This window comes from Bartonella sp. AP88XZML, assembly GCF_042195565.1.
In the GTDB taxonomy this organism is placed as follows: Bacteria; Pseudomonadota; Alphaproteobacteria; order Rhizobiales; family Rhizobiaceae; genus Bartonella.
This window is the reverse complement of record NZ_JBHIOQ010000104.1, coordinates 1-57,671: the sequence shown is the minus strand read 5'-3', so window position 1 is coordinate 57,671 and position 57,671 is coordinate 1. Positions and strand designations below refer to the sequence as shown.

The 57,671-nt window shown below is 35.7% G+C and carries 53 protein-coding genes, 2 tRNA genes and 2 pseudogenes (1 of these 57 running past the window's edge); 29 read left to right on the top strand and 28 right to left on the bottom strand.

The genetic code is table 11. The features are described 5' to 3' along the window. A protein-coding gene (locus ACFIK2_RS09390; RefSeq protein WP_375677221.1) for a UbiH/UbiF family hydroxylase crosses the window boundary here: on the bottom strand, positions 1-284 show its 5' portion. Its footprint begins 943 nt before the window's first position; only the first 284 of its 1,227 coding nucleotides appear in the window; it begins with the start codon at positions 282-284; the stop codon falls past the left edge of the window. Positions 285-469: 185 nt separating this feature from the next. Here ACFIK2_RS09390 and pcsA point away from each other — a divergent pair, with 185 nt between their 5' ends. From pcsA to ACFIK2_RS09375, 3 genes are read left to right on the top strand one after another with little or no spacing between them, the layout of a single operon-like run. Next, entirely contained in the window at positions 470-1,288 is an 819-nt protein-coding gene (gene pcsA, locus ACFIK2_RS09385) for a phosphatidylcholine synthase (RefSeq protein ID WP_375634087.1), read from the top strand. Positions 1,289-1,309: 21 nt separating this feature from the next. Next, complete coding sequence (locus ACFIK2_RS09380; protein ID WP_375677220.1) at positions 1,310-2,356, top strand: enoyl-CoA hydratase/isomerase family protein; 1,047 nt, start codon at positions 1,310-1,312, stop codon at positions 2,354-2,356. Beyond that, positions 2,353-2,766: a DUF6163 family protein gene (locus tag ACFIK2_RS09375; RefSeq protein ID WP_375611911.1), complete on the top strand. Its 414-nt coding sequence runs from the start codon at positions 2,353-2,355 to the stop codon at positions 2,764-2,766. The genes ACFIK2_RS09380 and ACFIK2_RS09375 overlap by 4 nt, the downstream gene beginning before the upstream one ends. Before the next feature lie 258 nt (positions 2,767-3,024). Here ACFIK2_RS09375 and ACFIK2_RS09370 read toward each other — a convergent pair whose 3' ends face one another. The 9 genes from ACFIK2_RS09370 to ACFIK2_RS09330 all read right to left on the bottom strand — a co-directional run bounded on the left by ACFIK2_RS09370 (position 3,025) and on the right by ACFIK2_RS09330 (position 12,189). After that, positions 3,025-3,384, bottom strand: coding sequence for a hypothetical protein (locus tag ACFIK2_RS09370; protein WP_375677219.1), 360 nt, complete (start codon positions 3,382-3,384; stop codon positions 3,025-3,027). A 108-nt stretch (positions 3,385-3,492) separates the two neighbouring features. Then, entirely contained in the window at positions 3,493-4,302 is an 810-nt protein-coding gene (locus ACFIK2_RS09365; RefSeq protein ID WP_375634092.1) for an MBL fold metallo-hydrolase, read from the bottom strand. A gap of 10 nt (positions 4,303-4,312) precedes the next feature. Further along, positions 4,313-5,086 (bottom strand): TatD family hydrolase, encoded by a 774-nt coding sequence (locus ACFIK2_RS09360; protein ID WP_375643107.1) that lies wholly within the window; start codon positions 5,084-5,086, stop codon positions 4,313-4,315. After that, positions 5,076-6,635, bottom strand: coding sequence for a methionine--tRNA ligase (metG, locus tag ACFIK2_RS09355; RefSeq protein WP_375677218.1), 1,560 nt, complete (start codon positions 6,633-6,635; stop codon positions 5,076-5,078). The genes ACFIK2_RS09360 and metG overlap by 11 nt, the downstream gene beginning before the upstream one ends. Before the next feature lie 76 nt (positions 6,636-6,711). Beyond that, a complete protein-coding gene (locus ACFIK2_RS09350) occupies positions 6,712-7,755 on the bottom strand; it encodes a DNA polymerase III subunit delta' (protein ID WP_375677217.1) in 1,044 nt (347 codons plus the stop codon). Beyond that, entirely contained in the window at positions 7,752-8,396 is a 645-nt protein-coding gene (tmk, locus tag ACFIK2_RS09345) for a dTMP kinase (RefSeq protein ID WP_375677216.1), read from the bottom strand. Before tmk ends, ACFIK2_RS09350 begins: the two co-directional genes overlap by 4 nt. A 28-nt stretch (positions 8,397-8,424) precedes the next feature. Next, positions 8,425-9,588 (bottom strand): D-alanyl-D-alanine carboxypeptidase family protein, encoded by a 1,164-nt coding sequence (locus tag ACFIK2_RS09340; protein ID WP_375677215.1) that lies wholly within the window; start codon positions 9,586-9,588, stop codon positions 8,425-8,427. A gap of 1,090 nt (positions 9,589-10,678) precedes the next feature. Beyond that, a complete protein-coding gene (locus tag ACFIK2_RS09335) occupies positions 10,679-11,578 on the bottom strand; it encodes a septal ring lytic transglycosylase RlpA family protein (protein WP_375677214.1) in 900 nt (299 codons plus the stop codon). 535 nt (positions 11,579-12,113) lie between these two features. Beyond that, positions 12,114-12,189, bottom strand: a tRNA-Lys gene (locus ACFIK2_RS09330). Positions 12,190-13,390: 1,201 nt separating this feature from the next. Here ACFIK2_RS09330 and lexA point away from each other — a divergent pair. Both lexA and rimO read left to right on the top strand, forming a co-directional pair. Continuing rightward, positions 13,391-14,095, top strand: coding sequence for a transcriptional repressor LexA (lexA, locus tag ACFIK2_RS09325; protein WP_375634102.1), 705 nt, complete (start codon positions 13,391-13,393; stop codon positions 14,093-14,095). A gap of 461 nt (positions 14,096-14,556) precedes the next feature. Beyond that, positions 14,557-15,870 (top strand): 30S ribosomal protein S12 methylthiotransferase RimO, encoded by a 1,314-nt coding sequence (rimO, locus tag ACFIK2_RS09320; RefSeq protein WP_375634653.1) that lies wholly within the window; start codon positions 14,557-14,559, stop codon positions 15,868-15,870. 539 nt (positions 15,871-16,409) lie between these two features. Here rimO and ttcA read toward each other — a convergent pair. The 4 genes and pseudogenes from ttcA to ACFIK2_RS09300 form a co-directional block, all read right to left on the bottom strand. Next, entirely contained in the window at positions 16,410-17,285 is an 876-nt protein-coding gene (gene ttcA / locus ACFIK2_RS09315; protein ID WP_375636753.1) for a tRNA 2-thiocytidine(32) synthetase TtcA, read from the bottom strand. Positions 17,286-17,553: 268 nt separating this feature from the next. Then, entirely contained in the window at positions 17,554-18,171 is a 618-nt protein-coding gene (gene rpsD, locus ACFIK2_RS09310; protein WP_273722651.1) for a 30S ribosomal protein S4, read from the bottom strand. Between the two features lie 170 nt (positions 18,172-18,341). Next, entirely contained in the window at positions 18,342-19,169 is an 828-nt protein-coding gene (murI, locus tag ACFIK2_RS09305) for a glutamate racemase (RefSeq protein ID WP_375636756.1), read from the bottom strand. Further along, a pseudogene (locus tag ACFIK2_RS09300) lies at positions 19,162-19,999 on the bottom strand (RNA methyltransferase). Before ACFIK2_RS09300 ends, murI begins: the two are co-directional and overlap by 8 nt. Before the next feature lie 302 nt (positions 20,000-20,301). Between ACFIK2_RS09300 and sfsA the strand changes: the two are divergent. Genes sfsA through radC form a run of 3 tightly spaced genes read left to right on the top strand, consistent with a single transcriptional unit; the run spans position 20,302 to position 22,653 of the window. Next, on the top strand, positions 20,302-21,018 hold the full coding sequence (gene sfsA / locus ACFIK2_RS09295) for a DNA/RNA nuclease SfsA (protein WP_375655177.1): 717 nt from the start codon (positions 20,302-20,304) through the stop codon (positions 21,016-21,018). Further along, entirely contained in the window at positions 21,011-21,841 is an 831-nt protein-coding gene (gene map / locus ACFIK2_RS09290) for a type I methionyl aminopeptidase (RefSeq protein WP_375634112.1), read from the top strand. Before sfsA ends, map begins: the two co-directional genes overlap by 8 nt. Positions 21,842-21,858: 17 nt before the next feature. Next, complete coding sequence (radC, locus tag ACFIK2_RS09285; RefSeq protein WP_375613419.1) at positions 21,859-22,653, top strand: DNA repair protein RadC; 795 nt, start codon at positions 21,859-21,861, stop codon at positions 22,651-22,653. 44 nt (positions 22,654-22,697) lie between these two features. On the opposite strand, the gene ACFIK2_RS09280 is transcribed toward radC, so the two are convergent. From ACFIK2_RS09280 to ACFIK2_RS09265, 4 genes are all read right to left on the bottom strand, one after another. Continuing rightward, complete coding sequence (locus tag ACFIK2_RS09280; protein ID WP_375621268.1) at positions 22,698-22,910, bottom strand: DUF3126 family protein; 213 nt, start codon at positions 22,908-22,910, stop codon at positions 22,698-22,700. Between the two features lie 619 nt (positions 22,911-23,529). Further along, entirely contained in the window at positions 23,530-24,303 is a 774-nt protein-coding gene (locus ACFIK2_RS09275) for an alpha/beta fold hydrolase (protein ID WP_375634114.1), read from the bottom strand. After that, on the bottom strand, positions 24,300-24,812 hold the full coding sequence (locus tag ACFIK2_RS09270) for a DUF192 domain-containing protein (RefSeq protein ID WP_375634116.1): 513 nt from the start codon (positions 24,810-24,812) through the stop codon (positions 24,300-24,302). The genes ACFIK2_RS09275 and ACFIK2_RS09270 overlap by 4 nt, the downstream gene beginning before the upstream one ends. A gap of 248 nt (positions 24,813-25,060) precedes the next feature. Continuing rightward, complete coding sequence (locus tag ACFIK2_RS09265) at positions 25,061-25,636, bottom strand: cold-shock protein (RefSeq protein WP_375634118.1); 576 nt, start codon at positions 25,634-25,636, stop codon at positions 25,061-25,063. Between the two features lie 323 nt (positions 25,637-25,959). Between ACFIK2_RS09265 and ACFIK2_RS09260 the strand changes: the two genes are divergently transcribed. The 5 genes from ACFIK2_RS09260 (at position 25,960) to ACFIK2_RS09240 (ending at position 30,819) form a co-directional block, all read left to right on the top strand. Next, complete coding sequence (locus ACFIK2_RS09260; RefSeq protein ID WP_375634120.1) at positions 25,960-27,093, top strand: ABC transporter substrate-binding protein; 1,134 nt, start codon at positions 25,960-25,962, stop codon at positions 27,091-27,093. Positions 27,094-27,208: 115 nt separating this feature from the next. After that, entirely contained in the window at positions 27,209-28,285 is a 1,077-nt protein-coding gene (locus ACFIK2_RS09255) for a branched-chain amino acid ABC transporter permease (protein ID WP_375634122.1), read from the top strand. Beyond that, positions 28,285-29,343, top strand: coding sequence for a branched-chain amino acid ABC transporter permease (locus ACFIK2_RS09250; protein WP_375677213.1), 1,059 nt, complete (start codon positions 28,285-28,287; stop codon positions 29,341-29,343). The genes ACFIK2_RS09255 and ACFIK2_RS09250 overlap by 1 nt, the downstream gene beginning before the upstream one ends. Next, positions 29,340-30,122, top strand: a complete 783-nt coding sequence (locus ACFIK2_RS09245; RefSeq protein ID WP_375611930.1) for an ABC transporter ATP-binding protein — start codon at positions 29,340-29,342, stop codon at positions 30,120-30,122. Before ACFIK2_RS09250 ends, ACFIK2_RS09245 begins: the two co-directional genes overlap by 4 nt. After that, positions 30,109-30,819, top strand: coding sequence for an ABC transporter ATP-binding protein (locus tag ACFIK2_RS09240; protein WP_375634650.1), 711 nt, complete (start codon positions 30,109-30,111; stop codon positions 30,817-30,819). The genes ACFIK2_RS09245 and ACFIK2_RS09240 overlap by 14 nt, the downstream gene beginning before the upstream one ends. Positions 30,820-30,913: 94 nt before the next feature. On the opposite strand, the gene gatA is transcribed toward ACFIK2_RS09240, so the two are convergent. Then, positions 30,914-32,398, bottom strand: coding sequence for an Asp-tRNA(Asn)/Glu-tRNA(Gln) amidotransferase subunit GatA (gatA, locus tag ACFIK2_RS09235; protein WP_375677212.1), 1,485 nt, complete (start codon positions 32,396-32,398; stop codon positions 30,914-30,916). 31 nt (positions 32,399-32,429) lie between these two features. Then, positions 32,430-32,717: an Asp-tRNA(Asn)/Glu-tRNA(Gln) amidotransferase subunit GatC gene (gatC, locus tag ACFIK2_RS09230; protein ID WP_375634126.1), complete on the bottom strand. Its 288-nt coding sequence runs from the start codon at positions 32,715-32,717 to the stop codon at positions 32,430-32,432. A 147-nt stretch (positions 32,718-32,864) separates the two neighbouring features. On the opposite strand from gatC, the gene ruvX reads away from it, so the two are divergent. Continuing rightward, positions 32,865-33,344: a Holliday junction resolvase RuvX gene (ruvX, locus tag ACFIK2_RS09225; protein ID WP_375611932.1), complete on the top strand. Its 480-nt coding sequence runs from the start codon at positions 32,865-32,867 to the stop codon at positions 33,342-33,344. Here the strand turns inward: ruvX and ACFIK2_RS09220 are convergent. Further along, positions 33,329-34,948 carry an acyl-CoA dehydrogenase family protein gene (locus ACFIK2_RS09220; RefSeq protein ID WP_375677211.1) on the bottom strand — a complete coding sequence of 540 codons (1,620 nt, stop codon included), beginning with the start codon at positions 34,946-34,948 and terminating at the stop codon, positions 33,329-33,331. The two genes, ruvX and ACFIK2_RS09220, sit on opposite strands and share 16 nt — an antisense overlap. A gap of 125 nt (positions 34,949-35,073) precedes the next feature. Here ACFIK2_RS09220 and ACFIK2_RS09215 point away from each other — a divergent pair, with 125 nt between their 5' ends. The 4 genes from ACFIK2_RS09215 to dprA are packed head-to-tail and all read left to right on the top strand — an operon-like array spanning position 35,074 to position 39,173. Next, the gene (locus ACFIK2_RS09215; protein WP_375677210.1) at positions 35,074-36,039 is read left to right on the top strand and encodes an aspartate carbamoyltransferase catalytic subunit; all 966 of its coding nucleotides are present in this window, start codon (positions 35,074-35,076) and stop codon (positions 36,037-36,039) included. Beyond that, complete coding sequence (locus ACFIK2_RS09210) at positions 36,036-37,337, top strand: dihydroorotase (RefSeq protein WP_375634648.1); 1,302 nt, start codon at positions 36,036-36,038, stop codon at positions 37,335-37,337. Before ACFIK2_RS09215 ends, ACFIK2_RS09210 begins: the two co-directional genes overlap by 4 nt. 11 nt (positions 37,338-37,348) lie before the next feature. Beyond that, a complete protein-coding gene (gene plsY / locus ACFIK2_RS09205; protein WP_375634647.1) occupies positions 37,349-37,981 on the top strand; it encodes a glycerol-3-phosphate 1-O-acyltransferase PlsY in 633 nt (210 codons plus the stop codon). Beyond that, complete coding sequence (dprA, locus tag ACFIK2_RS09200; protein ID WP_375677209.1) at positions 37,938-39,173, top strand: DNA-processing protein DprA; 1,236 nt, start codon at positions 37,938-37,940, stop codon at positions 39,171-39,173. The genes plsY and dprA overlap by 44 nt, the downstream gene beginning before the upstream one ends. Here dprA and ACFIK2_RS09195 read toward each other — a convergent pair. Next, on the bottom strand, positions 39,103-39,309 hold the full coding sequence (locus ACFIK2_RS09195; RefSeq protein ID WP_005773510.1) for a hypothetical protein: 207 nt from the start codon (positions 39,307-39,309) through the stop codon (positions 39,103-39,105). The genes dprA and ACFIK2_RS09195 overlap by 71 nt on opposite strands. Positions 39,310-39,573: 264 nt before the next feature. On the opposite strand from ACFIK2_RS09195, the gene topA reads away from it, so the two are divergent. From topA to ACFIK2_RS09160, 7 genes are all read left to right on the top strand, one after another. Continuing rightward, entirely contained in the window at positions 39,574-42,147 is a 2,574-nt protein-coding gene (topA, locus tag ACFIK2_RS09190) for a type I DNA topoisomerase (protein ID WP_375634137.1), read from the top strand. A 3-nt stretch (positions 42,148-42,150) separates the two neighbouring features. Further along, positions 42,151-44,427, top strand: a complete 2,277-nt coding sequence (gene rnr, locus ACFIK2_RS09185) for a ribonuclease R (RefSeq protein WP_375677208.1) — start codon at positions 42,151-42,153, stop codon at positions 44,425-44,427. Between the two features lie 276 nt (positions 44,428-44,703). Next, entirely contained in the window at positions 44,704-45,876 is a 1,173-nt protein-coding gene (locus tag ACFIK2_RS09180; protein WP_375634644.1) for an MFS transporter, read from the top strand. Positions 45,877-45,978: 102 nt separating this feature from the next. Then, positions 45,979-46,146, top strand: a complete 168-nt coding sequence (gene rpmG / locus ACFIK2_RS09175) for a 50S ribosomal protein L33 (RefSeq protein ID WP_004864083.1) — start codon at positions 45,979-45,981, stop codon at positions 46,144-46,146. 332 nt (positions 46,147-46,478) lie between these two features. Next, entirely contained in the window at positions 46,479-47,042 is a 564-nt protein-coding gene (locus ACFIK2_RS09170) for a thermonuclease family protein (protein WP_375634643.1), read from the top strand. Between the two features lie 28 nt (positions 47,043-47,070). Next, on the top strand, positions 47,071-47,700 hold the full coding sequence (locus ACFIK2_RS09165; protein WP_375634145.1) for a uracil-DNA glycosylase family protein: 630 nt from the start codon (positions 47,071-47,073) through the stop codon (positions 47,698-47,700). A 21-nt stretch (positions 47,701-47,721) separates the two neighbouring features. Further along, on the top strand, positions 47,722-48,213 hold the full coding sequence (locus ACFIK2_RS09160; RefSeq protein ID WP_375608344.1) for an Lrp/AsnC family transcriptional regulator: 492 nt from the start codon (positions 47,722-47,724) through the stop codon (positions 48,211-48,213). Between the two features lie 48 nt (positions 48,214-48,261). Here ACFIK2_RS09160 and cobT read toward each other — a convergent pair whose 3' ends face one another. The 3 genes from cobT to glpD all read right to left on the bottom strand — a co-directional run bounded on the left by cobT (position 48,262) and on the right by glpD (position 52,848). Continuing rightward, complete coding sequence (cobT, locus tag ACFIK2_RS09155; RefSeq protein WP_375634147.1) at positions 48,262-49,248, bottom strand: nicotinate-nucleotide--dimethylbenzimidazole phosphoribosyltransferase; 987 nt, start codon at positions 49,246-49,248, stop codon at positions 48,262-48,264. Between the two features lie 391 nt (positions 49,249-49,639). After that, positions 49,640-50,620, bottom strand: a complete 981-nt coding sequence (gene dusA, locus ACFIK2_RS09150) for a tRNA dihydrouridine(20/20a) synthase DusA (protein WP_375634149.1) — start codon at positions 50,618-50,620, stop codon at positions 49,640-49,642. A gap of 698 nt (positions 50,621-51,318) precedes the next feature. Next, positions 51,319-52,848, bottom strand: a complete 1,530-nt coding sequence (gene glpD, locus ACFIK2_RS09145; RefSeq protein ID WP_375634151.1) for a glycerol-3-phosphate dehydrogenase — start codon at positions 52,846-52,848, stop codon at positions 51,319-51,321. Between the two features lie 345 nt (positions 52,849-53,193). On the opposite strand from glpD, the gene ACFIK2_RS09140 reads away from it, so the two are divergent. The 4 genes from ACFIK2_RS09140 (at position 53,194) to ACFIK2_RS09125 (ending at position 56,451) form a co-directional block, all read left to right on the top strand. Next, on the top strand, positions 53,194-54,066 hold the full coding sequence (locus tag ACFIK2_RS09140; RefSeq protein ID WP_375634153.1) for a DsbA family protein: 873 nt from the start codon (positions 53,194-53,196) through the stop codon (positions 54,064-54,066). 242 nt (positions 54,067-54,308) lie between these two features. Next, positions 54,309-54,806: an acetyl-CoA carboxylase biotin carboxyl carrier protein gene (accB, locus tag ACFIK2_RS09135; RefSeq protein WP_375634155.1), complete on the top strand. Its 498-nt coding sequence runs from the start codon at positions 54,309-54,311 to the stop codon at positions 54,804-54,806. Between the two features lie 14 nt (positions 54,807-54,820). Beyond that, positions 54,821-56,179, top strand: coding sequence for an acetyl-CoA carboxylase biotin carboxylase subunit (gene accC / locus ACFIK2_RS09130; RefSeq protein WP_375606916.1), 1,359 nt, complete (start codon positions 54,821-54,823; stop codon positions 56,177-56,179). A gap of 196 nt (positions 56,180-56,375) precedes the next feature. After that, positions 56,376-56,451: transfer RNA gene (locus ACFIK2_RS09125), tRNA-Thr, on the top strand. Positions 56,452-56,550: 99 nt separating this feature from the next. Here the strand turns inward: ACFIK2_RS09125 and ACFIK2_RS09120 are convergent. The 3 genes and pseudogenes from ACFIK2_RS09120 to ACFIK2_RS09110 all read right to left on the bottom strand — a co-directional run. Then, positions 56,551-56,754 (bottom strand): helix-turn-helix transcriptional regulator, encoded by a 204-nt coding sequence (locus ACFIK2_RS09120; RefSeq protein ID WP_375606917.1) that lies wholly within the window; start codon positions 56,752-56,754, stop codon positions 56,551-56,553. 96 nt (positions 56,755-56,850) lie between these two features. Next, the gene (locus ACFIK2_RS09115; protein WP_375639663.1) at positions 56,851-57,339 is read right to left on the bottom strand and encodes a DUF488 family protein; all 489 of its coding nucleotides are present in this window, start codon (positions 57,337-57,339) and stop codon (positions 56,851-56,853) included. 58 nt (positions 57,340-57,397) lie between these two features. Then, positions 57,398-57,671, bottom strand: a pseudogene (locus ACFIK2_RS09110) (exonuclease); the annotation flags it as partial.

The window sequence follows — 57,671 nt, the reverse complement described above, 5'->3', positions numbered from 1 at the left end:
AAATGCACCGTAGGAGCATGCACAATTCTAGAAGTTATATCTATAATTCTCATGGACGATAAAGCAGCTGCATGTTTTTGAAGATTATCCCAAATATTGAGTTTTTGAAGCGTGCGTATTGCGGGCATCATAAGAGCCGTTGTCCGTAACTCATCTGTATGAGCAGGGGGCCCAACAAGAAAAACAGAAAACCCCTTCTGTGCAAGACTCAGCGCGGCTAACATTCCGACAGGACCTGCACCAATAACAGCAATATCTTTATGCTCTTCCTTTTCAAATATCACAACGATTTGAACCTTTATTCATTGAGAAAATATTTTAACATTTCCAAATGATCTCTCTCTTTTTATTATATGAAGCTCTTCTATTATTATAGTATGTAATAAATAATGCGATATAAAAAAGTAACCTTTTTATGATTTTTTTAAATGCTGAGTTATATCATCGTTAAAAAATGGCGTATTGATAGATGGTTGAAGACTTTAAAAACGAGGATAAGAAAACCTTGAAACGTAAATTAACAAAGAAAATCAAAACAAATGCTAAATTATTACGCCATAAAAAAGTAACAATGCCACAAGCAAAGGCCTTTTCCGTTCATTTACTGACAGCTTCGGGATCATTTTTAGCGTTTCTTTCTCTTATATCAGCCTCTCAAAAAGAATGGACAGCTATGTTCTGTTGGCTTGGGCTTGCTCTTCTCGTTGATGGTATAGATGGACCAATTGCACGCAAACTTGATGTTAAATACGTTCTTCCAACATGGTCTGGAGAGCTGTTAGATAATATTATTGATTACGTGACTTATGTCTTAATTCCTGCCTTTGCACTCTATCAAAGTGGTTTCATGGGGGTAGGGTTATCATTTTCATTGAGTGCAATTATTGTTATTTCATCTGCTATTTATTATGCAGATACTAGTATGAAAACCAAAGAAAACTTTTTTAAAGGATTTCCTGTTGTTTGGAATATGATGATTTTTACGCTTTTTGTCGTCAGACCAGGAGAGTGGATTACTTTTATCATTATTGTTTTATCGGCGATTATATCTTTTTTGCCAATTTATTTTATTCATCCAGTAAGAGTCCTTCGTTTACGTAGAATTAATTTTCCCATTTTTCTCTTATGGTGTTTTTTTGGTGTTTCTGCCTTCTTTTATCAACTAGAGGCTCCCTATTGGGTTAAAATAGGAATTTCGGTAACAGGAATTTATATATATTGTATTGGCGCAATCATGCAAACATTTCCTAAACTTGGGGAAAAAAGTATAAAAAAAACAATGAAATAATTGTTTTAAGAAGGGTGTGAGATGCAAATTAATTTTGGAGCAGATGATGATATTTCTTTTACGAAAGAAGGGCGTGCTGGTATTATAAAGCTCACACGTCCTTCAGCATTAAACGCTCTTAATCAACGAATGGTTTCAGCTTTAAAAAAAGCTCTCAGAACATGGGAAATAGATGATAATGTTTTTTGTGTCTTAATTGAAGGGGAGGGGCGTGCTTTTTGTGCTGGTGGAGATGTTGTAGAAATCTATCATATGGGGAAAAGTACTGCTTCTTGTCAATACTTTAGGAATGAATATAGTTTAAATGCTTATATCAAACATTTTTCAAAGCCCTACATTTCTTTCTTAAACGGTATTTGGATGGGAGGAGGGGTAGGTATTTCTCTCTATGGCTCGCATCGAATTGTTACAGAAAATACAGTTTTTGCTATGCCAGAAGGTGCGATTGGATTTTTCCCAGATGTAGGTGCAAGTTTTTTCTTACCATCTCTTCCCAATCATTTTGGTATCTATCTTGCATTAACGGGCGCACGTATAAAGTGGGGAGATTGCTTAAATTTAGGATTAGCAACACACGCCGTTGCTGAAACTGAATTCGATATGATTAGAAAAGCTGTTATTGAGCAAGGAGATCCTACTTTAGCTTTAAACGAGCGAGCAATTACAAAAGACTATGAAACAAGTCATGAAATACGTTGTATTATTAACACTTGTTTTAGTGCACATACCTTAGAAGAATGTCTTGAGTTGCTACATAAAAAAAGCAATGAAGATGTTTTATTTGCTAAAGAATGTTATGATATTTTGCAGTCACGTTCTCCGACAAGTTTAAAAGTTATCTGGAAACAAATGAAACAAAATTCATCTCAAACGTTGGAAGATTGTATGAAAATTGAAAACCGCATAGCGTATCATATGATTCATTCACATGATTTTTATGAAGGTATACGTGCTATGTTAATCGATAAGGATAAAAGACCTCAATGGCAACCAGATAAACTTTCAAATGTGACAGATGAAATGGTAGATTCTTACTTCCAACCTGTTGAACAAGAGTTATTATTGTGAAAAATAATTCTCACAAACAGATTTCAAAAATCAATTTAATCTATAACTGTTACTTACGGTTTTTGGCACTTATTTGCTTAGTTCTAGGTATTTGTTATTGGATACGCCTTGTTGGTGTTTTTCCAGGTATTCTATGGCGTTTTGATCTTATGCCTTGGCAGTGGCAATTTGCATCAGCTATATTGGCTATTCTCTATCCTATTGCCTTAGTTGGACTTTGGATGTATTCACTATGGGGTATCATTGTGTGGTGTATTGCAGCATTGATTGAAGCAATAACAATATATTATTCCGATTTTATTTATCAGCCATTTGTACCATTATTTCATGGAATATTGTTTTTAGCTTTTATAGTACTACAAATTGTAATTATTTTTTTTAAAAGAGTAAAAAATAAAAAAACATTGTGATTGAAATTTTCGAGCCAGAATAACAGGCTCGATTTTCGATCTTAGTTAACTTAAGTAGCTCATTTTAAAGCTTCGTTCCTCAAAACGCTGATGCTAGTTATACTTCCTCATAAAGTTCCATAATATATATTATGCGATAATATGATACAGAAAACCCTACTTTAAAACATCATCATAATATTTATATCATACAATTTACTTTTAAAATAAAATTTGGTCTTTAAGGTATATACCTTAAAGACCAAAAATTAAGAAAAATTACTGTACTATTTTACAACGCTTCATACGTGCAAGATCACTTAAAACAGCATTACGATTATTTAAAGCCGAAATTTCATTACTTTCACTGGATTTAGTATCCATAAAAAACAAAGCAGGTACAAATACAACACTTACCGCTGCTAAAGCCACGTTTTTATTTCTTGCTTTAGAACGCTCTGCAATTGTATCATTAATCTGACGTTTATTAGCAAAAAACTCCCGTTGAATATCGGCACAACTCATTGATCCGTCATGTAATGTTGTCGTTGCAATATTTTTTTCTAAACGCCCCCCACATGCTGTCAAGGAAACCGCTAAAACCACAATACATACACCCCGCTTAAAATTCTTATACATAAAAGCCTCATTTTTGACATAAAAACACTAAATATGTCAAAAATGAAATAAAATAAAGGATAAATTTAAAAGTGTTTTATTTAACTTAAAATATTGCGCATAATAAGCTTACGCATCTGTTTCAAAAGTAAGACCTTGATATGCAGGTTTTACATAGGATGGAACGTAATTTATTACCTTATTGTAATCCAGCGATCTGTCCATATGTGTGAGTATTGCTTGTTTTGGCTTTAAATATTCTATCCACTGTAATGCTTGATCAACAGAAAAATGACTCGGATGGGATTTAAATTGAAGAGCTTCAATGATGAGAACATCTAAATCCATTAATTTGGATAAAGTTTTTTCAGGAAATTTACTAACATCCGTACAATAGGCAACATTCCCAATCCGAAAACCTAAGGAATGAATGTTTCCGTGGTGTTGTAAATGTGTATTGACACTTATTTCTCCGCCCTGCCCCTGAATAATAAATTGGCTATCTTCATTGATAAGATGTTCTTTTAAAATGGGAGAATAAGATGAATCTTTTAGAGTTTGAAAACAATATCCAAAAGCACTTTTGAGATGCTCTAGTGTAAATCTGTCGGCATAGATATCTATTAAACGTTTTTGTGCAAGTGCATAGCTGCGTAAATCATCAATACCGTGGATATGGTCTGCATGAGAATGCGTGTAAAGAGCAGCATCAAGATGGCTTACACGCGCATCGATCATTTGTGAGCGAAAATCTGGACCTGTATCAATAACGATCGTTGTTTTGTCTCCAGAAGGTTTAATACGTTCAACTAATAAAGAACTTCTGTAGCGTTTATTTTTAGGGTTATTCGGATCACATGTTCCCCAATCACCATTAGGTCTTGGCACTCCTGGAGAAGGACCACAACCTAATATTGTAAATCGGTATTGATCACACATATCTTTTGCCTTATTTCATTTTGCTAAATAAACGAAAAGCATTACGCGTTGTTATTTGAGCTATTTCTTCAATGCTTAAGCCAATTGTTTCAGCCAAAACAGCTGCTGTATAACATACAAAAGATGGTTCATTTGTTTTGCCCCGATGGGGATTAGGTGCTAAGAATGGAGCATCTGTTTCCACTAACAAATGCTCATGGGGCACAATTTTTGCTATTTCACGGATTTCAAGTGCGTTTTTAAAAGTAAGAATACCCGAAAAAGAAATATAACCACCAAGTTCAATTCCAGCACGAGCAAGTTGCATTCCAGACGAATAACAATGAAGGATAAAGGGAAAAGCTCCTTCTTTTATCTGTTCACGTAATATTTTCTCCATATCGATATCGGCATTGCGTGAATGTATAACAAGAGGAATCTGTGTTTCTCGAGAAGCAATGATATGTTCTTGAAAAACTTTCTTTTGCTCTTCTGGTGTAGAGTAATCATAATGATAATCAAGGCCCCCTTCCCCAAACGCAACAATTTTAGGGTGATTCGAGAGCTGTATAAGCTTTTCCGCTGTAATATTTTGTTCTTCATGCGCGTGATTGGGGTGTGTTCCAACGGAACAAAAGACTTGATCATAGCTTTGCGCAATGGCTAACAGTTTATCTAACTTATGAACATGGGTTGAAATTGTTATCATACGTTTAACGTCAGCATCTAAAGCCCGTTGGATAACATTATCCAAATCTTGTGAAAAGTCTTCAAAATCAAGATGACAATGTGTATCAATCAACATGATGAGTGTCTTCTTTCTTCAAGATATAACGAGGAAAAATTGGTTCTGGTGGTGGAAGATTAAGCCCTTCTTGAATTTTTGAATGACTTATATGATACAATAACCGATCATCTTCAGCAACCGCAAGGCTATCAAGAAGTTTCGCTGCTGATTGGGGGATGAAAGGCAAAAGCATAATTCCTATTCTCCGCAAGATTTCTACAGTTATATAAAGAACTGTAGAAAATCGCTCTCGATCGTTTTTACGTAAACTCCAAGGTTGTTCGTTGGCAAAATAGCGATTGGCATCTGCTACAATTGAAAAAATAGCTGAAAGTGCTAAATGCATACTATAAGAAGACATAGCTTGGTGTACAGTTTCAAGTACTTGAAGAGATTGTTCTAAAAGCTGTTTATCTTGAGCTAAAAATGAAGCTGGTTTCGGGACTTGTGCATTACAATTTTTGGCAATCATAGACAAACAGCGCTGTGCTAAATTACCAAGATCGTTAGCAAGATCAGCATTAATACGGTTCACAAGGCTTTCATAACTATAACTACCATCTTGTCCGAATGGCACTTCACGGAGAAGGAAATAACGGACCTGATCAAGACCATAGTGATCAACCATTTCAAAAGGATCAACGACATTTCCAATAGATTTTGACATTTTTGCGCCACGATTAAGTAAAAAACCATGTGCAAAAATATTTTTAGGCAATTCAATTCCAGCAGACATTAAAAATGCCGGCCAATAGACTGCATGAAAACGAATAATATCCTTACCAATAATATGCGTATTTGCAGGCCAAAAATCACGTTTTTTTGAATTTTCATTGAAAAAACCTATTGCTGATAGATAATTTGTAAGCGCATCAACCCAGACATACATCACGTGCTTTGGATTCTCAGGAACAGCAATTCCCCAGTTAAAACTTGCGCGTGAAATAGAGATATCTTTTAAACCTGATTTGATAAAACTTATAATTTCATTACGCCGCTCAAACGGAGCAATAAAATCAGGATGTTTTTCATAATATTCAAGAAGAGCCTTTTCATAATGAGAAAGTCTAAAAAAATAACTTTCTTCTTCATTCCATTCAACTGGAGAGCCTAATTCTTTTTCACGACGGATGTTGTCTGCTCCAATTTCCGTATCTTTTTCTTCATAATAGGCTTCTTGGCGAATCGAATACCATCCCGTATAACGACCGAGATAAATATCGCCATTTGCTTCCATCTTTTTCCAAATTTCTTGACAAGCTTGATAATGGCGTTCTTCTGTCGTACGGATAAAATCATCGTTAGAACAATTTAATACCGCAAGCATTTTTTGAAACACCGCACTATTACGATCTGCAAGTTGCTGAGGTGATATGCCTAATGCTGCTGCGGTTTGTTGCATCTTGAGACCATGCTCATCTGTACCAGAAAGAAAAAATACATTTTTTCCGTTTAACCGTTGAAAGCGGGCTAAAACATCGCTTGCAATGGCACTATAAGCATGTCCAATATGTGGAGCACCATTAGGATAAAAAATGGGAGTTGTTATGTAATATGTGTCACGCATGTCATACTCGTTGTAAAACGCTATAAATAGAAGATATTATGACATAACGTTTGTTCATCGCATTGTCACGGAAAAACTAATTCTCATGAATGATCTTATGAACTTTAAAAAGTAAGTTAATAACAAACTGCTTCTTATCGAGATTAAACAGTTGTATTTCCTCTATTTCTTGATGAATCTCCTGCCATTTTTCCGCATATTTTTTTGAGAGAAATAAGTCTCCCTTTTCAACGAGCATGATAGCTTTTTTTTGAATTTTATTAAGAATTTCATCACAAAATTGTTGAAATTGAAATGTAGAGGAAGCAGATGAAAATGTTTGTGCAAGAGTATGTACAATTGTTGCGTTACAAACAGGTTTCTCTAGGAGAACATCAATTGTTTTAATAATTTCAAGACCGCCATGGCAAATAAGTAAAGCGGCTTTTCGAGGGCTTCCTTTAGATTTTTTAATAATCATTTCAATTGTTTTTTCATCAGGTAAATCCTGAAGGGCGAAAATATGTGTAATAACTTTTTTCATTTCATCGTTATTCAACGGACGAAAAGAAATTTTTTGACACCGTGAATGGATTGTTGGAAGCAATTTTCCTGAAGAATGTGCGATAATAACAAATAACGTTTTTGTAGGTGGTTCTTCAAGTATTTTGAGAATTGCATTCGCTGCATTTCTATTCATATCATCTGCAGAATCAATAATAACAATACGCCATCCATTATCTTGTGATGTTCGGCTTAAAAAATGCATAATATCACGGATATCATCAACGAGTATTCCTGTTTTAAACTTTTGCGTTTTCACATCAAATCGACGTGAAATATACAAAAGACCAGGGTGACTTCCTTGTGTAATTTGGCGCCATGGGGTAGAATAAAGATCGGGTTTCAAGAAAGCACTCTGTTGAAAACTTAAAATGTTCCAAGCAAGATGAAAGGCTAATGTAGCCTTTCCAATCCCATATTCTCCTTCAAATAATAATGCATGATGCAAACGCTCTTCTTTAAGCATTTGTGTCAAAAAATGACGCACATCCTCATGACCAAAGATAACATTGTTCTGGGATGGTGATAAAATTGTATCAATATCATCATATTGGCGTAAGGTATTTAAATTACTCATGAAAGCTGATCCAACAATACCTTATGACAAATATTTTTTATTTGATGAGCAATAGCTTCTACTGAGCCAGTGGCATCAATGACTCGAAATCTATGGGGTTCTTGTTTGGCCAATTGAAGAAAAGCCTGACGCCTTTGTTCTTGAATTTCCAACTGATCTTTTTCAAAATAATCAATTTCTTCTGTTTTTTTTCTTCGCAAATTTGCACGCTTCATACCACACATTGCTGGCATATCTAATAAAAATGTTAAATGAGGCAAAATACCATTGAGCGCAATACACTCTAAAACAGAAAGAAAAGAAGAACTGACTCTATTATTGAGTCCTTGATAAACGCGTGTAGAATCAATAAAGCGGTCACATAAAACGATTTTACCTTTTTGCAAAGAAGGTGCGATAACCTCAGTAACATGGTCGACACGTGCAGCTGTAAACAAAACAGCTTCAATCAACGGTCCATACTGTCGCGCCTGCCCCGACAACAAAATATGCCGGATTGCTTCTGCTCCTGGCGTTCCTCCTGGTTCTCGTGTTGTGACAACATCATAACCTTGGTGAGAGAGAGACTCAGCAAGTAAAGAAATCTGCACCGTTTTCCCTACCCCGTCCCCTCCTTCGAATGTAATAAAATAACCTGACACGTATGATCTTAACCTTATTAGCGCGTAACTATAAATATTTCCGTAACCATCCAATTGTTATTTCATAGAATGCATTTTTTACTTTTGCAAAGAAACTTCCTTCCCAAACATTCATTCCGGCAAAAACTGGTTTTTCCAGAAGAACCTTTTTATCTTCTAAAATTTGAATAACGCCAACTGATTGCCCAGAAACGATGGGAGCTTTCAATGGACCATGATATTTAATTTTTGCTTTAACATTTACTTTTTTTTCATTCGAAAGCATAAAACTTATTGGTGTTTTAACAATGAGTGGAACAAAATTTTTCTTACCACCATAAACAGCAGCACGACCAACTATTTCTCCTTTTCTGAAAATCGTTTTGAGATCAAAAGCCGTCATTCCCCATTGAAGAATGCGTTCTATTTCTTTTGTATATTTTTTACCATCTTGCAAACCATTGATTGCTAAAAAAAGACGTCGATGATTTTTAGAAATAGTGGCAACCATTGAAAAACCTTCTTTTTCACTGTAACCAAAACCAAATCCTTCTACACCAATTTCCTTAGAAATAAGAGGGTTTTTGTTACGTTGAAAAATATTATTCCATGTAAAATGAGACTCACAATAAAGTGCATAATAATCCGGATATTCCTGAACAATATGACGTGCTAATATAATCATATCACGCACAGTTACAAATTGTCCCTCTTCGGGTAGCCCTGTTGCATTAACAAAATGACTCTGAGATAATCCAATCATTTTTGCGCGCTGATTCATCAGTTTTACAAAATGATCTTCATGTCCTGATATTCCTTCAGCAAGAATAATAGCAGCATCATTTCCATTGACAATAATTAAACCACGCAACAGATCAGAAACACTGATTTCTGTTTTTATCTTTGCAAACATAGTGGTTGTACCAGAAGGTGCTCCACCCTTGCGCCAAGCATTTTCACTGACCTTAAATTTCTGCGTACTTTTTAATAATCCTTTTTTTAATTGATGAAATACAACTTCTGCTGTCATCAATTTTACTAATGAAGCAGGAAAAAAAGGAATAGCACTTTGTTTTTCATAGAGTACTGTCTCTGTATCATCATCGAGTAATAACAATTGGTATGCGGGAGTTTGAAAATCTTGTGCTCTCCCCCACGTATCAAATGCCAATACTCCCCATAATATCAATAAGATCCTTAATGCTGTATACATAGCTGCTCCTCCCATCCCAAAGATCAACATAAAGAATCTTATATAGGAAAAAACTTTTTGATTTCTGAAAATTGAGGAATTATTTACAACTCATAAAAAGATTTTATTTTCATTTAGCTTTAGAAAAAATAATATGACACGTTTTTTATCTTCTATATAGGTTCAGTTTAACATTTTAAATGTATGAGAGACAAAAGATTTTTTCCTATTTTTATTGATAGTATTTTGATTTGTTATGATAAATTATCATTTTAAAATTGAAGCTAACTCAAAGATACTGTAAGATTCTCTCATCCCCTCTTCTCATATTGAATTCATTAAAAATCGCTTACTTACGGGTCATAAGTAGGGTTCGTATATGGATAAAAATTATTAAAAAAGAGAGTAAAAATACTTCTTATCAACCTCTCAAGTGTTAAGAATTATCGCACAAAACATTGGGGACTTGCAAAGTGTATGATGGTGTCGATTTATATCTTCATAAGTGTAAAGATGCTGATATCTAAAGGCGTTAACAGTTATACCATTCACAGGCGCTGTCGTAAAATAGGCTTGTAGCGTGTTAAAGTATGTCTCTTTTAAATAAGTCCATGAATTGGCAATGTAAGTGTATTTTGTTTGAGACGCTCTGTTTTTCGTGAGGGAACTTACTCCATTAAAGAACATGATAAACAAAAGCATGAGATAATGCATAATCTTTTCATAAGATATTACCGTAGATACTTTAGAAAGATACAAGGACGAATCAAAAGAAAATATTTTTTTACTTGTTAAGCTTTTTATTCCTCTCAAATCGATTGTACAAGTTGTTTTAGAGATTACAAAAACAGACTTATACAATAATCTACCTTCGTCCAGCAAAAGCTATTACAGCAAGAAAAGTACACGCTTTATTAAGCAAGCAATATCATAAAACGACGAATAGGCCAGCAATGGAGTGGAAAGTCCGTACTAAACTTATAATGATAGAACCCAACCACGCTTTTTGAAAAGGACAACGCGCTTTAAGATAAAAATCCTACACTAAATCCGTAATTTCTTACCTTTTTTACTAAAAAATTATATAGATAAAAAATCAATGCATTTTTTCTTAAAATAGTTGTAGCCAATTAACCTTTGTTTTTTTGTTTAGCTTATTTATAGAAGCAACTTGATCGAATGGTATCGGCTTATCAACCATGATAGGACCAATTTCTGGCAATTTAACTGCAACAGTTTTATTACGTTGTTCTTGTTCAACAGCAGCTGCTTTAGCTAATTCTTTTTTGTTCCCTGTATTGCGCTGCTCTTTTAACAAAACAGTTTCTCTTTTTTTCGCAACATTTTCCGACGCTAATGAATATGGGGCAGCATTTCCAGGAGTATAAGAGGACATTAAATATGCAGCATCATAATAGCCAACAGGTGCTTCAGCAATATATTCTACTTTAACATCTGCGACCCCCCTATCTACATACCCCAGTATTGTCGCAGCTTGCCTTGATAAATCAATGATTCTGTCTTTCATAAAAGGTCCGCGATCATTCACTCTAACAACGATTGAAGATCCATTTTTTAAATTAGTAACACGAGCATAGCTAGGTAAAGGCATTGTAGGATGAGCAGCAGTCAAAAGATTCATGTCATAAATTTCACCATTGGCAGTTAAACGTCCATGAAAATCTGAACCATACCAAGATGCTTCGCCAACACGTTTATAAGTTGGATCACTTTGAGGATAATACCACTTTCCTTTTATTTGATAAGGTTTACCAACAATCACTCGTCCACGCTTTTTTTCTTCTGATTGATTCTTCTTATTGGATACTTGTTGAGGTAGTACAGAAGTGTTTACGTTAATTGGTTTATTATGATAGGAATCTTTTATTGAAAAATTCATAGTTTTGCTTGCGCAACAAGATACCAGTGACTGAGAAATGACAATCATAGAAAACAATTGAAGTGTTGGTTTAATCATAAAAGTAATTTTCTTTTTTCTATTTGAAGGCATCTATTCAGTCCACTTATTTCTGTTAAGTACTACTGTAAAAACCACGTCACGCTTTTGTACGCAACGGAAGAATTTACGTTTTTAAATGATTCCCCTCGCGTATATACCACTCTTGAATTGTCCCCTTTTACCAAGAAATTAACGTATTGTTAATCTTTTTATGGTTTTCATACGAAATAAATGTAGTCTAGTAGATATTAAAAAGATTAAAAGTTAAACAAATCAACATCTTATAGAAAATTCATTTCATAATATAAGTGTGAATAAGTGGTGATTTTAGCAACTGTTTTGCGAATCATGTAATGCAGTGGATATTAAAAAAAACACCTATGGATTGAGAAAATTAGAAACCACATGTGCTGCCAACGCAGGTACAACCCTATCCATAAGCTTAAAGCTCTTTTTTGTTGGAAAGGAGACAGCATAACATCGCTCTATTCCAAAACAGCTGATAAAAATAGAATCAATAAAAACTTCAAAAAGAATCAAAAAAAGATTCTTAAATTTTTTATAGCCTATTGATATTACTTAAATTTGGTGAGCGCGCAGGGATTCGAACCCTGGACCTACTGATTAAAAGTCAGTTGCTCTACCAGCTGAGCTACGCGCTCTCACACAAGCTATCTAGTTTGCATACTATCTAGTTTGCAGAAAGTGAAGGGAACATACGGTTGACTTTCCATTTGGTCAACACCTTTTGAAAAAAAATATTATTATTTTCTTCAGTTATCAATAATTTTCCGTTTTCGCCCCTTTACTTCATCATTGTATAAGTACTCTTTAATCTTCTTTTTGAAGTTTCAATAAAGGAAAAATTTCACTGCAAAATATTGCATAGATTCGAAGCGTTAAAATTATGAGAAATACCCCCTTCCCCTCACATGGGTTGTTGAGCATAATGGGTAGAGAAGAAAAAATACCTTTTATTATAATATTATTTTTATATCTTAGTGTTCAATTTTCAAATATGAATACAGCTTTATAAGATAATATATTGATTTATAATAATTTATCATTTTTTACTTGAGTGAAAAGTCTCAAATAATGTAAGTTTTTCTCATTTCAAATCTTTTTTATATTGAAACAATAAAAAGCATTTTCTTGACCGATATAAGTGAGAGAATAAAACTATAAAAAAGAAATGAAAATACCTTTTATGCCTCCTTTTAATAACCAAAAATTATCGCAACATTAGGGGTCATGAAAATAGTATATAGCGGTTGACACGTTAGACTTGAAAATGGAACAATGAGCAACAATGGCTTTGAGAGTATGATTTTTGTTCATGTATAATGAATAATAACGAAAGCCAATTTATCCTATAGAATAAAGTAGATATGAAGCAAAATTTAGTCTCATTGAAAATATCCCGAATGACTATAAATTATGCTCACTATTAGAGCTGTAGATAATTTTACTAAGAATAAAAAAGCAGAAATAATATGCAGTATGCAAAATGATTTTAAGTGTTCTGAATATATAGAATGCCTTCTAGTTAACTTTTTTATATTAAAATTTACAAAATACGTAAATATATTTTTAGAAGAAAAGGATAATACTAGTCACAAAATTTAGTATTGGATAATTCAGTCAGAACTATAAAGTATATTTATACATTATTTAATATTAATGTATATATACAGTATATAAATAACAATTTAAATATATCTATAAATAAAAATATTGATTTATTAAATTGATAAGATCAAAAACAAAGAAAATAATTTTGATTTGGCGATAAAAATTGTAAAAGTTCTATATATAAATGTATTTTTACTTTACTAATTTTTATTATTTTGATTGGAATATTGAATGTTAACATGTAAACAATATGAGCTACTCTTGTTTATTCATAACCATATAAAAGAAACTGGTGTTCCTCCTTCTTTTGAAGAAATGAAAAATGCATTAGAACTTTCTTCAAAGTCTGGTATTCATAAGCTCATTATAGCCTTAGAACAACGAGGTTTTATACGTCGCTTGCCCAATCGTGCTCGTGCTGTGGAGGTGATTCGACTCCCTGAAAAAATAACATTTAACCTTTCTTTAGCACGTAAAATTTCTCCCAGTATGATAGAAAGAAAGAAAAGAGAAATATCAAAAAGTTTGAGTCCCTTTGATGAAGAAGAAAAAAAAAATATCACCATTCCTATTATGGGACGTATTTCTGCAAGCGTACCCGCCTCTGCTATACTGCAACAAATAAACAGCCTTTCTCTTCCACTCGATATGGTTAATACAGGTGAGCACTACGCATTAGAAGTTAAAGATGATTCTATGATGGAGGCTGGTATCCTTGATAAAGATACGATCATTGTGAAACGTCAAAATACAGCAATAACAGGTGAAATTATTGTTGCGTTTATTGATAAAAAAGAAGCCACATTAAAACGTTATCGACGCAAAGGAGCTTCTATTGCATTAGAAGCTGCAAATCCTCATTATGAAGTACGGACATACGAATCCGAGCGTGTAGAAATACAAGGCAAACTTACCGGTCTTATTCGAAAATATTAAAAAATAAACCTTATAGTACGCGATAGATATCGCAGTAAGAAACTGTTGAGCATTTTTTTATTGTGCCACACGCAATTGACTTCTTCTCCACAGCCAAAGGATGCCCCCAATTAGGTTTATAAACAATCCAGATCCTTATCGAGCGGGTTTCACTTTCCCCTTCCCCTCCATGTCCTTCTCTTACGCAAGGCTTGACAAGTAAGTTTTAAAATATTCACCACGTACTTTGAAAAGAACTTAAATGCTTTGAAGGAAGCAGCCTTATATCATCATCCTCAATGACGGAATTTTACGATATAATAAGACAAAATTGTATGCATGCATAAAAACATATAAAATTTTGTAGAAAAAAATCAAATAACTTTGTAACAGATTGTATTGCATAGGTATAAAAATAAAGAACATTATTTTTAAGTTAATAAAAGCGTAACTCAATCATTCATAGTAATTGTAGGATCATTATGGTAGCACCTCGTATTAGTTTTGTCTCCCTCGGATGCCCAAAAGCACTCGTAGATTCTGAGCGAATTATTACACGCCTTCGCTCTGAAGGGTATGATATTTCACGTCAACATCAAGGAGCTGATGTCGTTATTGTGAATACCTGTGGTTTTCTTGACTCGGCAAGGAGAGAATCATTAGCCAATATTGATGAAGCTCTTAAAAAAAATGGAAAAGTTATTGTAACAGGGTGTCTTGGTGCTGATCCTGATGCTATTCGCCAAACATATCCTAATGTATTGGCTATTACAAAACCGCAAGCTTATGAAAGCGTTATAGAAGCTGTTCATACAGCAATTCCTCCTGTTCATGATCCTTTTCTTGATTTAGTTCCTCCCCAAGGTATTCGTTTAACACCTCGCCATTACGCCTACTTAAAGATTTCTGAAGGATGCTCTAATCGGTGTAGTTTTTGTATCATCCCTACTTTGCGTGGTGATCTCACTTCACGTCCCATCAGCGATGTTCTTCGTGAAGCTGAAAAACTCGTGCAAGCGGGTGTAAAAGAACTTTTGGTTATTTCACAAGATACGAGTGCTTATGGTATTGATCTTAAATATCTCGAAAATTCTTGGAAAGATCGTACAATCAAAACGAAATTCTTTGATCTTTGTCGTGAACTAGGCGATATGGGTATTTGGGTACGTATGCATTACGTTTATCCTTATCCCCATGTTGATGAAGTTATCGAACTTATGGCTGCAAAAAAAATTCTTCCTTATCTGGATATACCTTTTCAGCATGCATCACCGACTGTTTTGCATCACATGAAGCGTCCCGCACTTATGGAAAAAACAAATCGTAGAATTGAAAAATGGCGGAAAATATGTCCAGATCTTACTTTGCGATCAACATTTATCGTTGGTTTTCCTGGTGAAACGAATGAAGATTTTAATATACTTCTAGAATGGCTAGAAGAAGCAAAAATTGAACGCGCGGGGTGCTTTAAATATGAAGAAGTAAAAGGAGCTGCCGCAAATGATTTGGGATTAGAAAATATTCCTGAAGAGGTGAAAGAAAACCGCTGGCATCGTTTTATGGCAAGACAACAACAAATTTCTACACATCTTTTAAAGAAAAAAATTGGAAAAAGACTCCGAGTGCTTATCGATGAAAGTCAAGGAAAAGTTGCCAAAGGACGTAGTCAGTACGATGCTCCAGAAATAGATGGTGTTGTCCATATATCATCACGACGCCCACTGCGTGTTGGTGAATTTGTCACCGTTAAAATCGAACAATCGGATGCCTATGACCTTTATGGTATAGCAGTTTAAAAATTTAACTCCTTCCCTGTCCTCAATGATGAAGATTTCTATTAGCATCGGTTTATAAAAAGATCAGCTACTCACAATCGAACTTGATCACTTATATAGCTCACTTCATGAGAATTTACGAGCAATCCTTGCTCTGAATGTTTGCTATACACTCCCAAAATACAAAGCAGTTATATATTCTCTTAATTTAATGCCTTAAATGAGCTTTAAATGGCGGTGACAGCGGCGCAAAAGAATAAAATCCACAAGGTTCACCATTTTTAATTAACAAAAGAGCAAATCGACAACCGTACTATTTTCCCATTTTTCATATTACGACAGTCATTGGTTAGTGAAAGGAAACTTTTTTCAAGAGTGTTTTATGCACACAAGAATTTCCTTTGTGATATGCAGGCAGATGTTTTTTATAGATGCAATATAAGAGAATTTGAAACAAAACAATCTGACGGTATTTAAATTAAAAAACAATAAATTATCATTATAAATAAGTATCTTATCGTAAATTCTTTGAACTTATTTTTTTTAATATCTAATTTTTATTAACACGTTTTAAAATCAAAGAATTTCTTATCAAGCAAATGACTTGGGCGTACATTTGTTAAAGCGCGAATCATCGTATCTTTACGTCCTGGCATTTGTCTTTCTATATTTTTCAGCATTTCTTTCATTGCATTACGTTGTAATCCATCTTGACTACCGCAAAGATTACAAGGAATAATTGGAAATTGCATTTCTTGAGAAAATTTTTCCATATCTTCCTCAGCAGCATAAACAAGAGGACGTAACACAAAAAGATCTCCTTCATCATTTTTAAGTTTTCCAGGCATAGCAGCTAATCGACCACCATGAAACAAATTCATAAAAAATGTTTCTAAAACATCATCACGATGATGACCTAAAACTAATGCAGAACATCCCTCTTCACGTGCAATACGATAGAGATTACCACGTCGTAATCGAGAACAAAGTGAACAATATGTCTGCGACTCTGCCAATTTATCTGTAACAATGGAATAAGTATCCTGATATTCAATACGATATGGAATTTTATAAGAACTTAAAAAATCTGGAAGAATATGCTCAGGAAATCCTGGTTGCCCTTGATCAAGATTACAGGCAAGAATTTCAACGGATAAAAGACCTCGCCACTTTAAGTCTAAAAGAAGCGCTAATAAACCATAAGAGTCTTTTCCACCCGATAAAGCAACAAGCCATTTTTTCCCTGTAGAGAGCATAGAAAAATCATCCAAAGCTTGTCGCATATGACGTAAAAGTCGTTTGCGCAATTTATTAAATTCTACGCTTGAAGGAGCAACACGAAACATTGGATGACAATTATCTGCTTCGCTTATTAAAGGATCATCTCTCCCTTTGTTTTCTTCTATTGCCTGATATTCAACTGAAACATCATTCATAATACCATATCCTGCACAATAAACGGCTCGTTTTGCAAAGATAAAAACAAATATTAAAGCAAGCTTACATTTATGTTTTTTGAATTTATAAATTAGATACATAAAAAAGAAATGGAACTATACAAATTTATGACTATAAAAACATAGCAATAAACTTAATATAGAACCATTTACAAAAAGAACTTATTAACTTCAAATATTGTAAGAATAACACAATATTTTGAAGTTATCATAATAGAAGAGAGAAATAATTTCTCTTACAGAAAAATTATCGAGAATAAAATTCAACAACCAAATTAGGTTCCATTTGCACAGCATAAGGAACATCTGCAAAAGCAGGAATACGTGTAAAGGTTGCTTTCATCTGTTTATGATCTGCTTCAATATAATCAGGGACATCACGTTCTGCCAATTGCACTGATTCTAACACTAAAACAAGTTGTTTCGATTTTTCCCGAACCTCAATAACATCACCTGGTTTACAACGATAAGATTGAATGTTTGTGCGCCGCCCATTGACATTAACATGACCGTGATTGATAAATTGGCGAGAAGCAAAAATCGTAGGTACGAATTTTGCACGATAAACAACAGCATCCAAACGTGATTCTAACAGACCGATAAGATTTTCGCCAGTATCGCCCCGTCGACGAGCTGCCTCTTCATAGGTTTTATGAAATTGTTTTTCTGAAATATCTCCATAAAACCCTTTCAATTTCTGTTTAGCGCGCAACTGAACCCCATAGTCAGAAAGTTTTCCTTTACGACGCTGTCCATGCTGACCTGGACCATAATCACGACGATTGACAGGAGATTTTGGACGCCCCCAAATATTTTCTCCCATACGACGGTCAATTTTATACTTTGTTGTTTCGCGTTTACTCATCGCATTTCCTTATAAAATAAAACACGAGATCTTAAGACCCCAAGGAAACGCGCCCTCCTCTGCCTTTAAATACTAAAGACTGACAGAATACCTTAACATATCAATATGCAAAGTTATCCACGGGACACGTCAATTAATGCTATTTTCTTGAAAAAATAGCTAGATCATCATTATTGGTCTCGTAACCCAAAGTCAACTCCTTTCATGAGTTTTAAGCCAAATCCTTTAAACAAATTCTCCGTTAAAGAAGTGATATTTTTCGATGTCAACAACGCAAAATCTTGATATTTCTTTATATATTGATGGTGTATCTTTCCCGACAATGGTAATAAAGATCTGATATGTTTGGCGATCGCTTTCGCCGGATCAATCCACTCAACGGACCATAAAGCATGTTCACGAAAGAAATTAATCAAAAAAGGATAATGTGTGCAGGCTAAAACAATAACATCCGTATATTGTCCATTTTTTTCCACAAAACATGGCAGGATTTCTTTTCTTAACTCTTCTGAATCGATTGATTTTCCCCGTAAATAATCTTCAGCAAGTCCAGCCAGCTTTTTACTTCCTACAAGCTGAACATGACACTGTCTAGCAAAAGAGTTAATTAATTCATTTGTATAAGCACGTTTAACTGTTCCAGGAGTCGCTAATACGGAAATAAAACCAGATTTTGTTTGTTCAGCAGCTGATTTAATTGCAGGAACCGTTCCTACAAAAGGGATATGAGGAAAATTCTGTCGTAAATCTGCTATCATCAGTGTAGAAACAGTGTTGCAAGCAATCACACATAAAGCTGGATTGTAACGTGTTAAAAGATTTGTAAAAATCTTCAAAATACGCTCTTTCAAAATATTTTCTTTCCAATTTCCATAAGGAAATCCTGCATCATCAGCAACATAGATAAATTGCATGTCAGGGATAAGAACACGCGCTTCCCTGAACACTGTTAAACCACCAATACCGCTATCAAAAAAAAGAACAGGTCGTTCATCCATTAGTTTTCACACTTATTTTTAATTTTTTTACGATCACGCTCTTCCGGTGCTCTACTCCCCCGTGGATATTGTGGCGAAAAATGATCCAAAGAAGATATAATGCCTCGCAATAAACGAACCTCAGGTTCACTAAAGTTAGCGCGCGTAAAAACAGAGCGCAAATTTGCAAGCATTACTTCTTTACGTTCTGGTGGTCTAAAATACCCACGGATATTCAAAGCCTCTTCTAACTGAGATAAAAAACCATGGAAAATTGTTTTATTTGCAGGTTCCATCTCTGCTGCACGAAATGCCGTATCGCTGACATTCTCTAAACCAGTTTTCATCCATTCGTAAGACATTAAAAGAACCGCTTGCGCAATATTAAGTGACGCAAAAGCAGGATTAACTGGAAAAGTAATAATTTCATCAACAAGGCTGATTTCATCATTTTCTAGTCCCCATCTCTCTCTTCCAAAGACAATCCCGGTCTTATGTCCGATACTTTCACGCTGACGTAATACGCTTGCTGCTTCGACAGCACTTTTTACAGTTTTAAATCCACATCTTTCACGTGCTGTTGTGGCAAAAACATAGTGTAAATCTGCAATTGAATCACGTAATGTGTTAAAAATTACAGCATTGTTAATGACATGATCAGCTTTACTTGCAGCAGCTCTAGCTTTTTCATTTGGAAACATTTCTCGAGGTTTGACTAATCGAAGCTTAGAAAGCCCAAAATTTGCCATTGCCCTTGCGACCATACCAATGTTTTCAGGAAGCTGCGGTTCAACTAAAATAATAATGGGACCATTTGTTAAATTTTCACGATTCCTATTCGTTCCTGCCATCAATTTTACCTAGTTTCACTTAAACTATCTCCCTCTCCACTATTTTTACGAAACCTTTTTCACAATACTCTAATGCTGTTTAATAATAAATTATAGATAATCTATCTTTTCATTCAAAGATAATAGTTTCTAAACCTAATAATAAATTTTAAAAGCCATTAAAGTGAACGATGGAATTTATAACAATTTATATAAGATATCGTAGCGTTTTTTACATCAATTTTATCTTTTTTAATAGGGAACAGCCCCTGTAAATCATAATCTCAGTTGAATTATGAAATCATAAATCCTAAAAAAGGGATATGCACTTTATTCCCAAACTTTTTCCTGCAAAGCTTATCCGTCGTTATAAACGTTTTCTTGCGGATGTTCAACAAGATGATCAGCATGTCCTCACCGTGTCTGTACCTAATACAGGATCAATGCTTGGATTAACAGCTTTCAACACCAATATTTGGCTTTCTTATCATAACAACATCAAACGAAAATATGCCTATCAATTAGAAATTATTGAAGCCGATAATACTTTGGTTGGCATTAATACTTCTTTACCCAATAAACTTGCGTTAGAAGCAATTCAAAACGGATTACTACCAGAATTAAGTGGATATAAAACAATTTTAAAAGAACAACGCTATGGGACACAATCACGAATTGACTTTCTTTTACGTGATGACATTCTTCCTGATTGTTACCTAGAAGTCAAAAATGTTCATTTTATTCGTCAGAAAGGATTAGCAGAATTTCCTGATAGCGAAACAAAACGTGGTGCACGTCACCTTGATGAGCTCGTAGGAGTTGTACAACAAGGAAAACGAGCTGCTATGCTTTATATTATTCAACGAGAAGATTGCTCAGCTTTTACAATTTGTCATGATCTTGATCCACTCTATGGACGTAAATTTGATTTAGCATTAAAATCAGGAGTAGAATGTTATGCTGTAAAGTGTCATGTAAGTGTAGAAGGCATTTTTCCGATTCAGAGAGTAAAAATAGAAAATAGAAGAAACAATGACTGAGTATATCGAATATAATAAAATCCCTTTAAAATTTAATGGAAAAATCCGCATTTTCGATGATTATGCTTTTGCTAAAATGCGTGAAGTTGGTCGTATTGCTGCAGAATGCCTTGATGCGCTTACAGATATTATTAAGCCGGGCGTTACTACGCAAGAAATAGATGATTTTGTATTTATTTTTGGAGCTAAGCGAGGAGCACTTCCTGCTGATCTAAATTATCATGGATACAGCCATTCATGCTGTACATCTATCAATCACGTTGTCTGCCATGGCATTCCCAATAAAAGACCTTTGCAAGAAGGTGATATTGTAAATGTTGATGTAACCTTTATCCTTGATGGTTGGCATGGGGATTCAAGCCGAATGTATCCTGTTGGAAAAATTAGGCGTGCAGCAGAACGCTTGCTAAAAATAACCTATGAAAGTCTTATGCAAGGAATCGCTGTCGTTAAGCCTGGAGCAACGACAGGTGATATTGGGGCAGCCATTCAACAGTATGCTGAATCTGAACGCTGTTCAATTGTGAGAGATTTTTGCGGACATGGTATCGGCCAGCTTTTTCATGATGCTCCCAATATCCTCCATTATGGAACCCCTGGAGAAGGAGTTGAATTAAAACAAGGTATGATGTTTACAATTGAGCCTATGATTAACCTTGGTAAACCACAAGTTAAGATTTTATCTGACGGTTGGACTGCTGTTACCCGTGACCGCTCTCTGACAGCACAATATGAACATACAATTGGTGTTACAAATGAAGGGTATGAAATATTTACACAATCTCCTAAAAATATTTTTTATATTCCAAATTCGCATACCTAACGCAATGTAGAGATGTTATGGCTAAAAAATTAAATCAAAAGGAAGATACTCAAAGTAATCACTTTGCATTAACATCGAGTTCTCCACTCACCCCAGTATCAGAAAGAAAAAGTGAAGAGCCTCAGAAAAACGCACAGCTTCATAAACATTATCAAGGCCATCGTGAACGTCTTCGGAAGCGCTATTTAAAGTCAAAAGGAAATGCAATTGAAGATTATGAATATCTTGAATTATTGCTTTTTCGCACAATACCCCGTGCAAACACAAAACCCATAGCTAAAAATTTGATAGCACGTTTTGGTTCATTAGCTGATGTGTTGGGAGCGGATATTCACCGACTTCAAGAAATTCCAGGATGTGGTCCCGCCACTGCAGTTGATTTAAAAATTATTTCAGATGTTGCTGGACGTCTTGCTCGTGCGCAATTGTTTAAGCGCGATATTTTTTCATCATGGGATAAAGTGTTAGCGTATTGTAAAGCTGTTATGGCTCACGAAACACGTGAACAATTTCGTATTTTGTTTCTTGATAAGAAAAACGGCTTACTTGCTGATGAGGTACAACAAACTGGAACCATTGATCATACCCCTGTTTATCCTCGTGAAGTTATTTCTCGAGCTTTAGAGTTATCCGCATCAGGACTTATCTTAGTCCACAATCACCCTTCTGGCGATTCCACCCCCTCTAATGCAGATATAACAATGACATATAGATTAAAAGATGCAGCAAATGCATTAGGAATTATTATCCATGACCATCTTATTATTGCACGAAATAACCATACGAGTTTTAAAGCGTTAAAACTTATATAAATCTTATGGGATAAAAAAGACTTCATTCAACTATGAATAACGAATCAATTTTCTAAATCAATATCTAATATAGCCATTGAGAAATTATAGGAGAGCTCATCTTCATCTTCATCTCGATAGATAATGCCTAAAAACTCATCTCCCATATAAACCTCACAAGAATCACTCTTTTTAGGCCGTGCTCTGACTTGCAATGCTGAGTTTTGGAATATATTTTTAAAATAATTATCAAGTTTTTTTATTTCATCAGCATTCACTATGCTCTCCTGTTTTTTGAAACGATTAAAATAATTGCGTGTCGTGCAAATAAGACACTCTTATGATTCTGTAACGTCAGTAAAAAAGCATAATCTGAATATTTACTTAATATTACATATATTCACAACGTTCTTTATGCATTCATAAAGAACGTTTACAAAAGGAGTCTATCATTATTAAATATACCCGTATAGATTAAAAAATGGCAAAAAAAAACTGTATATTTTTAATAATTTTACTTTATCTCCAATTTTAGCATCTGTATTTAAAACGCATATTCGTAAAAATAAATTGATCAATAATTTATAATTTTGTTTATTTTATAAAAAATACAAATAAAAATATTTTTTTATTTAAAACTACATTTTTTAGCAAAAAATATTTATTACATCATTCGAAAATAATTCTTTTTAATAACCTTTAAATTATAATTATCTAATCTTAGAAGAATTACGTCTCTGGAAAATATACAAAATAAGCTAATAAGAGTTTATTTTTCTTTTCATTTTTTATAAAAACTTATGTCACAACAGAAAGATTTTTTAATAAGCTTTTTTCAATTTATACGAAATAAAAATATTGGGTATTTCTGTAAATTCTAAAAGCTATGAAGAGTTCTTATTTTATAGGATAACGAGAAAGAAAATCGATAACGCCTTTTTTATAAACTTTATCGCCTACAGCAAACATATGATCTCGATCAGGAATTGATAAAGCTTTACCACAAGGCAACAAGGCTGCCAATGGCTCTGCATCACCGCCAATTTCATCTAATGAACCAACGGCAACAAGTGCTGGTTGTTTGATTTTGTAAACTTCAGACACCGTTAACTCCTGTTTTGATGTAATGATACAAGCAGCAAGAGCACGCCTATCGCTTTTCGTTTGATCTGCAAATTTACGGAACATTAAACCGCGCGTATTGGTAATAGTGGAAATATCTTCTGTTAAAAGGGCCTCAGCAACAGGCTCCCAATTTCCTGCTCCCGTCACCATACCAATACCTAAACCACCAAAAATAACACTGTGTACATATGTTGGATGCAAAAGAGCCATGAAAGCACTAATACGAGCCCCCATAGAATATCCCATAACATGGGCTTTAGATAACTCTAAATGCTGCAGTAACTTTACTGCGTCGCCAGCCATAGCTTGAGGTGTATAAAAGACAGGATCATAACTTTTAACTGAATCTCCGTGACCGCGATTATCAAGAGCAATAACACGATATCCTGCTTCAGTGAGAATACGAAACCAACCCGTTGCATACCAATTCACCCGTGCAGAAGATCCAAAACCATGGATCAACAAAATAGGCGCGCCCTGCCCTTCTTCTCGATAAGCAAATCGCAAACCATTATATTCAAAAAAACGAATATCTTCAGCGGTCATTTTTTATTGCACTTTCCACAAAGTACAGGATGAATAACACGTTGTCCTTTTTGTATCTTTTTTTTAGAAACTTCACCAGCGTTAATTTCAAGTGCAAAAGCTGCAGGAACTTCTGATGAAATGGTATTTGTTGAAAGTGGAGAAGTATTTTCAATAATCGATACAATAATTCCCTCAGAGTTTAAGAAAATCATATCTAAAGGTAAAGGCGTATTTGCCATCCACATAAAAATTTTCTGCTCATCTCCCGATCGAGAACTTTTTAGCTGCTTAAAGAGCATTGCACGATCGCGTGGAAAATCAGTTCGATACATTAAACCAGCTGCTGCTTGAGATGGCGTAAAAGCAATCTCTACCTTATAAAAAACCGAACCTTGCTTTGTATGTATTTCTAAAGGAATTGGATGCACAGGAATCTCTATGGGCTCCTTTGCTACAACAACACGCATATCTAACATAAAAAGCATCACCAATAAAACAATATGCCCCTTTTTAAAAGGCTTTAACATTCTTGTCTCCACCACAAAAAAATTTTAAATTTTGTTTCTAAATAAAAGGTACCAGAGTTTAAAAGTCAAAAAAAGAGGATTGCTTCCTTGTTATTTTCTAGTTTCTTTCAACGTAATATGCGAAATTTTCTTCATTTGGTTTATGGATTCACGAGAGCCATATTTTCTTTAAAAATCTACCTCTATAGCAATTTACGGAACAACAATCTTTAAAAATATAGAAAACATACTGATTTCACTCGTGAAATTCAATGCGTAGCTAAAGGAATGCCTATGTCCGGATAAATCTCTGCTGTCATTAAACCTTTTTCTCCTTTACCAAAACGTACAAGAACAACTTGGCCAGAACGAAGCTCTGCTAAACCAAAACGGCGCAATGTTTCCATATGAATAAAAATATCTTCTGTTCCTTGCCCACGGCTAAGAAAACCGTATCCTTTGTCACGATTAAACCATTTAACAATTGCTCGTTCTAGTCCACTTTCTGGAGTAACAACAACATGGGTACGGGCAGGAACTTCTGATGGATGAATTGCTGAAGAACAATCTATGGATTTCACCTGAACACACTTTAACCCTCGTTCAGTTTTTTCCACAGCACAAATGACTTTAGCTCCCTCTAAAGCTGTTTGAAAACCATCCCTTCGCATTACCGTAACATGCAATAATATATCGGGAAAATGAGGTAAATCAGGTACAATAAATCCATACCCCTTACTACCATCAAACCACTTAATGACACCACTGATTTCGATAATCTCCCCACAAGCACCTATACTATCCTCAGATGGGGAACAACCCTTTAATGCATCCTTACTCGTCATAATAACGTGATCCTGTAGCTTATAAATTGTACGATATTGATTCTCTAAGTTTAAGTAAACATTGCTCTTGTATCAACACGCAAGCCCCAAGATAAGATTTCCCCACATTGTCGTATCTTCTATGTTAATGTCAGAGAATATCAACATGAATATTTATAAAACTATTTGATTGTACACTTTACATACCTTACAAGGGGTGCCCTACAAAAGAGGTCATATAAAAGTTTTTTTACATAATGATATTTTGATTAATGTGTAACTTGCATGATGAAGAAGTTCAATATAAGGTGAAAAAACGACAATTCAATTAAGGAAAATGCGCAATGCAATTGAAGAAAATCCTTACGATAATCGCAGCATTTATGGCATTTACAGCAAATGTTTATGCGAGTGAACCTATTAAGATTGGTGTTTATCTTCCATTAAGTGGTCAAAATGCATTTGGAGGTCAGCTTGAAATTAGAGGTATAGAATTAGCCCATAAAAAAGTTCCAGAAATTTTAGGACGTAAAGTGGAACTTGTTATTATTGATAACAAATCTGATAAAGTAGAAGCGGCTAATGCTGTTATGCGTTTAACAGCAAGTGAAAAAGTGAGTGGAATCATTGGTAGCTATGGTTCTTCACTCTCGTTAGCAGGTGGTGAAATATCTGAAAAGGCAAAAACTCCAACCATTGCAACGTCCTCAACAAGTCCCCTTGTTACACAGGGTAAAAAATATTACTTTCGTGCTTGCTTTATTGATTCCTATCAAGGAGTAGGAATCGCAACTTATGTAAGCCAAACTTTACACGCAAAAAAGGCTGCTATCCTTAAAGATATTTCAAGCGATTATGCTATTGGTCTTGCAAGTTATTTTACGCGTGCTTTCAAAAAATTAGGTGGTGAAGTTATCTCAAATTTAAATTATAATTCTGGAGATCAGGACTTTTCAGCTGTTCTCACGCAAATTATCGCCCAGAAACCTGATATCTTATTCATTCCATCTTACTTTTCTGAAGGTGCTATCATCATGAAACAAGCACGAGAATTAGGGGCGAAGTTTCAAATTATGGGTGGAGATGCTATGGATAATCCAGAAACCATTACGATTGCAGGAAAAGCTGCAGAAGGTTTCTTACATACGACACTTCCCTATAGTGAGTATATGCCAAATATGTCAGTAGCTGCGCAAGAATTCACAAAAGAATGGAAAAAAGCTTACCCGGACAAAGAGCCAAATATCAATTCTGTTTTGGGATACACGAGTTATATGATGTTTATGAAGGCTATTGAAAATGCTGGTAGCACTGATCGTGAAAAAATTACTATCGCACTTAGCAAATTAAAAGATTTTCCTACCCCCTTTGGGGATATGTCAATGGATGAAAATCATAACCCTAAAATTCCTATTGGTATCATTAAAATACAGGATGGAAAACGTGTTTATTTAGAAGAAGTTAAACCTGCTTTTTAATTAAAAAGTTTTATTTACTAAAATGCAAGAATTGGTTGAGGATTTTTTTTCTCAACCAAAAACTTAGAAATTTCTTATTATCCTATGTAAATTAACAAATGTGGAAGGATGAGAGATGAGCACTGAAATGTTCATCCAGTACTTTTTTAATGCACTGGCATTGGGATCTCTTTATGGGCTTATTGCTATTGGCTACACCATGGTCTACGGTATACTGAGACTCATTAATTTTGCTCACGGTGATATCTTTATGCTGGGAGCATATTTTGTTTTCTTTTCCACAATTGGCTTTATGCCTGCTTGGGTAGCTTTTCTTCTTTTGTTTTTTGCTGCTCTTGTTTATTATTCGGTCTTTATAGGCTTTAAAAGGCGTCCTCCAATTTATTGGATTGCTGCTTTTTTAATTCTTGCGCTAGGATTTGTTTATTATTTTAAAATTTCCCCGCAAGATTTTACACCGATTTGGGTTTTAGCTCTTTGTTTTTCCATTTTTATTACAAGTGCTGTGGGTGTTGCTGTTGATCAATTTGCTTATAAACCTCTACGCCATGCTCCGCGTATTTCGGCACTTATCGGTGCAATTGGTGTTTCTTTTTTTATTGAAAATCTTGCTACTGTACTCTTTAGTGGTGTTCCGAAAGGTGTACAACAGCCAGATTTTCTTGTAACACCATTTTTATGGCATCTAGGATCAGGAGCAGATGGTATCATCAGAATTGCTCCCATGTCTCTGATCGTTCCCTTTGTGTCATTAATTCTTATTTTATTACTATTATGGATTATCCATAAAACAAAACCGGGTCTTGCTATGCGCGCAATCTCCCATGATATTGAAACAACACGTTTGATGGGTGTGTCTGTCAATAAAGTTATTGCGTTTACATTTGGAATAGGCTCAGCTCTTGCCGCCATAGCTGGTATTATGTGGTCTTTACGTTATCCTCAAATTCAGCCTTATATGGGTGTTCTTCCTGGTCTCAAAGCATTTATCGCTGCTGTTATTGGAGGTATTGGTTCGATACCAGGTGCAATGTTGGGAGGATTATTATTAGGGTTTATTGAAATTATGATTATCGCATTTTTCCCTGCGCTATCTGGATATCGAGATGCCTTCGCTTTCATTTTATTGATTCTGATTCTATTGATATTGCCCACAGGATTAATGGGTAAAAGAAATCAGGAGAAAATCTAATGGCAAAGTCAGCGACAACTGTTTTATCGTGTATAAGTGTTTTAGTTCTCATAGGTTTTTTATTTTATGCTGATAGCCATTTTAATGACTATACGCTTCGTATCATCAATCTGATTGCTATTAATGCGATATTGGCAATTTCGCTTAATTTGATTTACGGTTTCACAGGTATGTTTTCTCTTGGACATGCTGGATTTATGGCTATTGGTGCTTATGTTTGCGCAATTTTACTTCTTTCCCCTGAACAAAAAGAAATGATGTGGATTCTTGAGCCTATTGCTGAACCATTATATCATTTGCAGTTACCTTTTTTTATCGCTGTTGTTGTAAGTGGTTTGTGTGCTGCTGTTGTAGGTTTATTAATTGCTTTACCAATATTGCGTCTTGGTGGCGATTATCTTGGAATTGCAACATTAGGTTTTGCGGAAATTATTCGCATTGTCATTACGAACGCAACATCGCTCACAAATGGCTCTTTGGGAATCAAAGGAATACCTCAAAATGCAACATTATGGTGGAACTATGGTTGGCTAGCATTTACAGTTCTCTTTATTGTCCTCTTACTGCAAAGTAATACTGGTAACGTATTACGTGCTATTCGTGATGATGAAATAGCTGCGAAAACTATGGGAATTAATGCTTTTTTCTACCGTAGTTTTTCCTTTACTGTTGGAGCGTTTTTTGCAGGTATAGGTGGCGCATTAATGGCGGCTCTTATTTCAACCATTGATCCAAAAATGTTTAATTTTCTTCTGACTTTTAATATTTTAATGATTGTTGTTGCTGGTGGTCTCGGTTCAATTACAGGGAGCATTATTGGCAGCACTATTATTACAGTCATGCTTGAATGGCTTCGTATTATTGAAAGTCCATTTGACTTAGGTTTTATACATATTCCAGAAACCCCAGGGCTTCGTATGGTTGTTTTTTCCCTTTTATTGCTGGTAATTATCTTGTTTTGGAGAAAAGGGTTAATGGGACAACGAGAATTTTCATGGAATGGAATTTATAGCTTTTTGACACGCAAAAAGCTTTCTAATACTGAGGGAAAGCTATGAACGACAATATCCTTTCACTCAATAATATTGTAATGCGTTTTGGCGGATTAGTTGCTGTAAATAATGTTAATATGGCAATTAAACGAGGAAGTATTACTGGATTAATTGGTCCCAATGGTGCTGGAAAAACAACAGTTTTCAATATGATTTCTGGATTTTATGCTCCTACAAGCGGCATCATTCTTTTTGATGAGAAAAAAATTTCTGGAGCGTCTCCTTATATTATCTGTAGAAGCCATATTGCCAGAACATTTCAAAATATTCGTCTTTTCTCAGGGTTAACGGTTTTGCAGAATGTTATGGTAGGAGCGCATGTTCGACAAAAATATCCTTGGTTTTCTTCAGCTCTCTTTTTTTCAAAAGCAATAAAAGAAAAGAAGGAAGTTTATAAAAATTCCTTGGAGCTCCTTGAACAGCTACAACTTGATCACCTTGCCAATCAATCGGCAACAGCTTTACCTTATGGTGTGCAACGACGTCTAGAAATTGCACGTGCGTTAGCCACAAAGCCCAAATTGCTTCTTCTTGATGAACCTGTTGCTGGCATGAATCCACAAGAAAGTGAAGATCTTAGAAAATTCATAGCAAAAGTGCAAAAAGACTTTGATCTTACAATTCTTCTTATTGAGCACGATATGAAAGTGGTTATGGGACTTTGCCAACATATTTTGGTTATGGAATATGGCTGTTGCATTGCCAGTGGTACACCAGATGAAATTCGTAATAACCCTAAAGTTATTGAAGCTTATCTTGGCGGAGATGTTTATGGATATTCTTAAAATAAAAAATCTTTACGTTCATTATGGCGCCATTAAAGCTGTCCAAAATCTTTCTATGTCCATAAAGCGGGGCAGTATTGTCACTTTAATTGGAGCCAATGGTGCAGGAAAAAGCAGTATTGTACGTTCTATTACAGGGCTTAATCGCTCTGTTTATGGAGAAATTACCTATAATGGCAAATCTATTATTAAAAAATCACCAGAAGAGATTTTGCGATTAGGGATTGCTCTAAGCCCTGAAGGACGACGTATCATGCCCCATCTCACTGTTTTAGAGAATCTTCATCTAGGCGCTTATATTCGTCACGATAAGCAGGGAATTTCCCGTGATATTGAATGGATATTTGACCTTTTTCCGCGCCTACGTGAAAGAGCAAAACAGTTGGGAGGAACAATGTCAGGTGGTGAACAACAGATGGTTGCTGTGGGCCGTGCACTTATGAGCAATCCTGATATGGTCATATTAGATGAACCCTCGTTGGGGTTAGCACCACTTCTCGTTCAAGAAATTTTTTCGATTATTCGAAAAATTAATGATATGGGAAAAACTGTTCTTCTTATTGAACAAAATGCATTTGCTGCACTTTCCATAGCTGACTATGCTTATATTTTAGAGGTAGGACATATTTTATTTCACGGTGAAGGAAAAACTATGCTCTCTGATTCGCGTGTTAAAGAAGCCTATCTTGGTGGGTAAGACTACGAATTAAGGAAATAGAGCTCATCCCTCCACCTTTTAAAAAAGCATTTCTCATTAAGGATGAGAAATGCTCCTTTGTGAATTTTGACTATTACATCCACCATTTTTCTGCACTGAATATTCCTGCTTCTTGTTCAATAATGTGCGCTATCTGAAAAATGACTTCTTCAGAAAAAGGTTTACCAATCAATTGCAATCCTAGAGGTAAACCATTTGATGACAGACCAGCAGGAACAGAAATTCCTGGTAAACCAGCCATATTAACTGGTACCGTAAAAATATCATTAAGATACATTGCTACAGCATCATTTTTTATTTTTTCATCAGCAATACCAAAAGCAGGTGTTGGTGTTGCTGGTGTCAAAATAGCATCAATGCCTGAAGCAAAACATTGATCAAAATCACGTTTTACGAGTGTTCTTACTTTTTGAGCTCTTAAATAACAGGCATCATAATAACCTGATGAAAGAACATAAGTCCCAACCAGAATGCGCCGTTTGACTTCATCACCAAAACCAACAGAACGCGTATTTTCATACATCTCAATGATGTCTTTTCCAGGCATGCGCAAACCAAAACGCACACCATCATAACGCGCTAAATTAGAAGAGGCTTCTGCAGGAGCTATAATGTAATAAGAAGGTAGAGCATATTTTGTATGGGGCAAAGAAATATCTTTAATCTCAGCACCTGCTTCTTTTAACCAATTTATTCCTTTTTGCCAAAGCTCAATAATTTCTGAAGACATTCCATCCACATGATATTCTTTTGGAATACCGATTTTCATTCCTTTGATTGATTGACCAAGATAACTTTCATAATCAGGAACTGGTAAATTGACGGAAGTAGAATCTTTTTCATCAAAAGAGGCCATTGATCTGAGTAAGATAGCACAATCACGAACATCTCTAGCAACAGGTCCAGCTTGATCAAGAGATGAAGCAAACGCGACAACGCCCCATCGCGAACAACGTCCATAAGTTGGCTTTATTCCTACAGTTCCAGTAAAAGCTGCTGGTTGACGTATTGAGCCACCTGTATCGGTTGCAGTTGCACCAGCACAAATTTGTGCAGCAACAGCGGCTGCGGATCCCCCCGAAGAACCACCGGGTACGAGTTTTTCATTTGAGCCTTTTTTTCTCCATGGACTAATAACGGGACCATAATATGATGTTTCGTTGGATGAGCCCATAGCAAACTCATCCATATTAAGTTTTCCTAACATCACAGCACCATCTTGCCATAAATTAGCCGTGACAGTTGATTCATAGTGCGGTTTAAAACCATCAAGGATATTTGAACAGGCTTGAGTATGAACACCATAGGTTGCAAAAAGATCTTTAATCCCCAAGGGAATTCCTTCCAAAAGCCCTCCTTGTCCTTTCGCTAAGCGACTGTCTGATTCAGCAGCCATTTTCATTGCCTGTTCTGCTGTTATTGTTACATAAGCATTCAAAGTTGGATTTGCCAACTCTATTGCTTGTAAATAAGCTTCCGTTAATTCTGTTGCTTTGAGATTTTTCTTTGTTAGAGCATCACGAGCTTGCGCAATTGTGAGAGTTGTTAAATCAGTCATATTGGTTCTCAAATTTCAAAAATATAAAAAGTTACTCAACAATTTTTGAGACAAGAAAAAAATTTTCTTCTGTAACAGGGGCATTGGCTACAATATCTGCTGCTTTATCGCCATCTGTAACACTATCTTCACGCATTCGTAGTGTCATCGGCATCACAGATGTTAATGGCTCAACTCCACTGACATCAACTTCATTCAATTGCTCTACAAAACCTAAAATAGCATTGATTTTTTTTGTCACAGGTTCTATCTCATCATCGTGGAGGGCAATCCTTGCTAAATGTGCTATCCGCTTGACTGTCTCTTGATCAACAGACATACTCTTTACGCCTTTCTGCTTTTTTGTTTATTTATTGATCTTTATTCTGGCTATACAAGGCTGCACTTGTAAGTGCAAGAATATTAGATAACATGAATAAAGAATATAACTATAGATCTGAAACATTAAAAAACGTATTATACCTTTATGACTGTTATTAATATAGATGAAGTTATAAAACATCTTTTGCCTAGACAAACAATAGCAGGCTTAGATTTAGGGACAAAAACTATCGGAATTGCGATTTCTGATATGGGGCTGACTGTCTCAAATCCGCGTCCTGTACTACAGCGAAAAAAATTTACAGAAGATGCTTACACACTTATTAAAATTTTTGACCGTGAAAATGTAGGCGTTATTATCATTGGCTTACCTCTTAACATGAATGGAAGCAGTGGCTCTCGTGTTCAAGCAACCAGAGCTTTTGTGAGCAATATGAAAGCTTATACAAAAATTCCATTTGTTTTTTGGGACGAACGTTTATCAACAATTGCTGCGGAACGGTCTCTTTTAGAAATGAATGTATCGCGCGCTAAAAGAGCAAGCCGTATTGATTCGGCAGCCGCCGCTTTTATATTGCAAGGTGCTCTCAATAGAATTCAAAACTTTCATCATATGGAAGGATAGAGGACATTGAGCAAATGCCCTGCATTATATCGTGCAATGAGCATCCCGTAAGAAGATCTCCATTGTCCCCCAAGGCGGCTTTCCATATAGGCATTCGCAACATGTTCTATGTCTGTAGAACGTAATGCTGCTGCTGCTGCTGCATAAGCTACTTGTTCAACAAAAAATCTTCCTGCACCTTCATTTGCTGATGCCATATCACCTGCTGACTTAATAATTTCAATTGCTCGGGGTCCCGCTGGTCCAATATCAAGAGCAATTTTTTCCAACAATTTCTGAAACAATCCCGGTGCTTTTTCAGCAATAAGAATGGTATCCTTTACCAATTGATTAGCAGAACTATTTCTCACAATTCGCGCAGGCCCATTATGCAACATTTGTGATAATGGATTATTCTCTATAAAACTTTCAATACCAAGTTGTGCAATAATTTCACCAATAATAGGCACAACCAATTGACTTACATGATAAGCAATAATAGGTGTCATAATGCGGGCAAAAGCTGCTTCAGAACGGTCATTTGCTGCATTGTCAAATGCTCTCGCTAAACGCAAAACCAATGCTTGTGAGGCAGCTATATCTAATGCAATATCTGCAAAAATACGTTCTGTCAGTGGAGGTAACGGCTGATTAGGCATTTTTTTCCGGAAAAAATCCATACCAAATTGAAGAGCCGCTCGTAAAACACCTGCCGATATGACAGATTGATCGAAACGCATCATCGTCTCGATATCTTTAATAACTTTAAGCCCTTCTCCAGCATTTCCCAAAAGCCAGCCATAACTGCCTTGGAAGTCGACAACCCCCTCTGGTGTTAAAAGTTCTCCAGATCGCTGAATTAAATGACGAATCGATATAGATCCATTTAATGCGCCATTTTCTTGTATGCGTGGAATAAAAAAACAACTTAAATGACCATCTAAATCTGCACTAACAAGATATCCGTCAGCGGTAGGATTAATAACGTTGGTTTTTACAACATTTAAACGATATAGATCACGTTCCATACTTTCATCGAAAGAAATTTTCTTAACACTTGGAAAATTGAAAGCGTATTTTTCAATATCGTCAAATGCACAAGTTAGAGAAGCAGCCTTTTTATGATGAATAGGCTTTGATGAGGAATCATATTGGCGTGATAAAAGTACATTTTGCCATTTTTTGAAGAGCTCAATATCACTAATTAAAACAGCAATAGCTGCACTCGTTATGATAACTTCATTCAAATGTCCTGTTTCTAAACCAGCAGATAAAGCTAAACGAATCGCACGCGCTTGATAGCGTACTCCATTTTCTGAGCTCGTATTTTCCCAAAGCGAGGTAACCAAACCTGCTTGTCTAGAATATTGTTGAAGAGCTTGATAGGAAGAATGGATCTCTAATCTTTCTGTTGGTTGCCCCCATTCATCATTATAGCATAGTAAAGGCTTATAATGATTCGATAAGCAAGAAAGTTTCCATGCTTCTCGACTCGCGGCAAAATCCCCTATTTCTTCAAAACTTGCTAACAAAAACTTAGGCAAAGTAGAAGCAATACGAAACATAAGCGTATCGCTAAGAAAGGTATTTTTTCGACGAGTATTTTGCGCAGATACAGCACTCATAGGTATATTCCTACTTTCAAATCATTCATATCATAGACTATTTGTCTTTTTAGAGTTAAGAATCATTTATCATATTCAAACAAATGCTTGTTTAACCTGTTTAGAGAGAGATAAAGAAGAATGCTATGATGCAAGATAATTTTTTCCTACTTTTCCCTCATCAACATCTTTTAGCTATTAAAGATCTGAGTGTACAAGATCTTAATACATTGCTTGATCGTGCAGAAGCAAATATTATCCTTTCTAACAAAATTGATAAAATAAAATCTACTTTGCATGGACGGACTCAAATTAATCTCTTTTTTGAAGCCTCTACGCGAACACAATCTTCTTTTGAATTAGCGGGTAAAAGGCTAGGTGCACACGTGATGAGTCTTGCGATCAGCAACTCATCTGTAAAAAAGGGAGAAACATTACTTGATACTGCTACAACTCTCAATGCGATGAAGCCAGATATACTGGTTTTTCGCCATAACAGTGCAGGAGCGGCAGCTTTATTAGCGCAAAAAGTTGATTGTTGTGTTATTAATGCAGGTGATGGTGCTCATGAACATCCAACCCAAGCTTTATTAGATGCTCTAACCATTAAAAGGGCAAAAGGTCGTATTGAAGGATTAACTGTTGCGATTTGCGGAGATATCTTACACTCACGTGTTGCCCGTTCCAATATCCTGTGTCTCAATGCTTTGGGTGCTCGTGTTCGTGCTGTTGCTCCCTCAACACTTTTACCCGCAGAAATTGCTCATATGAGTGTTGAGGTTTTTAACACGATGAAAGAAGGTCTTAAAAATGCTGACGTTATCATGATGTTGCGCTTACAGCATGAACGGATGACAGGCTCTTTCATTCCTTCTACGCGTGAATATTTCCATTATTTTGGCTTACATAAAGAAAATTTAGCCTATGCCAAAAATGATTCTATTATTCTGCACCCTGGACCAATAAACCGTGGTGTAGAGATTGCATCCGATATAGCAGATGGACCACAAAGTATGATTCAGACACAAGTAGAAATGGGAATTGCAGTGCGTATGGCTGTCATGGAGGCTTTATTAGATTCACGCGCAAAGATCAGTGGAGAAAAAAAATGATAAAACCAATTGTTTTTCAGAATGCTCGTATTATTGATCCTTCGCGCGCAATCGATGAAATTGGTACAGTTATTGTTAAAAATGGACGAATTATAGCCGCTGGAAAAGAAGCTCTGAATCAGGGATTCCCTGAAGAAGCAGAAGTTATTAACGCACAAAACAAAGCAATTCTCCCTGGACTTGTTGATGCGCGCGTTTTTGTTGAAGAATTAGGGAATGAACATTGTGAAACAATTACATCAGCAAGTTACGCGGCCGCAGCAGGTGGTATTACTTCCTTTCTTATGATGCCAAACACGCATCCAGTTATTGATAATGTAGCACTCGTTAAATTTATTACGCATACAGCACAGGAAATGTCATTGGTCAATATTTATCCCGTTGCTTCAATCACACAAGGTTTCAACGGACAAGAAATAACCGAATTTGGTTTGCTCAAAGATGCAGGAGCCGTTGCTTTTAGTGAGGGAAAAAAAACACTTCAAAATTCATCTGTTATGCGGCGTGCAATGACTTATGCACGTGATTTTGATGTTCCATTGATACATGAAACGCAAGATAAAGATCTTACAGGGCAAGGTGTGATGAATGAAGGACTGCTTGCCAGTTGGCTTGGTCTTTCTGGCATCCCTCGCGAAGCAGAAGTTATCCCTCTTGAAAGAGATCTGCGATTAGCAGTATTAACGCAAACACGCTATCATGCTGCTCAAATATCGACAGCACTCTCTGCTGATGCACTTCGTTTAGGTAAAAAACGCAGTGAGAAAATTTCAGCGGGTGTATCTATTAATCATTTATCTTTCAATGAAAATGACATTGGTGAATATCGCACCTCTTTTCGCTTAATGCCCCCATTGCGTACAGAAGAAGACCGTATAGCAATGATTGAAGCAATAAAGGATGGGATTATAGATGTTATTGTCTCTTCTCATGATCCTCAGAGTATCGACACAAAACATTTACCATTTAATGACGCGGCAGTTGGCGCTATTGGTATGGAGACCTTATTGAGCGCAGCCTTACGCCTTTATCATAATGAGAGCCTATCTCTTCTACGGATAACGGAACTTTTGTCAACGGCGCCTGCAAAGCTCTTTGGACTCAATGCAGGAACACTCAAAAAAGGGGCTCATGCAGACCTTATTGTGGTTGATCTTGAAGAACCATGGGTTGTTTCGAAAGAGAAGCTCTATTCACGTTCAAAAAATACCCCTTTTGAGAATGCACGTTTTCAAGGACGCGTGCTCCAGACCTTTGTGAAAGGGAAAAACGTTTTTAAACTTGATCAACAAATTTAATGAGATTCTTAATGAATGAAGCAGAAATATTTTTTCAATCCACTCCATGGTTTATTTTCCTCATATCTTATCTCATTGGCTCGATTCCATTTGGTCTTCTTTTAACGAAATTGTTCAAAATTGGTGATATAAGAACAATCGGTTCCGGCAATATTGGAGCAACAAATGTTTTACGAACAGGAAATAAAAAGCTTGCTGCTCTAACACTTCTTTGTGATATGTTGAAAGGAACTATCGTTGTTTTCGTTATAAAGTTTTTTAGTGATCCGCTAGACAATAGTATCCTTGTTTCTCTAGCAGGCTTTTTTGTTTTCTTAGGACATCTTTTCCCCGTATGGCTTAAATTTAAAGGTGGCAAAGGTGTTGCTACCTATCTAGGAGTCTGCTTAGGAATCTATTGGCCTGCAGCAATTATTTTTATTATTGTATGGATAACGATTTTTCTCCTCATGCGTTATTCTTCATTATCTGCGCTTATTGCTGTTACGATCACACCGATATTTGTTTTTTATTTTTCCGATTCTTATTTCTATTGTATGCTGATTGTGATGAGCGTATTTGTGTTTATAAAACATTCTGCAAATATCGGTAGATTATTAATTGGGGAAGAAAGTAAGATTGGCACGCAACACGGAGATAAATAAAGGAATCCTGCTTACTGATCGTCAACGTCTAAGCTGGTTACGGTTATTGCGTAGTGAAAATATTGGAGCTGTTAGTTTTCGCAATCTCATTGATCATTATAAAACAGCAGAAAAAGCTCTGGCAGCACTGCCAGAGCTTAGTAGAAAAGGTGGTGGTTCTGTATCTATTAAAATAGCAAGCTTAGAAGATGCAGAAAAAGAAATGCAAGAGGCTGAAAGATTAGGTATCCGGTTTATCGGTATGGGAGAACCAGATTATCCAGCTTTTCTTAAGGTTACAGAAGCTCCTCCGCCGCTTATTGCTATCAAAGGTAATGTTTCAATTTTTCAAAAAACTTCTATTGGAATTATAGGTTCTCGAAATGCTTCAGCTGCGGGAAAAAAGCTTACGGCTCAATTTGCGCGTTTTCTCGGAGAAGCAGACTTTGTAACAATTTCTGGGCTCGCTCGTGGAATTGATAGCGTTGCGCATCAAGCAAGTTTAAAAACAGGAACTGTTGCAGTCATGGCTGGAGGAATTGATCATATCTATCCTCCTGAAAATAAAAAGTTGCATGAAGATATTATTGCCAACGGTGGAGCCATCATCAGCGAAATGCCCATTTCTTGGAAGCCGCGTGCTATCGATTTTCCAAGAAGAAACCGTATTATTGCAGCTCTATCACTTGGTCTCTTGGTTGTAGAAGCAGCCCTGCGCTCAGGGTCCTTAATTACCGCACGTCAAGCAGCTGAAATGGGACGGTTAATTTTTGCCATTCCCGGTTCTCCACTTGATCCAAGATCTGTTGGTACAAACAATCTTATCAAAGACGGTGCTCTACTCACCACACATCCTTCTGACATTATAGAAACACTTACGCCATTAATTTTACCGCTTCCAAATTCGCAACTCAATTTTTTTGAGGAACCATCCTCTTTACAACTTGAAAAGGAGAATTTTAATTTAGCAGATGAAAAAAACAGCAGCCTCTCTTTAGCAGATGATGATGACGCAGCACGTGCAGCAGTTTTCTCCGCTCTTTCAACAACGCCAATCGACTTAGACACACTCAGTATCCACTCCGGTGTTTCACTCCCAACTCTCTACCTCTTGTTGGTAGAACTCGAGCTTGCTGGAAAGCTTATTCGACACTCTGGTGGTTGTGTGTCATTGTCGAATCTTGATCTTCCCCAAGAGCCTCAGCACTATTAATAATGCTTTGCCCTTCTTTGGCAACCATATCCAAAAGCAATGCTAAAAGCGGACTGTGCGCCTGACGCGCCATCTGATTCATTTGCTTTGACATGTCTGTAATATATTGGATAACTTTTAAATGATTTATAAACATAATCCTCTATCCTTGAGCATTTCCCCTCCTACCTCTCAATAGACGTTATCTTAGTATTTCGCCGTATGTTTTTGTAATAACAGTGGAAAATAAATCGTGTAATTCTATATAGGGTGTACTCTAATAATGACAATCATAAGTTGTACAATATTCATGTTTTTTATATGGCTAATATTTTTTTATGTGCTCTTAAGCAATTGGCATTAGCTATTCGCGTAAAAGGCGTTTATAAAAAAATTTTTATTTCAATATTTGGGTAAAATTATGAATATCGTTATCGTTGAATCTCCAGCAAAAGCAAAAACAATTAATAAATATCTTGGGTCTCAATACAAAGTTGTCGCATCATTTGGACATGTTCGTGATTTGCCTGCAAAAGATGGTTCTGTTTTACCGGATCAAGATTTTTCTATGAAATGGGATATAGATTCTGCTGCCGCTAAACGTTTAAATGAAATAGCAAAAGCCGTTAAAGAAGCTGATAGCCTTATATTAGCAACAGACCCTGATCGTGAAGGGGAAGCTATTTCATGGCATATTCTGGATGTTCTCCGTCAAAAAAAAGTTTTAAAAGATAAACCTATTAAAAGAGTTGTCTTCAATGCCATCACCAAAAAGTCTGTGCTTGATGCTATGAACAATCCACGTGATATTGATACATCACTTGTAGATGCTTATCTTGCACGTCGCGCTCTTGATTATCTCGTTGGTTTTACACTTTCACCTGTTTTATGGCGTAAACTCCCTGGTGCGCGTTCAGCAGGACGCGTTCAATCGGTTGCTTTGCGTATTATTTGTGATCGTGAATCAGAAATAGAACATTTTATCAAAGAAGATTATTGGTCCATTACAACACAGTTAAAAACCATCCGAAATGATAGTTTCCAAGCAAGATTGACAATGTTTAATCAAAGAAAAATAGGCAAGCTTGATATTCAATCTCAAGAACAAGCAGACCAAATTCGCTTTATGTTGGAGCAAGCCCAATACCATACACTCAGTGTTGAAGCAAAACCTACAAAGAGAAATCCTTTTCCTCCATTTACAACCTCCACACTACAACAAGCAGCTTCTTCAAAATTAGGATTTTCAGCTTCTCGCACTATGCAAATTGCCCAAAAACTTTATGAAGGCATTGAAATTAATGGTGAAACGGCAGGGCTTATTACTTATATGCGTACCGATGGTGTGCAGATAGCACCTGAGGCTATTGATTCAGCAAGAAAAGTTATTCATGAAACTTTCGGAAAAGACTATATTCCTGAAAAGCCACGTTTTTATTCAACAAAGGCAAAAAATGCACAGGAAGCACACGAAGCGATCCGTCCAACAGATTTTCAACGCAATCCTAGTCAAGTCCGTAATTTTCTCGATAGCGATCAAGCAAAGCTCTATGAGCTGATATGGAAGCGTGCTATTGCCAGCCAAATGCGCTCTGCTGAAATTGAACGTACAACTGTTGAAATTGAAGCACAGACAGGAGAAAACTGTGCAAATCTACGGGCAACAGGATCTGTTATTCGCTTTGATGGCTTTATTTCCGTCTACACGGATCAACGAGACGAAGAAAATAATGAAGAAAATGAAACAACACGTTTACCACAAATAAACACTGGTGAAGCACTTACAAAAGAAAAAGTTGAATCTGTACAACATACCACAGAGCCCCCTGCTCGTTATTCTGAAGCTTCATTAATTAAAAAGCTTGAGGAGTTAGGAATTGGTCGTCCTTCAACTTATGCATCCACATTGGCGACATTGTGTGACCGTGGATATATTGTCATTGATAAACGAAAGCTTATTCCCGATGCCAAGGGACGTATTGTTACAGCCTTTCTTGAAAATTTTTTTAATCGCTATGTAGAATATGGTTTCACAGCAGATCTTGAAGAAAAGCTGGATCTTATCTCTGATGGCAAACTTTCTTGGAAAGACGTATTGCGAGATTTTTGGGATGGATTTAATGCATCTATTATCAATATCCAAGAACTCCGTATAACTAATGTTCTTGATGCTTTAAATGTAACATTAGCACCTCTCGCCTTTCCTGAACGCGAAGATGGAAGTGATGTACGTTCCTGTCCTCTTTGTAAAAATGGTCAATTATCATTAAAACTTGGGCGTTATGGTGCTTTTGTTGGCTGTTCCAATTATCCCGAATGTAAATACACACGCCAACTTGGTACAGATACTGGAGAAGAGAATGAAGCTGTACGCAATGATGAACCTGTTATACTTGGTATTGCCCCTGAAACAGGAAAAGAGATCTCTCTTCGTAATGGCCGGTTTGGTCCCTATATTCAACTTGGTGAAAGCAAAGAAGTTAAGCGTGCAGGATTACCAAAAGAATGGCAGGCAGAAAATGTAACCCTTGATAAAGCCTTGGCTTTACTATCCCTTCCCCGTGAAATTGGCATTCATCCTGAAACTGGAAAAACAATCACGGCTACGATTGGACGATATGGTCCCTATCTTAGCCATAACGGAAAATCTGCGCGCCTTCTTCATGCAGATGAAGTTTTTGATATTGGTATCAATCGCGCTGTTACAGTATTAGCAGAACAACAAGAAAACAAAACCAGGCAAAGCAGAACAACACCTGAAGCATTGGCAACATTAGGAGAGCATCCCGAAGGAGGAACCATTACCGTGCGCAACGGGCGTTATGGTCCTTATGTCAATTGGGGTAAAATTAATGCAACATTGCCAAAAGATAAAGATCCCATTAGTGTAACTCTTCCAGAGGCACTAGAACTTATATCGGCTAAAGCATCGAGTAAAAAAACAACTTCAAAAAGAGCTTCTTCTAAAACAAAAGCAAAAATAAAAGAGACATAAATTTTGGCTAAAGGTGAAAAAAACATAAAATATCTCTCTTCATTCAAGGGGAAAACTTTTCCCAATAAGGAAGCAATCCTTTCCTTTATAATTGAGAATCCTAACCACTCAAGTAAACGAGAAATCGCTAAAGCTTTTAACTTAAAAGGCGATTCTCGTATCTGGCTTAGAGATATGTTACGTGAGTTAAAGGATCAAAATCTCATATCTAAACACCACAAAAGAGCAATAAACAAAGGAAAATTACCCCCTGTTACTTTAGTGAAAATTAGTGGACGTGATAAAGATGGAAGTTTTATTGCAAAACCTCTTGAATGGGAAGATTCTCCAAAGCCCAATATTGAAATACACTCTTTTCATCACATAAAAGGAAGTAATATTGGTGTTGGAGATCATATTCTTGTAAAAGTTTTTCGAAATAAAAATTCTGAAAGCTTAAGTCATCCTTATACGGGACGAATTATTCGTAAAATTGACGTATCTCCCAAAAGCGCATTTGCTATTGTACGAAAATTGGAAAATAATCAATGGCGCCTTGATCCTATAGACCGCAAAACCAATGAACTCATTGTTGAAATGTCTCCAGAAATGAAGATTCAAATTGGTGATCTCGTTGAAGTCGAAATAAAAAAAAATACTGGTTACGGATTAAAGAGCGCAAAAATAAAGAATGTTTTAGGGCACATTAAGAGTGAGAAAACACTCTCAATGATAGCGCTTCTTTCGAAAGGAATTCCTTATATTTTTCCTGAAAGTGTTCTTGAGCAAGCCAAACATATCAAAGCTGCCAATATGGATAATCGTGAAGATTGGCAACAATTACCCTTTATTACAATTGATCCACCAGATGCAAAAGACCATGATGATGCAGTTTATGCAACCAAGGATAAGGATCCAGCAAATAATGATGGTTGGATTATTATTGTAGCCATTGCAGATGTTTCTTATTATATCAAAACAGGAAGCGCTTTAGATAAAGAAGCATTGAAACGTGGAAATTCTGTTTATTTTCCCGATACCGTTGTGCCAATGTTACCTGAACGCCTTTCTCATGATTTATGTTCTCTGCGTGAAGGAAAAGAAAGACCAGCTTTAGCCGTTCGTATGATTTTTGATGCAAACGGTAATAAACGAAAACATAGTTTTCATCGTACTATGATTCGTGTAAGAGCCAAACTTTCTTATCAAGAAGTACAATTGGCAATTGAAGGTAATATAAATGAAAAAATAGCCCCTCTTTTTGAGAGCATTTTGCACCCCTTATGGGAAGCCTATGCATGCCTTAAAGCTGCGCGAAATCGTCGCCAACCACTAGAATTAGAAATTGCAGAAAAAAAGATTATTCTTGATCAAAATGGATGCATAAAAGATGTTGTGAGTGAAACACAATTAGAAGCGCATCGTTTAATTGAAGAGTTTATGATACAAGCCAATATTGCAGCTTCTGAAACATTAAAACAACATCACCAGCCGCTCATTTATCGTATTCATGAAAAACCTTCTCTTGCTAAGCAAGAAATACTTCGGAGCTTTCTTCAAAGTTTGGGGATACCACTCTCCCGCGGAAGCGAACTTACCTCAGCGCGCCTTAATAGAATTTTAGAAAAGGTCGCTCATACTCAACAACAAGAACTAGTCAATCAAGTTATTTTGCGTTCACAATCACAAGCAGAGTACAACCCTAAAAATAGTGGCCATTTTGGTTTGAATTTGCAGAACTATACACATTTTACATCACCAATCCGTCGTTATGCTGATCTCATTATTCATCGAGCACTCATTAAAGCTCTCAAATTAGGAAATGATCAATTAACAGATACACAAGAAAAAAATCTTGCAGAAATTGCTACGCAAGTTTCTTTATACGAACGCCGTGCAATGATGGCTGAAAGAGAAACGATAGATCGGCTTGTTGCTCACTATTTAACGAATAAAATCGGTCGTATTTTTACAGGCCGCATTTCCGGAGTTACAAAAGCAGGTCTTTTTATCTCACTTGATAAACTCAATACAGATGGTTTTGTCCATATTTCTACACTTAAAAATGATTATTATCATTTTGATGAAGCACAACATGTTCTTGTAGGACAGCGTAGCCATAAAGGCTATCAGCTCAGTGATGTTGTAGAAGTAAAACTTATAACGGTACAACCTTTTGCTGGCGCTTTATGCTTTGAACTGTTAACAAAACCTCGTCCAATAAAATTTTCACCGACATCCTACCATAAAAACAAATTAAAAAAACAAAAGTATACTCTTTATGGGAAAAGAAAAAATTAAGCTTCTTGCCCTCAATTAAATAGAATATGAATAATAAATTCAATTTAAGAAATGACTTATATTATATAATATTTATATTATTTTATATATACAATATTCTTTCTCTAGTATACAAGAGGATAAATTTTATTATTAAGTCTATAATAACCATATAAAAATCTTGCAGTTTTTTATACTTAGAAAATGAGAGAAACTGCAAAGGATAGTTTTGGCTTCCTTTCATTTCAGCTCATCTTTTCATTGTTTAAATAAACAAGAGTACCTTAAGCCATTCTCATGAAAAAAAAACCTTTTGACTCTCAAAATAATTCTTTGCGTGCAATTATTGCCGCTATTGCAACCATTGGCACTGTTGGAACAGCATTGGCAATGGGAACACAACTTGTTTCTCTTCTTATGGCAGAGAAAGGACTTTCCAACAGTACAATCGGCTATAGTGGAACAGTTGGTGGAATCGCCACAATTATTGCAGCTATTTTTACGTCTCGAATCGCCTTATGCTTAGGAATCGCTCAAACAATATTACTTATGATGGCGATAGGATCTTTAAGTTTTTTAGGATTCTATTTTTTTGATCCCATATGGGTTTGGTTTATTTTAAAGTTTATATTACATTTCAGCATGACAGTTATGTTTATCCTGTCAGAGTTTTGGATCAACAGTTATGCTCCCCCCAAAAAACGCGGTTTGATCCTTTCTATTTATGCTATTGTCTTAGGATTAGGGTTTATAATAGGTCTAACGCTGCTAGCAAAAGTGGGAACACAAGGATTTATTCCTTTTGCTGTTGGATATAGCCTTATTATGCTTGCTACTATACCAATTCTTACCGCTTGGAAATTAAGTCCAGAATTTCAAAAAAATCAATATATGCCATTTTTTCGTTATCTTTTTCACGTTCCAAGTGCAATGATGGCGGTCCTTGTTTACGGGGCCATTCAAATGGGCGTATTAACTCTTATAATACCCTTTAGTTTATCCATTGGTTATAATGAGAATGAAGCAGCACATTTTATGGCAACCCTTGCACTTGGGAATATTTTCCTCTTAATTCCTATCAGCATTATAAGCGACTACGCCAAAGATCGACGCTACCCACTGATGAGTTGCGCTATTCTAGGTTTTATAGGAACTTTTATAGTACCATGGATTCTTCAATATCCATGGATTCTGATGCTTGATTTGTTTTTTCTGGGTGGTGTATCAGCGAGCCTTTATACAATTAGTCTTGCACATTTAGGAGCCCGTCTCAAGGGGCAAGAACTTGCTGCTGCTAATTCTGCTTTTATTTTTTGTTATGGAATTGGTATGCTCATCGGACCGACCTTTATCGGAAAATCCATGGATATCTTTAAACCCTTTGGTTTTTCAATAGCCATGGCTGTTTTTTTCGGTTTATATGTCATTTTGGTGTTTGTCCAACTTATGAGAAAATTAATCAGCTCTTGACTTTTTTGAGAACATCCGTAGTGTTGCCGGAAAATCTGATGATGTCGGAAATAAATTTTGACAGAAATAATATTTTTTCAGTATAAATAGGGTATTTACATTATGGCTAAAGCAGCAACCATTAAGATCAAGCTTTTATCAACTGCAGATACTGGTTTTTTCTATGTAACAAAGAAAAACAGCCGTACAATGACAGATAAAATGAGCAAGCGTAAATATGATCCAGTTGTAAAAAAGCACGTTGAATTTAAAGAAACAAAAATTAAATAAATAAAATTATTATTAAATTGATAGATTTTATACTCCAAAAGAAATGTGGGAGTATTGCTCTTCAAAGTTATTTTTTGAGGGGTGTTTTTTTTATTTCCTTAAGTTTAAAAAGTTTACTTTAAACTTTGTATGTTTTGTACGGATTTGGATAAGTTGATTTATTATTTAAGTTGCTTACATATATTTTGCATGAGTATTTGATTATTGTGATATCTAACGAAAATTTTGTCATTAAAACGAGACATTGTTTCGTCATATGAATAAAGCTTCTCGGATGAATTATAAACAATACTAAAATAGAGTTATAGTAATGTTAGCAGTTTCTTTATTTCATGAAAAAATCTTTTTCTCATTTTGATCTAAGAATCTTTAATCTAAAAGTTATCGGTTTCAGTATTTTTGTCGCTGCTAGCATTCTTATCATTATGTCAACTTATTTTAAGCAGACTCAACGGTTGCCTCAAAAAGAAAATTTTTCTTCTCAAAACTCTGTTAAAGGAAATGCTTTAATTATTGATGGCGATACCATTATGATTTCTTCAATTAAGATTCGACTAGCTGGAATTGATGCTCCTGAACTCCACCAATTTTGTGGAAAAAAGGAAGCACGCTACCCTTGTGGGCTTGAAGCAAAGAAATATTTAGAACAATTATTAAAAAATCAAATTGTTACATGTCACTGGCAAAAAACAGATAAATATCGCCGTATTCTTGCAACATGTAAAACAAAACAAGTTAGCAATATCAACGCAACACTTGTACATAATGGTTGGGCTGTAAATTATTATGAATACCCCAAAGAAGAGCAAGAAGCTAGGAAGAAAAAGAAAGGAATATGGGTATCAAGTTTTCAACGACCAAAAGAATGGCGCAAAGCAAATCCTCGCACAGAATAAGAAAAATATTTTTTAATTTTATTTACTAATGAAACAATGTAGCCCAATTATCAAACTTGAAAAAGAGATCTATTCCTGTCGTGTTTGCGTCCAACAACCCCATTATTTTCCTCCTCTTCCTCATGAACCAAACCCTGTCGTTTATTTATCCGATACTGCTTCGATTGCAATTGCAGGCCAAGCACCAGGGTTGCGTGTCCATGAAACTTCTATCCCTTTTAATGATCGCTCTGGTGAAAAATTGCGTAATTGGCTGGGTGTCACGAAAGAAGAATTTTATAATAAATCTCTTTTTGCTATTGTTCCTATGGGATTTTGTTTTCCAGGTTATGACAAAAATAAAGCTGATTTACCACCAAGACGGGAATGTCGAGAAATATGGCATGAAAAGATATTTCAGGCAATGCCTCAAATAAAGCTTGTTCTTGCTATTGGCAGTTATGCGCAAAAGTGGCACATTACAGAATTAAAACATAAAACCGTTTCTGCAACTGTTGGTGATTGGAGAAATATTCTTTCCATTCCTCAACCTCGAGGCTATAATGTTATGCCTTTGCCTCATCCGTCATGGCGAAATACTTCTTGGTTACAGAAAAAACCATGGTTTAACGATGAGCTTATTGTATATCTGCGTCGTTTAGTGCGTAAATTTTTATAAATTAAAATATTGAGAAAAAATATGGATCGTCTTGACCGAAAAATTTTACATCTTTTGCAAGAAAATGCGACACTTTCTGTTGCTGATATTGCTAAAAAAGTGGGGCTTTCTACCACTCCTTGCTGGCGTAGAATTCAAAAACTTGAAGAAGATGGCGTCATTCAACGTCGTGTTGCTGTTCTTTCTCCAGAAAAAGTAAACGCACACGTCACTGTTTTTGTGTCTATTCGCACAAATACACATAGTCATGAATGGTTTAAGCGTTTTTCAAAAATTGTGCAAGAATTCCGTGAAGTCATTGAATTTTATCGAATGAGTGGAGATATTGACTATTTATTGCGTGTTGTTGTGCCCAACATTGAAGCTTATGATCTTTTTTATAAAAAATTAATTTCTAAAATTGACATCCGTGATGTCTCTTCTTCTTTCGCAATGGAACAGATTAAATATACAACAGAACTTCCACTTAATTATATTAAATTACACGACAAGACGCATGAACAAAGCTCTTAAGATTTTTTATATCCGTCTTATGATCTTTTAGGCATTCAAACTTTCTTGTTAAAAAACCACCATTTGTGCATGTGTTAAAACAGCAGCTTTGACAATACCAGCTGCTATAGCTGCTCCTGTCCCTTCACCAAGACGCATCCCCAAATCTAGAAGTGGTTCTTTGCCAATTTTTTTTAAAAGTTTACGATGAGCTGTCTCAGAAGAAACATGTCCAACAAGGGTATGATCAAGAGCTTTTGGATGCATTTTATAAAGAACCGCTGCTGCTGCTGTTGCCACAAAACCATCTAAAATAACGGGTATTTTTTCTATTCTTGCTGCTAAAATAGCACCAACCATAGCAGCAATCTCACGTCCTCCTAAGCGACGCATTATCTCAAAAGGATCATTAAAATAATCCTTATGCAAAGAAATGGCTGTCTTAACCGCTGCAATTTTACGCTGATAAAAATCACCTTCTGATTCCATACCATTTCCTGTCCATTCTTCCACTTCCCCTCCAAACAATGCTAAGCATAAAGCTGAAGCTATTGTTGTGTTTCCAATTCCCATTTCTCCAATACATAAAAGATCTGTCCCACCCGCAATGGATTCCATTCCAAATGCCATTGTAGCAGCCGCACTCCGCTCATCCATTGCGGCATCCTTCGTAATATTCATTGTTGGATATTCCAATGCTAAATCAAAAATTTTTAATCCAAGATCATAAGCAATACAAATTTGATTGATAGCAGCTCCACCAGAGGCAAAATTTTCTACCATTTTTTGTGTCATAGATTGTGGAAATGGTGTAATATTCTCCTCTACAATACCATGGTTTCCAGAAAAAATAGCAACCAAAGGTCGCGTTACGATAGGTTTTTCTGTACCCCTCCACCCCGCATACCAAACAGCAATATCTCCTAGTTTTCCCAATGTTCCTTGCTCTTTTGTTAAGTTTTTTTGCCATTTTTTTGCCAAAATTATAGAAAACTCATCAGCAACAGGTAAATTTGTAAGCAAAGCACGAAAATCATCAAATGGACTAGCGATCATAAGGATACCTTTTAAAATCTACAATGTTTATGAAAATCACGTCATATATACAGGATATGAATAATTTATTGTTTTTTTAACAGTGCTTTAAAAATGTTAAATACTATGAAAGCAATAATTTCTACATTCTATTTTCTACCCCAATAACAAACGTGCAAGATTCAAAATGTTATTAATATCTTATGACTACTTTACAGTGATACCCTTAAGCTATTTTTTATTTAATAGGCATAATCAGCATGCCGTTTAATATATAAATTCTAACATTCTTATTCATAATAAAAGTTATAAACTTTCAAAAACTTATAAAATTGAAGGGATCAAAATTATCGCAAAGAAATCAAAACGCAAAGGATCTCAACTTTAATATATGTTAATTGTCTGACTGTTATTAAATGAGAGCATAAAAAGCTTCTTTTAAAGTACATATATCTGCGTTTGGTTTTGTCGCATCATTTGATAGTATTTGCCGCCATCGACGTGCCCCACCCCGCCCATGAAATAAACCAATCATGTGACGCGTCACATGAGAAAGCCGTCCCCCCGATGCAATATGTCGAGCCGCATAATCACACATAACCTCAATAAGATCACTCTCACTTAGACTATTCTGCGACTCACCATAGAGTTCAAAATCAATATGTTTTAACAAAGTTGGATCATGATAAACTTGGCGACCAACCATGACAGCATCACAGAAAGTTAAGTGTTCTTTGATCTCATCAATCGATTTAATTCCACCATTTATCCCAATGAATTTATGAGGATATTGACCTTTTAATTTGTAAACCCTTTCATAATTAAGGGGCGGAATATTGCGATTTTCTTTCGGACTCAATCCTTGTAGCCATGCCTTGCGTGCATGTATCCAGAGCGCATCACATCCAGCATTCCAAACCTGATTAGCCAAAAGATCTAACGCTAACTCTTCATCTTGTTCGTCCACTCCAATCCGACATTTGACAGTTACAGGTATAGTAACCTCTCGTTTCATTGCTTCTACTGCATTTGCCACAATGTCTGGATGTAGCATCAAACAAGCTCCAAAGACCCCTGCTTGAACACGATTTGATGGGCAACCAACATTGAGATTTATTTCGTTGTAGCCAAAATCCTCAGCAATTCGTGCAGCTTCTGCTAACTTTTTCGGATCTGCCCCCCCTAATTGTAATGCAACTGGACGTTCTTTGTCGCTAAAAGCCAACAATTGTTCACGAACACCATGAATGACAGCATCTGCTACCATCATTTCCGTATAAAGGAGAGCTTTTTTCGTTAAAAGACGATAAAAAAACCTGCAATGTCGGTCTGTCCAGTCCAACATTGGTGCTACTGCAAATTTTATAGGCGATGGAAGGTTGTAAAATATCATGAGGGTATTACTCTCATGTCCCTATAGCTCTCTCTTTATACATAAAAAAATACTTACTTTTAGTTTACGGAAAATTTTATTCTCTTATACTATCATGAGTATAATAACAGCTCATTATTTCCAATTGATATCAAGGTTTACTACAATCAATCATGCCAAAACACAATATCGCATTTCTCATAGATTAGTGTTCAGGTATATAAACATGAAAAAAGAAGATTTTTACTATAATATAAAAATCTCATTTATAAGTTCTTCTTACGCTCTTCAAGCCTCTCCCCTTACATGATTTAGTACAGCGTTTAAGATAATAAATGCTAAACTAACACATTATACAATTTTTCATGATCGATTTAATTTTCTTTAGATTTTTTTAACTCATTGTGCAAATAAACGATACAGAAAGTAGCTTTATCTTCTCCTAAAGAAGAAAAAAACCTTATTTCACACGAATCTAATTATAAATTATTTTTTATCAATGAGTTCTTTTTGGTGATATTCTTAGATTTCACTTTATAAGATAGACAAATTTCATCTTAAATATTCTATCTAATTTTGCCATTTTGTGATTCTTGCAAAAAAAAACTAAAATCAGGGTATAGACAACCATTGCCTTTTTAATATCTATAACTAATATCAGTATCTCTCGAAGGAAAATATTTTACAATATTGCAGATACAATTTGTAAAATGAAATGATCATAAACGTTGTTCAATCTCTTGTTGGCTTTGCATATAGGAAGAAAGAGTATCAACCTCTTGTTCATTAAATAGGAGCCCCAGTTTTGAACGACGCCATAACACATCTTCACATACTTTAGCCCATTCTTTTTCCATCAACCATTTTACTTCTACTTCATAAAGCCCATGTCCAAAATTTTTTCCTTTATTTGCCTTACCATGTGCAAAGATCACCAATGCTTCCGTACCGTAGGAGCGTGCAAGCCTGCGATGTGTAAAAGCATCTAAATCTGGCATTAAAAGAGCAATCCTATTTTCGATTGTATCTAATTTGTTATAGGGAAAATCACCCCCTGGAAGTACTGCCTTAGCCGTCCATGATGCTCCCTTTTTACCAAGCTCTTTTTCAACAAATTTCATCGCATCTTCAGCCAACTTACGATAAGTTGTAATCTTTCCACCATAAAGATTAAGTATCTTTGGTGTCGTTCCTGTTCCCATTTCTTTTAAAACATAATCGCGCGTAATTTTTTGTGCTTTTGAAGCTCCATCATCATAGAGTGGACGAACTCCAGAGTAAGACCAGACAATCGTTTCAGGCAACACTGGTTGTATGAAATATTCACTGGCTGCTGCACAAATATAATCAATTTCTGTATCAGTAATATGAACGTCAGCCGGATCTCCTTGATAATTACAATCTGTTGTTCCAAGTAAGGTAAACTCTTCTTGATACGGAATAGCAAATATAATACGCCCATCACCATTTTGAAAAATATAAGCACGATCATGAGTATAAAGCTTGGGAACCAAAATATGAGAACCTCTAACAAGCCGTACTGGTGGATGTTCTTTACAATCTAATATGCTTGCCAAAACATGATCAATCCAAGGTCCTGTCATATTCGCGATATAAGAAGCTGTGACACTATATTCTTTGCTACTTAACTTGTCTTGAAGAAATATATGCCATTTATTGTCTTCTTTTTTTAAAGAGAGAACTTCTGTTCGTACTTTTATATCAGCTCCCCACTTTTCTGCATCACGAGCATTGCCAATAACTAAACGCGCATCATCTACTCTTGCATCAGAATATTCAAAACCTCTCTGATATTCTTTCTTCAGTGTAGAGCAAAATTTTTGTGAAAAATTAATCGTTTTACTGCGCCACAATTTCTGATTCCAATTCCCTAAATAATCATAAATAAAAAGTCCAAAACGCAACATCCAAGCAGGGCGCAATTCTTTATGATAAGGAAGGAGAAAACGCAAAGGACGCACAATATGTGGAGCCATACGTAAAATGATCTCGCGTTCTTTCAATGCTTCACGAACAAGTTTGAACTCATAGTGTTCAAGATAACGAAGCCCACCATGAATAAGCTTTGTTGACGCACTTGAGGTCCCAGATGCAAGATCGTTCATTTCAGCCAATCCCACTTTAAATCCGCGTCCTGCTGCATCTCTTGCCAATCCACAGCCGTTTATCCCTCCTCCAATGATAAACAGCTCATAATGTGTTGTAGTTTTCATAATTTCACTTTTCATTATTTAATTTTGTTTCTCAGTATTCAATAAAGCAACAGGAAAAAATAATACAAGTGTTCTTCATTGTATTATCAACGTACTTTTTCTTAAAATAAACACGCACAAAAAGCTTTTGATATCCTTATACATCAAAACAACATTTGACAAATTAAAGAGAATTTTTTTATCTTTTACAAAACATAATCCTTGCCAAGCCAAGGTTCATCATATGAAATCTTTTTAGAGAAAAATTGATGTTTTTTCTCATTCTTAAAGATACACTATAACTAAATGCTTCATTGCACATAGATAGCACTTTTCATATAGTTCACTCAATGACACCCTAGAAAATGTGAAGGTATCCAAATGAATTATCACTCTCAAAACTCGAAAATAACACTTCTTTCAAAAATTTTAGTCATAGTTATGTCGAGTATTTTAATCTTTTTACCTTCTTTATCAAACGCAACGTCACGCTCAAAAACAGCAAATGATTTAAGCTTAGAAAAGCTTAAATCACAACTTTTAGAAGATTCTAGCTTTTTATCTAAGCTTAAAGAAAAAATGATACCACATACTGATTCTCATCATATTCAACAAATCGTCAGAGAGTATCTTCTTACTCATCCAGAAATTATGATTGAAATGCAGCTTATTCTTCAAGATAAGCTGGAAAAACAGAATGAATACGAAAACCAAAAACAAACTTCAGTCATTCATTCATTAGAAAAAGAGATTTTTCATTCTCCTCATGACGCTGTTTTGGGAAACCCAAATGGTAAAAGAGTGCTTGTCAATTTTTTTGATTACAACTGTGGATATTGTAAAATTTCCTATTCAAATATAGAAGACTTGATAAAAGAATATCCAGATTTAAAGGTTATTATCAAGGACTTACCAATTTTAAGCTCTGATTCTATGGCAGCCCATACTGTTGCCTACGCATTTCGAAAACAATTTCCAGAGAAATATCCTCAGTTTCACAAAACGCTTTTAATGTATCAGGGTCGTGCAAATGAAGCTAAAGCTATTAAAGTAGCTGTTTCATTAGGAGCAGATGAAAAAAAACTACATAATGCAATACAAGATCCCACTCTGCAAAACGCTTTTAAAGAAAACATTCAAATTGCCTCTGCACTTCATATTACGGGAACACCTTCTTACATCATTGGTGATAAAATATTCATCGGCGCTGCCAAACAGGATATTCTAAAACAAGCGATAGATAATACACAGTGAATACCTGATCCGTTTTAGGAAGAATACTGTAAATGAGGTAATTTTATGCTTTCTCTTTTTTGATAACAGGCTTATAAGTGCAATTTTGCGTAAAGCAGATACAAGTTTTAAATTGCAAAGTATAATGATTTAAAGGAAATAAAAATCTTTAAAGCCTCAAAAGATGTCATCCCTAATCTAGAGATATTCGGTCATAAAATGAGATAATGACGATCTTCATTGATCAAGGAGTTAGAAATAAAATGGCAACAAAAAAAATGGATTCGGCAAAAAACGCAATTGATACGAAAATTATTCGTGATCTTGCTGAAATTTTGAATGATACAAATTTAACGAACATTGAAGTTGAACAAGGGGAGCTTCGTATTTGTGTCTCACGCCAAAATACCTTAACTTCTTCTGAGCAAGCAATCTATGCTCCTGTTTCTACTCCTACTTTTTCTGTAACATCTTCTCCAGTTCCAACAGCTGAATCTCCTATACAATCTATCCAAGAAGATAGATCAAAAAACACAATAACCTCTCCAATGGTTGGAACAGCTTATCTTGCACCTTCACCAGGCGCGCAACCTTTTGTAGAAGTAGGGCAAAATGTTTCTGAAGGGGAGACATTACTTATTATTGAAGCCATGAAAACAATGAATCAAATTTCATCACCGCGCTCAGGTACGGTAACCACTGTTCTTGTCAAAGATGGTCAACCTGTTGAATTTGGTGAACCACTTATTATTGTTGAATAAAGCGAGGGGCAACCATGATTCGAAAAATCCTCATTGCTAATCGAGGAGAAATTGCTCTTCGCGTTTTACGTGCATGTAAAGAACTTGGCATAAAAACCGTGGCTGTTCACTCTACCGCTGATGCAGATGCAATGCATGTTCGTCTTGCTGACGAAAGTGTTTGTATTGGCCCTCCTCCCGCTCGTGATTCTTATTTGAGTATTCAGCAAATTATTGCTGCTTGTGAAATTACAGGAGCGGATGCTGTTCATCCAGGTTATGGCTTTCTTTCTGAAAATGCAAAATTTGCAGATGTTCTAGAAGCCCATGATATTACATTCATCGGTCCAACAGCTACTCACATCCGAATCATGGGCGATAAAATCGAAGCAAAGAAAACCGCCAAAAAACTTGGTATTCCTGTAGTTCCCGGTTCAGATGGAGCAGTCACTGAAGAATCAGATGCTTTACGCACTGCTCGTGAAATTGGTTATCCCGTTATTATAAAAGCTTCTGCAGGTGGTGGTGGACGTGGTATGAAAGTCGTTCATTCTGAACAAGAATTTTCTATAGCTCTCAAAACAACGCGTTCAGAAGCGAAAGCTGCTTTTGGTGATGACGCTGTTTACATAGAAAAATATTTAGAAAAACCCCGTCATATTGAAATTCAAGTCATAGGTGATGGTGCGGGAAATGCTATTCATTTAGGAGAACGCGATTGTTCACTTCAACGACGGCATCAAAAAGTATGGGAAGAAGCTACATCACCTGCACTTAATGAAACTGAACGGAAAAAAATTGGAAGTATTGTTGCAAATGCCTGTGCCCAACTTGGATATCGTGGAGCTGGTACTATTGAATTTCTTTATGAAAATGGCGAATTTTATTTTATTGAAATGAATACACGTTTACAAGTCGAGCATCCTGTAACTGAAGCAATTACAGGTATAGATTTAGTCCACGAACAAATCCATATTGCATCAGGCTGTAAGCTTTCAGTAACACAAGATGAAGTCTGTTTTTCTGGTCATGCCATTGAATGCCGTATTAATGCAGAAGATCCTATTAACTTTACGCCATCACCTGGAACCATTACACATTTTCATACACCTGGAGGTTTAGGGATTCGTGTTGATTCAGGCGCTTATTCAGGTTACCGTATTCCTCCTTACTATGATAGCATGATTGGAAAGCTGATTGTTCATGGACGTACCCGTTTAGAATGTATGATGCGTTTACGGCGTGCTTTAGATGAATTTGTCGTCGATGGGATAAAAACTACACTGCCTCTTTTTCGCGATCTTATTAATAATCAAGATGTTGCTGATGGTAATTATAATATTCACTGGCTAGAAAATTACCTTGCTCATCAATCAAAGTCTTCAGATTCGTAATTCGATAGCAAAACGGTGCATTCTTATAAAAGATTCTATAAGATATCAACATAAGGATAGTTCCAACCTTGCTGTAAAAAGTGGAAAAAAGGAAATAAATTGGTTATTTTTTATATAGTTTTCTTTTAATATGCATAAAATTTAATAATTTTCTGTTTTCCTTTTTGTTAGTTTGTGCTAACTCCTACATGGTTATGCCCTTATAGCTCAGTTGGTAGAGCACCTGATTTGTAATCAGGGGGTCGGGAGTTCGAGTCTCTCTGGGGGCACCATTTTATTTCTTAAACATATTGAAATATATAGTTTTTTTCTTTAAATAGCTATTTTCAGACCACCTTTTAGACCACCTTCTACAGTTTATATAATTTTACCTAATTTGTTCTTATTTGCTCCGTATTTTTCTTTGGAGTAAAAGCTAGGATCTCTTTTTTTCTCCATCTCACTGCTCTCCCTAGCTTATATGGCTCCGGAAACAACCCCTGAAGCACCCAATTGCGAATCGTTGTTGTGGATACACTAAAAAGCTGTGCACACTCACGTGTCGTTACATATCTATCTCCATCATCAAATATCATCTCATTACCTTTCTCTTTTTTATATTAATTAAATGGGTGGGAGTGCTGGAAGGCATGTGAAGCACTCCAACTTTTAAAAATTTGCAAGTTTATTTTTTAGATGTGCTTAATTTCATATTTCCAATCAGGCAATTGAGTAAGAGCTAATGCGAGTTGTCCTCTATGACACATGCATACATTGGCTTCAAAACAGGTGATTGCAACGCGCTTTTTGTTTAAAAACATTTTATATAATTTGTTTATTGCACAAGAATTATTCTTGAGAGTTGTATTTTGATAATCTTCAAAAAGGCGGTCATAATCTTTTTGTGTTTTCAAATTTCTTCGTTTTTCAGAAGCAATTCCAAGTTCAGGCATATGCATATATTCAATATCAATATTGCTCACAGCTTTCTCTAATCGTCTTTTCGAAAATCCGTGTTTTCTACTTATTGGATTTTTACGAATATCACATAAAGTTTTGATATTGTTTTCTATGAGACAACTAAGATAATTCTCAAGGGACTTACCTTCATAGCCAATGGTAAAAAAACAAAATTCCTCATCTTTAGCAGGCTGTATGATAATATGTTTGGTGTTACACACGTTTAATTTCCTTAGTAAATGGGTGGGAGTGCTGGGAGGAGAGAGCACCCCCATAGGTTTAAGCAGCTTTTGCCAAAATCTTTTGCATCTCTTGTTCTATTTCCCCTAAAAAAATCTCGACCGCTTTATTGATCTCTTCAATGTGTTTCTCATCACGGAGGACGCGTTTGACTTTCATTCTCAAACCAGTAGATTTGCCTACAAAGTTTGGATTATAGCTCATGAAATCACACCATTTACGTCCAGTGCATGCCATTTGGAATTGCATTTGTGCGTGATATTCTGGTTTAATTTCGTCATATATAAAAAAACGAAGATGGGTTGTTGATTGT

What these genes read in the sequence shown, in the direction of transcription:
- ACFIK2_RS09245 (WP_375611930.1), top strand. Translation starts at nt 29,340, where the DNA reads ATGAACGACAATATCCTTTCACTCAATAATATTGTAATGCGTTTTGGC.
- ACFIK2_RS09265 (WP_375634118.1), bottom strand. Translation starts at nt 25,636, where the DNA reads ATGACGAGTAAGGATGCATTAAAGGGTTGTTCCCCATCTGAGGATAGT.
- ACFIK2_RS09195 (WP_005773510.1), bottom strand. Translation starts at nt 39,309, where the DNA reads ATGTTTATAAATCATTTAAAAGTTATCCAATATATTACAGACATGTCA.
- ttcA (WP_375636753.1), bottom strand. Translation starts at nt 17,285, where the DNA reads ATGAATGATGTTTCAGTTGAATATCAGGCAATAGAAGAAAACAAAGGG.
- ACFIK2_RS09260 (WP_375634120.1), top strand. Translation starts at nt 25,960, where the DNA reads ATGCAATTGAAGAAAATCCTTACGATAATCGCAGCATTTATGGCATTT.
- sfsA (WP_375655177.1), top strand. Translation starts at nt 20,302, where the DNA reads ATGCACTTTATTCCCAAACTTTTTCCTGCAAAGCTTATCCGTCGTTAT.
- ACFIK2_RS09220 (WP_375677211.1), bottom strand. Translation starts at nt 34,948, where the DNA reads ATGAGTGCTGTATCTGCGCAAAATACTCGTCGAAAAAATACCTTTCTT.
- gatA (WP_375677212.1), bottom strand. Translation starts at nt 32,398, where the DNA reads ATGACTGATTTAACAACTCTCACAATTGCGCAAGCTCGTGATGCTCTA.
- ACFIK2_RS09335 (WP_375677214.1), bottom strand. Translation starts at nt 11,578, where the DNA reads ATGCCTTCAAATAGAAAAAAGAAAATTACTTTTATGATTAAACCAACA.
- ACFIK2_RS09380 (WP_375677220.1), top strand. Translation starts at nt 1,310, where the DNA reads ATGCAAATTAATTTTGGAGCAGATGATGATATTTCTTTTACGAAAGAA.
- ACFIK2_RS09170 (WP_375634643.1), top strand. Translation starts at nt 46,479, where the DNA reads ATGAAAAAATCTTTTTCTCATTTTGATCTAAGAATCTTTAATCTAAAA.
- glpD (WP_375634151.1), bottom strand. Translation starts at nt 52,848, where the DNA reads ATGAAAAGTGAAATTATGAAAACTACAACACATTATGAGCTGTTTATC.
- ACFIK2_RS09215 (WP_375677210.1), top strand. Translation starts at nt 35,074, where the DNA reads ATGATGCAAGATAATTTTTTCCTACTTTTCCCTCATCAACATCTTTTA.
- rpsD (WP_273722651.1), bottom strand. Translation starts at nt 18,171, where the DNA reads ATGAGTAAACGCGAAACAACAAAGTATAAAATTGACCGTCGTATGGGA.
- ACFIK2_RS09210 (WP_375634648.1), top strand. Translation starts at nt 36,036, where the DNA reads ATGATAAAACCAATTGTTTTTCAGAATGCTCGTATTATTGATCCTTCG.
- rpmG (WP_004864083.1), top strand. Translation starts at nt 45,979, where the DNA reads ATGGCTAAAGCAGCAACCATTAAGATCAAGCTTTTATCAACTGCAGAT.
- map (WP_375634112.1), top strand. Translation starts at nt 21,011, where the DNA reads ATGACTGAGTATATCGAATATAATAAAATCCCTTTAAAATTTAATGGA.
- ACFIK2_RS09160 (WP_375608344.1), top strand. Translation starts at nt 47,722, where the DNA reads ATGGATCGTCTTGACCGAAAAATTTTACATCTTTTGCAAGAAAATGCG.
- ACFIK2_RS09270 (WP_375634116.1), bottom strand. Translation starts at nt 24,812, where the DNA reads ATGTTAAAGCCTTTTAAAAAGGGGCATATTGTTTTATTGGTGATGCTT.
- ruvX (WP_375611932.1), top strand. Translation starts at nt 32,865, where the DNA reads ATGACTGTTATTAATATAGATGAAGTTATAAAACATCTTTTGCCTAGA.
- gatC (WP_375634126.1), bottom strand. Translation starts at nt 32,717, where the DNA reads ATGTCTGTTGATCAAGAGACAGTCAAGCGGATAGCACATTTAGCAAGG.
- ACFIK2_RS09240 (WP_375634650.1), top strand. Translation starts at nt 30,109, where the DNA reads ATGGATATTCTTAAAATAAAAAATCTTTACGTTCATTATGGCGCCATT.
- ACFIK2_RS09340 (WP_375677215.1), bottom strand. Translation starts at nt 9,588, where the DNA reads ATGTATACAGCATTAAGGATCTTATTGATATTATGGGGAGTATTGGCA.
- ACFIK2_RS09250 (WP_375677213.1), top strand. Translation starts at nt 28,285, where the DNA reads ATGGCAAAGTCAGCGACAACTGTTTTATCGTGTATAAGTGTTTTAGTT.
- ACFIK2_RS09365 (WP_375634092.1), bottom strand. Translation starts at nt 4,302, where the DNA reads ATGTGTGATCAATACCGATTTACAATATTAGGTTGTGGTCCTTCTCCA.
- ACFIK2_RS09350 (WP_375677217.1), bottom strand. Translation starts at nt 7,755, where the DNA reads ATGAGTAATTTAAATACCTTACGCCAATATGATGATATTGATACAATT.
- accB (WP_375634155.1), top strand. Translation starts at nt 54,309, where the DNA reads ATGGCAACAAAAAAAATGGATTCGGCAAAAAACGCAATTGATACGAAA.
- radC (WP_375613419.1), top strand. Translation starts at nt 21,859, where the DNA reads ATGGCTAAAAAATTAAATCAAAAGGAAGATACTCAAAGTAATCACTTT.
- accC (WP_375606916.1), top strand. Translation starts at nt 54,821, where the DNA reads ATGATTCGAAAAATCCTCATTGCTAATCGAGGAGAAATTGCTCTTCGC.
- ACFIK2_RS09370 (WP_375677219.1), bottom strand. Translation starts at nt 3,384, where the DNA reads ATGTATAAGAATTTTAAGCGGGGTGTATGTATTGTGGTTTTAGCGGTT.
- ACFIK2_RS09275 (WP_375634114.1), bottom strand. Translation starts at nt 24,303, where the DNA reads ATGACCGCTGAAGATATTCGTTTTTTTGAATATAATGGTTTGCGATTT.
- lexA (WP_375634102.1), top strand. Translation starts at nt 13,391, where the DNA reads ATGTTAACATGTAAACAATATGAGCTACTCTTGTTTATTCATAACCAT.
- pcsA (WP_375634087.1), top strand. Translation starts at nt 470, where the DNA reads ATGGTTGAAGACTTTAAAAACGAGGATAAGAAAACCTTGAAACGTAAA.
- ACFIK2_RS09120 (WP_375606917.1), bottom strand. Translation starts at nt 56,754, where the DNA reads ATGATATTTGATGATGGAGATAGATATGTAACGACACGTGAGTGTGCA.
- ACFIK2_RS09255 (WP_375634122.1), top strand. Translation starts at nt 27,209, where the DNA reads ATGAGCACTGAAATGTTCATCCAGTACTTTTTTAATGCACTGGCATTG.
- metG (WP_375677218.1), bottom strand. Translation starts at nt 6,635, where the DNA reads ATGCGTGACACATATTACATAACAACTCCCATTTTTTATCCTAATGGT.
- cobT (WP_375634147.1), bottom strand. Translation starts at nt 49,248, where the DNA reads ATGATCGCTAGTCCATTTGATGATTTTCGTGCTTTGCTTACAAATTTA.
- ACFIK2_RS09360 (WP_375643107.1), bottom strand. Translation starts at nt 5,086, where the DNA reads ATGTTGATTGATACACATTGTCATCTTGATTTTGAAGACTTTTCACAA.
- ACFIK2_RS09165 (WP_375634145.1), top strand. Translation starts at nt 47,071, where the DNA reads ATGAAACAATGTAGCCCAATTATCAAACTTGAAAAAGAGATCTATTCC.
- ACFIK2_RS09180 (WP_375634644.1), top strand. Translation starts at nt 44,704, where the DNA reads ATGAAAAAAAAACCTTTTGACTCTCAAAATAATTCTTTGCGTGCAATT.
- plsY (WP_375634647.1), top strand. Translation starts at nt 37,349, where the DNA reads ATGAATGAAGCAGAAATATTTTTTCAATCCACTCCATGGTTTATTTTC.
- rimO (WP_375634653.1), top strand. Translation starts at nt 14,557, where the DNA reads ATGGTAGCACCTCGTATTAGTTTTGTCTCCCTCGGATGCCCAAAAGCA.
- topA (WP_375634137.1), top strand. Translation starts at nt 39,574, where the DNA reads ATGAATATCGTTATCGTTGAATCTCCAGCAAAAGCAAAAACAATTAAT.
- ACFIK2_RS09140 (WP_375634153.1), top strand. Translation starts at nt 53,194, where the DNA reads ATGAATTATCACTCTCAAAACTCGAAAATAACACTTCTTTCAAAAATT.
- dusA (WP_375634149.1), bottom strand. Translation starts at nt 50,620, where the DNA reads ATGATATTTTACAACCTTCCATCGCCTATAAAATTTGCAGTAGCACCA.
- murI (WP_375636756.1), bottom strand. Translation starts at nt 19,169, where the DNA reads ATGGATGAACGACCTGTTCTTTTTTTTGATAGCGGTATTGGTGGTTTA.